Origin of the sequence: Paenibacillus sp. CH40 (assembly GCF_024213605.1) — a bacterium.
GTDB classification, from domain to species: domain Bacteria; phylum Bacillota; class Bacilli; order Paenibacillales; family Paenibacillaceae; genus Paenibacillus; species Paenibacillus polymyxa_B.
Genome location: NZ_JANAVQ010000008.1, coordinates 1 through 57,671 on the forward strand (window position 1 = coordinate 1; position 57,671 = coordinate 57,671).

54 protein-coding genes and 2 pseudogenes are annotated in these 57,671 nt (G+C 46.9%); 9 read left to right on the forward strand and 47 right to left on the reverse strand.

The features are described 5' to 3' along the window. Positions 1 to 966: 966 nt before the first annotated feature. Positions 967 to 1,085, reverse strand: a pseudogene (locus NLX73_RS25180) (amidohydrolase family protein); the annotation flags it as partial. A 38-nt stretch (positions 1,086 to 1,123) separates the two neighbouring features. Further along, the gene (locus NLX73_RS19965) at positions 1,124 to 2,275 is read right to left on the reverse strand and encodes an epoxide hydrolase family protein (protein ID WP_069291225.1); all 1,152 of its coding nucleotides are present in this window, start codon (positions 2,273 to 2,275) and stop codon (positions 1,124 to 1,126) included. Positions 2,276 to 2,880: 605 nt separating this feature from the next. On the opposite strand from NLX73_RS19965, the gene NLX73_RS19970 reads away from it, so the two are divergent. Then, positions 2,881 to 4,197 carry an erythromycin esterase family protein gene (locus NLX73_RS19970; RefSeq protein ID WP_254327119.1) on the forward strand — a complete coding sequence of 439 codons (1,317 nt, stop codon included), beginning with the start codon at positions 2,881 to 2,883 and terminating at the stop codon, positions 4,195 to 4,197. A 122-nt stretch (positions 4,198 to 4,319) separates the two neighbouring features. On the opposite strand, the gene NLX73_RS19975 is transcribed toward NLX73_RS19970, so the two are convergent. The 3 genes from NLX73_RS19975 to NLX73_RS19985 all read right to left on the reverse strand — a co-directional run bounded on the left by NLX73_RS19975 (position 4,320) and on the right by NLX73_RS19985 (position 6,774). Beyond that, positions 4,320 to 4,628, reverse strand: a complete 309-nt coding sequence (locus NLX73_RS19975; protein WP_302055496.1) for a dihydrofolate reductase family protein — start codon at positions 4,626 to 4,628, stop codon at positions 4,320 to 4,322. A gap of 118 nt (positions 4,629 to 4,746) precedes the next feature. After that, positions 4,747 to 5,511 (reverse strand): alpha/beta fold hydrolase, encoded by a 765-nt coding sequence (locus tag NLX73_RS19980; RefSeq protein WP_254327121.1) that lies wholly within the window; start codon positions 5,509 to 5,511, stop codon positions 4,747 to 4,749. 576 nt (positions 5,512 to 6,087) lie between these two features. After that, on the reverse strand, positions 6,088 to 6,774 hold the full coding sequence (locus NLX73_RS19985) for a TetR/AcrR family transcriptional regulator (protein WP_235307428.1): 687 nt from the start codon (positions 6,772 to 6,774) through the stop codon (positions 6,088 to 6,090). Positions 6,775 to 6,912: 138 nt separating this feature from the next. Here NLX73_RS19985 and NLX73_RS19990 point away from each other — a divergent pair, with 138 nt between their 5' ends. Beyond that, on the forward strand, positions 6,913 to 8,265 hold the full coding sequence (locus NLX73_RS19990; RefSeq protein WP_254327122.1) for an MATE family efflux transporter: 1,353 nt from the start codon (positions 6,913 to 6,915) through the stop codon (positions 8,263 to 8,265). A 125-nt stretch (positions 8,266 to 8,390) separates the two neighbouring features. Here the strand turns inward: NLX73_RS19990 and NLX73_RS19995 are convergent. Then, a pseudogene (locus NLX73_RS19995) lies at positions 8,391 to 8,783 on the reverse strand (SUMF1/EgtB/PvdO family nonheme iron enzyme); the annotation flags it as partial. A gap of 323 nt (positions 8,784 to 9,106) precedes the next feature. Continuing rightward, on the reverse strand, positions 9,107 to 9,745 hold the full coding sequence (locus NLX73_RS20000) for a glycoside hydrolase family 11 protein (protein WP_061831741.1): 639 nt from the start codon (positions 9,743 to 9,745) through the stop codon (positions 9,107 to 9,109). 441 nt (positions 9,746 to 10,186) lie between these two features. Between NLX73_RS20000 and NLX73_RS20005 the strand changes: the two genes are divergently transcribed. Further along, positions 10,187 to 10,405, forward strand: a complete 219-nt coding sequence (locus tag NLX73_RS20005; protein ID WP_254327123.1) for a DUF6809 family protein — start codon at positions 10,187 to 10,189, stop codon at positions 10,403 to 10,405. A gap of 166 nt (positions 10,406 to 10,571) precedes the next feature. On the opposite strand, the gene NLX73_RS20010 is transcribed toward NLX73_RS20005, so the two are convergent. The 5 genes from NLX73_RS20010 to NLX73_RS20030 form a co-directional block, all read right to left on the reverse strand. Then, positions 10,572 to 11,177, reverse strand: a complete 606-nt coding sequence (locus NLX73_RS20010) for a TetR/AcrR family transcriptional regulator (protein ID WP_069291221.1) — start codon at positions 11,175 to 11,177, stop codon at positions 10,572 to 10,574. A 6-nt stretch (positions 11,178 to 11,183) separates the two neighbouring features. Beyond that, positions 11,184 to 11,789 (reverse strand): VC0807 family protein, encoded by a 606-nt coding sequence (locus NLX73_RS20015; RefSeq protein ID WP_254327124.1) that lies wholly within the window; start codon positions 11,787 to 11,789, stop codon positions 11,184 to 11,186. A 270-nt stretch (positions 11,790 to 12,059) separates the two neighbouring features. Beyond that, positions 12,060 to 12,812, reverse strand: coding sequence for an amino acid ABC transporter ATP-binding protein (locus NLX73_RS20020; RefSeq protein ID WP_023987213.1), 753 nt, complete (start codon positions 12,810 to 12,812; stop codon positions 12,060 to 12,062). 15 nt (positions 12,813 to 12,827) lie between these two features. Next, complete coding sequence (locus NLX73_RS20025; RefSeq protein ID WP_023987212.1) at positions 12,828 to 13,487, reverse strand: amino acid ABC transporter permease; 660 nt, start codon at positions 13,485 to 13,487, stop codon at positions 12,828 to 12,830. Between the two features lie 40 nt (positions 13,488 to 13,527). Further along, positions 13,528 to 14,295: an amino acid ABC transporter substrate-binding protein gene (locus NLX73_RS20030; RefSeq protein WP_028542078.1), complete on the reverse strand. Its 768-nt coding sequence runs from the start codon at positions 14,293 to 14,295 to the stop codon at positions 13,528 to 13,530. 318 nt (positions 14,296 to 14,613) lie between these two features. On the opposite strand from NLX73_RS20030, the gene NLX73_RS20035 reads away from it, so the two are divergent. From NLX73_RS20035 to NLX73_RS20050, 4 genes are all read left to right on the forward strand, one after another. Then, complete coding sequence (locus NLX73_RS20035; protein WP_254327125.1) at positions 14,614 to 15,540, forward strand: ABC transporter permease; 927 nt, start codon at positions 14,614 to 14,616, stop codon at positions 15,538 to 15,540. Position 15,541: 1 nt separating this feature from the next. Beyond that, on the forward strand, positions 15,542 to 16,492 hold the full coding sequence (locus NLX73_RS20040; protein ID WP_134903215.1) for an ABC transporter permease: 951 nt from the start codon (positions 15,542 to 15,544) through the stop codon (positions 16,490 to 16,492). 196 nt (positions 16,493 to 16,688) lie between these two features. Continuing rightward, positions 16,689 to 18,332, forward strand: coding sequence for a peptide ABC transporter substrate-binding protein (locus NLX73_RS20045; protein ID WP_250259274.1), 1,644 nt, complete (start codon positions 16,689 to 16,691; stop codon positions 18,330 to 18,332). Further along, positions 18,332 to 18,712, forward strand: coding sequence for a DUF3899 domain-containing protein (locus NLX73_RS20050; protein ID WP_254327126.1), 381 nt, complete (start codon positions 18,332 to 18,334; stop codon positions 18,710 to 18,712). The genes NLX73_RS20045 and NLX73_RS20050 overlap by 1 nt, the downstream gene beginning before the upstream one ends. A 247-nt stretch (positions 18,713 to 18,959) precedes the next feature. Here the strand turns inward: NLX73_RS20050 and NLX73_RS20055 are convergent, their stop codons facing one another. The 16 genes from NLX73_RS20055 to NLX73_RS20130 form a co-directional block, all read right to left on the reverse strand. Then, complete coding sequence (locus NLX73_RS20055; protein WP_254327127.1) at positions 18,960 to 19,637, reverse strand: vWA domain-containing protein; 678 nt, start codon at positions 19,635 to 19,637, stop codon at positions 18,960 to 18,962. 43 nt (positions 19,638 to 19,680) lie between these two features. Further along, complete coding sequence (locus NLX73_RS20060) at positions 19,681 to 20,226, reverse strand: hypothetical protein (RefSeq protein WP_254327128.1); 546 nt, start codon at positions 20,224 to 20,226, stop codon at positions 19,681 to 19,683. 338 nt (positions 20,227 to 20,564) lie between these two features. Further along, a complete protein-coding gene (locus NLX73_RS20065; RefSeq protein ID WP_254327129.1) occupies positions 20,565 to 21,665 on the reverse strand; it encodes a toxic anion resistance protein in 1,101 nt (366 codons plus the stop codon). 98 nt (positions 21,666 to 21,763) lie between these two features. Further along, entirely contained in the window at positions 21,764 to 22,444 is a 681-nt protein-coding gene (locus NLX73_RS20070; protein ID WP_061831751.1) for a hypothetical protein, read from the reverse strand. Positions 22,445 to 22,502: 58 nt separating this feature from the next. Beyond that, positions 22,503 to 23,534 (reverse strand): ATP-grasp domain-containing protein, encoded by a 1,032-nt coding sequence (locus NLX73_RS20075; protein WP_254327130.1) that lies wholly within the window; start codon positions 23,532 to 23,534, stop codon positions 22,503 to 22,505. A gap of 17 nt (positions 23,535 to 23,551) precedes the next feature. Next, complete coding sequence (locus NLX73_RS20080; RefSeq protein ID WP_250267543.1) at positions 23,552 to 24,388, reverse strand: HAD family hydrolase; 837 nt, start codon at positions 24,386 to 24,388, stop codon at positions 23,552 to 23,554. Further along, positions 24,385 to 25,536 carry a cysteine protease StiP family protein gene (locus tag NLX73_RS20085; RefSeq protein WP_254327131.1) on the reverse strand — a complete coding sequence of 384 codons (1,152 nt, stop codon included), beginning with the start codon at positions 25,534 to 25,536 and terminating at the stop codon, positions 24,385 to 24,387. Before NLX73_RS20085 ends, NLX73_RS20080 begins: the two co-directional genes overlap by 4 nt. Then, positions 25,533 to 26,879, reverse strand: coding sequence for a phosphoribosyltransferase family protein (locus NLX73_RS20090; protein WP_254327235.1), 1,347 nt, complete (start codon positions 26,877 to 26,879; stop codon positions 25,533 to 25,535). The genes NLX73_RS20085 and NLX73_RS20090 overlap by 4 nt, the downstream gene beginning before the upstream one ends. 52 nt (positions 26,880 to 26,931) lie before the next feature. Then, the gene (locus NLX73_RS20095) at positions 26,932 to 28,119 is read right to left on the reverse strand and encodes an HpcH/HpaI aldolase/citrate lyase family protein (RefSeq protein WP_254327132.1); all 1,188 of its coding nucleotides are present in this window, start codon (positions 28,117 to 28,119) and stop codon (positions 26,932 to 26,934) included. Between the two features lie 167 nt (positions 28,120 to 28,286). Beyond that, complete coding sequence (locus NLX73_RS20100; RefSeq protein WP_023987196.1) at positions 28,287 to 29,021, reverse strand: TerC family protein; 735 nt, start codon at positions 29,019 to 29,021, stop codon at positions 28,287 to 28,289. Positions 29,022 to 29,047: 26 nt separating this feature from the next. Beyond that, positions 29,048 to 30,316 carry a TerD family protein gene (locus tag NLX73_RS20105; RefSeq protein WP_254327133.1) on the reverse strand — a complete coding sequence of 423 codons (1,269 nt, stop codon included), beginning with the start codon at positions 30,314 to 30,316 and terminating at the stop codon, positions 29,048 to 29,050. Between the two features lie 102 nt (positions 30,317 to 30,418). Continuing rightward, entirely contained in the window at positions 30,419 to 31,000 is a 582-nt protein-coding gene (locus NLX73_RS20110; RefSeq protein ID WP_023987194.1) for a TerD family protein, read from the reverse strand. A 32-nt stretch (positions 31,001 to 31,032) separates the two neighbouring features. Beyond that, positions 31,033 to 31,608: a TerD family protein gene (locus NLX73_RS20115; protein ID WP_025720839.1), complete on the reverse strand. Its 576-nt coding sequence runs from the start codon at positions 31,606 to 31,608 to the stop codon at positions 31,033 to 31,035. Between the two features lie 46 nt (positions 31,609 to 31,654). Then, a complete protein-coding gene (locus NLX73_RS20120; protein WP_254327134.1) occupies positions 31,655 to 32,248 on the reverse strand; it encodes a TerD family protein in 594 nt (197 codons plus the stop codon). Positions 32,249 to 32,276: 28 nt separating this feature from the next. Beyond that, entirely contained in the window at positions 32,277 to 32,723 is a 447-nt protein-coding gene (locus NLX73_RS20125; RefSeq protein WP_254327135.1) for a tellurite resistance TerB family protein, read from the reverse strand. Between the two features lie 430 nt (positions 32,724 to 33,153). Beyond that, the gene (locus NLX73_RS20130) at positions 33,154 to 34,185 is read right to left on the reverse strand and encodes a WXG100 family type VII secretion target (RefSeq protein WP_254327136.1); all 1,032 of its coding nucleotides are present in this window, start codon (positions 34,183 to 34,185) and stop codon (positions 33,154 to 33,156) included. Positions 34,186 to 34,383: 198 nt separating this feature from the next. Here NLX73_RS20130 and NLX73_RS20135 point away from each other — a divergent pair, with 198 nt between their 5' ends. Further along, positions 34,384 to 35,166, forward strand: a complete 783-nt coding sequence (locus NLX73_RS20135) for a Cof-type HAD-IIB family hydrolase (RefSeq protein WP_254327137.1) — start codon at positions 34,384 to 34,386, stop codon at positions 35,164 to 35,166. A gap of 89 nt (positions 35,167 to 35,255) precedes the next feature. Beyond that, on the forward strand, positions 35,256 to 36,044 hold the full coding sequence (locus tag NLX73_RS20140) for a formate/nitrite transporter family protein (protein WP_029517571.1): 789 nt from the start codon (positions 35,256 to 35,258) through the stop codon (positions 36,042 to 36,044). Positions 36,045 to 36,120: 76 nt separating this feature from the next. Here NLX73_RS20140 and NLX73_RS20145 read toward each other — a convergent pair whose 3' ends face one another. The 19 genes from NLX73_RS20145 to NLX73_RS20235 form a co-directional block, all read right to left on the reverse strand. Then, on the reverse strand, positions 36,121 to 36,366 hold the full coding sequence (locus tag NLX73_RS20145) for an HPr family phosphocarrier protein (protein WP_023987189.1): 246 nt from the start codon (positions 36,364 to 36,366) through the stop codon (positions 36,121 to 36,123). Between the two features lie 90 nt (positions 36,367 to 36,456). Continuing rightward, positions 36,457 to 37,365, reverse strand: a complete 909-nt coding sequence (locus NLX73_RS20150) for a DL-endopeptidase inhibitor IseA family protein (protein WP_367997120.1) — start codon at positions 37,363 to 37,365, stop codon at positions 36,457 to 36,459. A gap of 111 nt (positions 37,366 to 37,476) precedes the next feature. Further along, complete coding sequence (locus tag NLX73_RS20155) at positions 37,477 to 37,710, reverse strand: hypothetical protein (RefSeq protein ID WP_023987187.1); 234 nt, start codon at positions 37,708 to 37,710, stop codon at positions 37,477 to 37,479. Between the two features lie 175 nt (positions 37,711 to 37,885). Beyond that, complete coding sequence (locus NLX73_RS20160; RefSeq protein WP_483311710.1) at positions 37,886 to 39,751, reverse strand: rhamnogalacturonan lyase; 1,866 nt, start codon at positions 39,749 to 39,751, stop codon at positions 37,886 to 37,888. A gap of 157 nt (positions 39,752 to 39,908) precedes the next feature. After that, positions 39,909 to 40,466, reverse strand: a complete 558-nt coding sequence (locus NLX73_RS20165; protein WP_039272489.1) for an SLOG family protein — start codon at positions 40,464 to 40,466, stop codon at positions 39,909 to 39,911. 207 nt (positions 40,467 to 40,673) lie between these two features. Beyond that, the gene (locus tag NLX73_RS20170) at positions 40,674 to 41,015 is read right to left on the reverse strand and encodes an iron-sulfur cluster biosynthesis family protein (RefSeq protein ID WP_069291208.1); all 342 of its coding nucleotides are present in this window, start codon (positions 41,013 to 41,015) and stop codon (positions 40,674 to 40,676) included. A 218-nt stretch (positions 41,016 to 41,233) separates the two neighbouring features. Continuing rightward, positions 41,234 to 43,156: an IucA/IucC family protein gene (locus tag NLX73_RS20175; protein ID WP_254327139.1), complete on the reverse strand. Its 1,923-nt coding sequence runs from the start codon at positions 43,154 to 43,156 to the stop codon at positions 41,234 to 41,236. Further along, positions 43,116 to 44,369: a type III PLP-dependent enzyme gene (locus NLX73_RS20180; protein WP_254327140.1), complete on the reverse strand. Its 1,254-nt coding sequence runs from the start codon at positions 44,367 to 44,369 to the stop codon at positions 43,116 to 43,118. The genes NLX73_RS20175 and NLX73_RS20180 overlap by 41 nt, the downstream gene beginning before the upstream one ends. Continuing rightward, entirely contained in the window at positions 44,366 to 45,142 is a 777-nt protein-coding gene (locus NLX73_RS20185; protein ID WP_254327141.1) for an HpcH/HpaI aldolase family protein, read from the reverse strand. The genes NLX73_RS20180 and NLX73_RS20185 overlap by 4 nt, the downstream gene beginning before the upstream one ends. Next, complete coding sequence (locus NLX73_RS20190) at positions 45,139 to 46,923, reverse strand: IucA/IucC family protein (protein ID WP_254327142.1); 1,785 nt, start codon at positions 46,921 to 46,923, stop codon at positions 45,139 to 45,141. The genes NLX73_RS20185 and NLX73_RS20190 overlap by 4 nt, the downstream gene beginning before the upstream one ends. Continuing rightward, the gene (locus NLX73_RS20195) at positions 46,911 to 48,629 is read right to left on the reverse strand and encodes an IucA/IucC family protein (RefSeq protein WP_254327237.1); all 1,719 of its coding nucleotides are present in this window, start codon (positions 48,627 to 48,629) and stop codon (positions 46,911 to 46,913) included. Before NLX73_RS20195 ends, NLX73_RS20190 begins: the two co-directional genes overlap by 13 nt. Before the next feature lie 314 nt (positions 48,630 to 48,943). Then, complete coding sequence (locus tag NLX73_RS20200) at positions 48,944 to 49,969, reverse strand: ATP-grasp domain-containing protein (RefSeq protein ID WP_254327143.1); 1,026 nt, start codon at positions 49,967 to 49,969, stop codon at positions 48,944 to 48,946. Positions 49,970 to 50,297: 328 nt separating this feature from the next. Further along, positions 50,298 to 51,080, reverse strand: coding sequence for an IucA/IucC family C-terminal-domain containing protein (locus NLX73_RS20205; RefSeq protein ID WP_254327144.1), 783 nt, complete (start codon positions 51,078 to 51,080; stop codon positions 50,298 to 50,300). After that, positions 51,049 to 51,870, reverse strand: a complete 822-nt coding sequence (locus tag NLX73_RS20210; RefSeq protein ID WP_025722914.1) for an ABC transporter ATP-binding protein — start codon at positions 51,868 to 51,870, stop codon at positions 51,049 to 51,051. The genes NLX73_RS20205 and NLX73_RS20210 overlap by 32 nt, the downstream gene beginning before the upstream one ends. A 13-nt stretch (positions 51,871 to 51,883) precedes the next feature. After that, complete coding sequence (locus tag NLX73_RS20215) at positions 51,884 to 52,927, reverse strand: FecCD family ABC transporter permease (protein ID WP_190298685.1); 1,044 nt, start codon at positions 52,925 to 52,927, stop codon at positions 51,884 to 51,886. Further along, on the reverse strand, positions 52,924 to 53,937 hold the full coding sequence (locus NLX73_RS20220) for a FecCD family ABC transporter permease (RefSeq protein WP_069291200.1): 1,014 nt from the start codon (positions 53,935 to 53,937) through the stop codon (positions 52,924 to 52,926). The genes NLX73_RS20215 and NLX73_RS20220 overlap by 4 nt, the downstream gene beginning before the upstream one ends. A gap of 93 nt (positions 53,938 to 54,030) precedes the next feature. Next, positions 54,031 to 55,032 (reverse strand): ABC transporter substrate-binding protein, encoded by a 1,002-nt coding sequence (locus NLX73_RS20225; RefSeq protein WP_254327145.1) that lies wholly within the window; start codon positions 55,030 to 55,032, stop codon positions 54,031 to 54,033. A 264-nt stretch (positions 55,033 to 55,296) separates the two neighbouring features. Further along, positions 55,297 to 55,677: a hypothetical protein gene (locus NLX73_RS20230; protein WP_250267527.1), complete on the reverse strand. Its 381-nt coding sequence runs from the start codon at positions 55,675 to 55,677 to the stop codon at positions 55,297 to 55,299. A gap of 356 nt (positions 55,678 to 56,033) precedes the next feature. Beyond that, entirely contained in the window at positions 56,034 to 57,551 is a 1,518-nt protein-coding gene (locus NLX73_RS20235) for a glycoside hydrolase family 30 protein (protein WP_254327146.1), read from the reverse strand. Positions 57,552 to 57,671: the final 120 nt, after the last annotated feature.

Below are 57,671 nucleotides of genomic sequence, written 5' to 3' on the forward strand. Positions count from 1 at the left end.
AAAGACCAACCGAAGTTGGTTTATAGAAAGAGCGATAAGCTCATGTTGAAACTGACGAGATAAAAATATCTCTTGTTTGATTTTGCGAACAAAATCGTTTTACTCACTCGTTGTTCAGTTTTCAAAGATCAATCATTTCCGGCCATATCAACACCGGGAATAATAATATATCATACTTCGACTATTCACGCTACTGGTAAATAATACCTCGTAGGTAATCCTTTGAATTTTTGAAGTCCATCTAACTATTACATCACAGCCTATCTTACGGCCGGATACATAATATATCATTTAAGTTTGCTGATTACTACATGTAAATTATACCAATTAATAACCGAGTTATCAAAATCAGTTCTATTACTGTACTGCTTATACTTTCGAATTTGTTTTTCTTCATTACAGGTACCGTGAATCTTTGACCATATCTACTGCATCCGATAAATGCTTTTCATGAATAGCAGTTAGATATCTTGTGACGACTTTTTAGGCATCATGCCTTGATCAACAGTAGCGTCGAAAGTAGCCTGGTATTTGGCCGACCGACACACAAACATAAGCCATATCTACTATATGATGCATCCCCCTTTCAGTTCCAAAAAAGGGACCATTAATACTGAAACGTTCCAATAATTATTTATACACATTTGGGGACGTGAAATAGACTAATTCATTCTCGTTCCTATAAGCATGCTTTTAGGAACGAGAATGAATTGTATTTTTTTACATTATTGAGGTATCGCCAGCAAACACGGTTTTACAACGTTAAGGAGCCTTATATTGAATTTCGTGAATCAGCCTTTAATAATGGATACTACCCCACATCATTTAAGGCAGATTTATTGATCCAATCGGCCTCAACTGGTAAGTTGGTCCTACTAGACCTAACATAAAATAAAAAAGGCTGCCACGGCAACCTTTTTGTTTCAACTTAATGTACCCGTTAGCGTATCAGTGCGCATTTTAAAATTATTCTAAATACCTTTTAATAGCATTCGAATAAAAGATTTTATCCGTAGCTTTTTCATCAAACAAACGCTGAATCAATTGGTTGTTCGCACATACTCAAAAGGTCTTTTTGCTCTTGAATATTATTCTAAGGTATCTGCTCCATCATAAACACTCACTATTCCACTCTATAAGGCTTGTAGAAGGTACGAATTTCTTGGGCTAAAAGCTCTGGCTCTTCCATGGCCGTAAAATGTCCACCACGAGCCATGGTAGTCCAGCGAGTTATATTTAAATTGCGTACTGCCCAGTCTTTTGGTGGTAATACTATATCTGCTGGGAATAATGCAACCCCAGTTGGTACTTTTATATAGCCTAATGACGGCAGAGAATGTGAATTTTCGTAATACATCTGCGTTGACGACCCGATTGTGTTAGTAAGCCAATAAACCATGATATGCGTAATGAGTTCATCTTCGCTAAATCTTTGACGGAGGTCACCTCCACAATCACTCCAAGCTCGGAATTTTTCAATAATCCAACCGGCTAAGCCTGCTGGTGAATCAGAAAGTCCATACGCAAGAGTCTGTGGACGTGTCGATTGTATCGACATGTACCCTCCCTCTAGAGAAAGCCATTCTAATGCTCTTTTCTTGTATTGAAGTTCTTCCTCTGAAAGTTTTACCTGCTCATGGGACGTAAGTAGATCTCTTATGATACCAATATCTGTTAGGTGAATCCCGAATAAAAGTTCAGGATGATTCGATGCCAGATATCTCGTAACTCCGGAACCTATATCCCCACCTGCTGCAGCAAACTTATCGTATCCTAATTCTTTTGTCATTAATTTAGCCCACATCTCGGAAACCTGATAATTGTTGACACCAGGATGGTCAGGAGAGCTAGAGAACGCAAAACCAGGTAATGAAGGGACAATGACATCGAAAGAATCCTTAGGATCACCTCCATAGCTAGCTGGATCTGTAAGAAGAGGAATAATCTTCTGATATCTAAGGTAACTATCTGGCCATCCGTGGGTTAGAATAATGGGCATGGGATTGGGACCCTTTCCGTACTCATGAACAAAGTGCACATCAATTCCATTGATGTTGCAGCGAAACTGGGAAAAACGGTTTAACTGAGATTCTTGTTCGCGCCAATCATACTGTTCTCGCCAATACGAAACAAGGGATTTTAAATAAGTTAAATCAACACCTCGATCCCAGCCTGAGTTTTCCAATTGATCCGGCCAGCGGATGTGGTGTAATCTTCTTTTCAAATCATCAAGGACTTCATCTGCAATGTGAATATGAAAACGTTCAACGGACATTATATTTCTCCTCCTTTTTTGCGCACATCTTAATGATATCCCTTGAACTGCTGTGGTACTATGCTAAAAATCGGGCATCTTTTTCGCCGTGGAGGACTTTAGTAACCTTCCTTATCCTCAACGTTTTACAATTATCTTAATTACTTCATACTTTTGTTATAATTTCCAATTTCTCAACACCATAACACTTTCCGAAGCGCAAGGTTATTTTCCAACTGGGCCGATAATACAAACAGGTCTTTCGCTGTTTCAACGCGATCCTCTCTTTTTAAGCGTTCCCCATGTAACCGAAAAAGCATATCCGATTTTATTTGAATGGTTTTTAGACTAATGTAAATGGCAACCGATCTTCTGAATCAGCTAGCCTCTATTTATTTATCGAGATTACTTCGTCACGCTATCTTGCCCGTTAGTAGAACATGGCCGATCCATGCCGGTAACCGTGTCTTAGTTGTTTATTAAGCTATCGTGTCCCGTTAGATCAATTCAAATTTCGCCCCGATCAGACTTACCCGGGCTTATCACTAAGGGAGGCCTGTTTTGGGTTAATGAATGGACAAATCGGAAATAATTCACTCATACCGTCTAAAGGAGGGAACAAATTCATGAATTCTAATGATAATCTATCAGAGCAGAATGCATATGTGAAAGAGCTGAGTGCCTTATTTATCCCATTGGACGGAATGGAGAATCTAGACCGCATAGTTAAGGCCATCGGAGAGGCAGATATTGTGCTGCTTGGCGAAGCGAGCCATGGGACATCTGATTTTTACCGAGTTCGGGCCGAGCTTTCGAAGAAGCTAATTGCAAGCAAGGGATTTAACATTATCGGCGTGGAAGGAGACTGGCCCTCTGCTTATCGATTGAACCGGTATGTTAAAGGGATGGAGGGGGCCGATTCTTCGGCAACCGATGCACTGGGTGATTTTACTCGCTGGCCGACCTGGATGTGGGCGAATACGGATATTCGTGATTTCGCGGAGTGGCTGAAGGATTACAATGAGGTGAATCAAGGGGGCGGCAGTGGCTGTCCCAAGGTTGGATTTTATGGCATCGATATGTACTCGTTATGGGAATCGATGGAGGCAATCATCGGTTATTTGGAGGAGACCAAGTCTCCCCAGCTGGAACAGGCCCGCAGGACATATGCCTGTTTTGATCCATATAGCAGGGACCATCAGGCTTATGGCATTGCGGCAGGATTGCTCTCGGAGAGCTGTGAGAAAGAAGTGGTTGAGCTACTGAAGCAGATTCAGAGCCGGCGCATGACGTATCCTGGAAGTGAGGAAGAGCTGAATGCGGAGGTAAACATGCTCGTCACTTCCAGTTCGGAGGCCTATTATCGTACGATGGTCCAGGGAGGCCCGCAGTCCTGGAATATACGGGACAGGCATATGGTTGAATCACTGAAGCGAATCATGTCCTATTACGGCGCCTCGGCAAAGGCCATTGTCTGGGAGCATAATACGCATATCGGTGATGCGCGGGCAACGGATATGATGGCTGATGGCATGGTCAATGTGGGTCAGCTGCTGCGGGAGGATCCGGAACATCGTGTGTTTGCCGTTGGCTTCGGGACCTATCAGGGCGAGGTACTGGCCGGAAGAGCTTGGGGAGCTCCGGTTGAGAAAATGACCGTGCCGCCCGGACAGCCAGGAAGCTGGGAGTATCGCATGCACCGGGCGGGAGGCGGCCGGAATGGCGTGGTAATGCTCTCCGATGCATCTTCTATGCTGCATACGGTCATTGGCCACCGTGCCATCGGTGTTGTATATGAGCCTGCTCATGAGCGATTCGGCAATTACGTGCCTTCCAGCATGGCGGATCGTTATGATGCGTTTGTTCATCTCGACCGGACCATCTCCCTTCAGCCACTGCCTATCCTTCAGCCGGTTGCAACGGATGCTTTATTTTCAGAATAACAGCTCGCAAGAACCGTCTGTGGGAGGCAGGGTAGCTGGGTATAGTTTACCGTCAGGCTCCGAATTATAATTATAAGACTGGCTCCAATATAAAACAGCGGCAGGCTCAGACTTTGTTTTTATCAGTCTGAGCCTTGGTGAAAAACGTTATCTTCTTTTGATAGACGGTACGTCAATTCAACTGCTCCCGAATGTAAGGCCTTGGTATAGACATGCTTAAGAGACATCGTCTTGATGTTATCTGTAAACAAACGCTTTCCGCTCATCCGTATAAACGGAAAGATCATGATCCGAAACTCGTCGACGAGATCATGCTTCATCAGCGTCCTAACTAACTCGCCGCTTCCAAGCACCAAGATGTTGCTTCCGGGTTGCTCTTTAAGGTTCAAAACTTCTTCCTTGAGATCCCTTGGACGAGGGTTGCGTTCCAATTCATCTGGTGTTGCGTTTTCTTTCTTTAAAATGATTCGAGCAAAGAATCCAGTTTCAGAAGTGGAAATTTCTTATCACCCCATTATAATACTTTGATTCAAGAGATACCCAATCTATTCATGTATGGTTCTCACCTGTACAAAACTGTCGGATGCTAGTTGCTAGTTCTTCCGCATGAGTAAGGACAAGCATATGATCAGCTCCTTTGATTTCGGCAAACCTAATCTCAGGTACACGCTTGAAGTACTTGGCGATATTATACATATCCGGCCATTCTATGGTTCCTTGTATAAATAACGTACTCGCTGCAATGTTCTCTAAACGTTCAATCGAAGGCGGCTCTGGCCAAAGGACATCAAAGCTCCTCCACTCGGTAAATACCCTTGTCATGTAGTGAGTATGCATTTCACTCAGAAATCTCCGGTGGGGACTAGCCATCGTAGCCCGATAGATCGGTCCGGCTAAAGACAACTCTACAAGTTTTGAAATATCGGGAGCGGCCGCATTCACCGATGCTATATAATTGGTAAATTCTTGCGAATATGCAAACCCCGTTAATGAAGGGGCAATCACCACTAGCCGCTCAACCATAGAAGGATATGATAACGCAAAATCAGTCGCGACTTGCCCACCGATGGAATGGCCAACAAGTGTGACAAGATCCAGTCCGAGATGTTCGAGAAGTTTGCGCAAATCCTCCACAAGTGAAGTCGGCTCTTGCATAGCAGGCGAGCGGCCGGTTCCTCGACCATCGAAGGTAATGACCTTGAATGATTTTGCCAATTCAGGCACCATATATCTCCATACTCTTGAGTCGACACCTCCCGAGTGAATCATGACTATAGGGACTCCATTCCCTTCGATTTCGTAAAAAAGTTCCACCTTGTTACCCTCCCCAATGTGGTAATATTTTTCTTGATTAGCATTTTAATCATGACTGAACATACAGTCTATATAAAAAAAGATATCCACGTCGAAAATAAAAACAATATCTCATTGAATGCCGCGTGATTTGGGGCTTGGAGAGCCTACTTTGCGTAAATCAGAAGTTCTTACAAGGCTTAAAACACCGAAATCCTTGACCGGGCAAAACTTACATTTATATGAAGTCACTTTGAATAACTGCCTTTTAGTTGAATAGCGGCGGATATCAAAAGCGAATTCTTCGCTATTACGTGCTAAAAAAATCGGTGATAAAGTTCTCTTTTCTGTAATGTACTCCAGTACTAGTTAATTTATCATTATTTTATATGACAATAACACCAACTTTATAAATGCTTCTTTTGATTTTATGCTTAGTAATTGAGTTGAAGATACATATTCCTGTCTTGATGATTAATACAAGTAAATCACGTTTACAAAGGACAAAAGACAGACAGAAGATTATAAATTCACTAACAATTTAGGGTAAACGTAACCTAATTGAAACCGCCCATCCAATAACCGGATGGGCGGTTTTTACATACTACTTTCCTGCTCCTTTATCACCTGCTCAACCCCCAACAGAATCAGCTTCAATCCGAACTCAAACGCTCCGTCGGTCCCCATCAGCTCGAACAGCCCGTTCGTGAACATCCTCCGGAATAGTCCCACTTCTGTCTCGCTCATGGAATTCAGAAGGTGAATCATCTCCTCACCCGGAAGCGCTCCCTGGTCCTTGAGGATAGCGGAGACATTACGCTCATGCTGATAATCGTCTAGGACGAAGTAGGAGACATAGTTCACAAGCGTAGTAACCACTTGTATTTTCTGCTCTTGCTCAAGCGGCGTCGACTCCACGCAGAGTAGCATACGGTTGGTGAACCGGATGATGTCCGGTTCGTGGGGCAGCGTCATCATCATGAGCTGCGTGGAGCAAGGGTACCGGTAGAGCACACTCCGCATCGTTACCGCAAGCCCCGTCAGCTGCTCCTTCCAGTCCCCCTCGGAATGAAACTCCTCCAGAATCATTTTCGATACCTGGTTGGCCAAGCGCTGATAGAGATTCTGCTTGCTCTTGAAGTACCAGTACAAAGAGGGAGCCTGAATCCCTAGCCGGTCGGCCAATCGTCTCATACTGAATTTCTCGATACCCTCCTCTCCAAGAAGCTCCCACGAGGCTTCCAAAATCTTATCCTCCGAAATTTGAGGCTGCTTTTTTTTCATCGGTATCCGCCCTTTTATCTAACAGTGTAAGTTTATGCTTTACAGGTTCATAGGTTCATGATATCATCTAACACTGTAAGGCACAACCTAACACTGTTAGACTGAAGGACAAAATAAATAAAGAAAGTAGTGACTCGCATGGATGCAGAAAACCTCCATTACTTTGAAAAAGCACCGGTCGCAAAAGCCGTAGCTCACTTCGCTGTACCGATGATGCTAGGTACGTCAATGAATGTCATCTATTCCATCTTAAATGCCTATTTCCTTGGTACACTGGGCAATACTGCCATGTTAACCGCACTCGCACTAACCTTGCCGTTATTCGCGATCATTATGGCACTAGGCAACTTGATAGGCATGGGTAGTGGCACATTCATCTCCCGTTTGCTGGGAGAGAAAAAATATGACGATGTGAAGCATGTGTCTTCATTCGCCTTTTACAGCAGTTTAGTTCTCGGTCTTATCGTAATGGCGGTCGGTCTCCCGTTGATCGATCCAATCGTTCATGGCCTCGGGGCAACAACTAGCTCCTTCGGATTCACGAAGGACTATGTCACGATTATGCTTATTGGTTCACCATTCGTCGTATTATTCTTCACGCTAGAGAATATCGTGCGCTCCGAGGGTGCAGCAATCACATCGATGATCGGAATGATTCTCAGTGTTGTCGTGAATATTATTCTCGACGCGCTAGTCATCTTCGTCTTCCATTGGGGCGTGATCGGCGTTGCGTCTGCTACGGTCATCTCTAACTTGGTTGCGAGTGCATTCTACGCCTTCCATATGGGATATAAGAGCCAATTCTTAACTGTCTCCGTAAAATGGTTTAAAGCTACCGCGGATATTCTGAGCAATGTATTCAAAATCGGAGTTCCCGTCTTTGTTATGAGTATCTTCTTGGGTGCAATGTCGCTCATCTTTAACCATTTTCTTGTCGATTATGGGGATCAGGCCGTAGCGGCTTACGGAATTTCATCACGCCTATTGCAATTTCCTGAGTTTATTCTGATGGGCTTATGCGAGGGAGTTGTGCCGTTGATTGCCTTCTCTTTTACAGCGAATAAATTACGCATGAAGCATACCATTGGATTTACAATCAAAGCTATTGTGGCGTTAGCAATCGTGTTTGGTGTTATCGTCTATCTGATTTCCGACCACTTAATTGGTTTATTTACGAGTGACCCGCAATTAATTGAAATGGGTAGCTACATTCTACATGTGACGTTCTTATCCTTGTTCATTACAGGAATGACCTCGCTGTTTACCGGTATCTTTCAAGCAACAGCGCAAGGAACCGCCGCGTTTATTATGTCAGTTATTCAAGGAGTTACTCTGATTCCTGTGTTGTATATTGCTAATCGAATGAACGGATTCCACGGGGTGGTCTGGTCGCTTGTCATTTCGGATGCCGTTGCGTTCCTTGTTGGTGCCATCATGCTGTATGTTCTGCGGACCAAATTGCAGCCGGATTTGGATAATTTAGTACAGTAGAAAACATATAACATGCAAGAAGGCAGGATAAGGACACTCCCCGACCTTGTCTTCTCGGTGGGGTAGAACTGTATTAACCTAAACTGCCCGTTAGTTTAACCTTCATTTGTAGTGCCTTATTCCGACTATTCTCTACGAGCTATACGAAACCCTTGATCGGGACCAAAGCCATTCGCATCGAACTTACCTCGGAAAGAAATCTCGTTGTTGCTGACGTTGCCGGACATATCGTAAATTCCTAACTCGTTGGGTTTCCGGGTACCGATCGATTTTGTTTTATTATTGTTGCTCTCTATGATAGGCCAGTTCCAGTCTCCAGATAAGTATTTGTCTCCGGCGTTTTTCCAATACCATGCGACCTCGTCGACATTATTGCTTCCACTGTATGTGTAGCCCTTGCTCGCCTGACCTCCGCCTGCAGCATATTCCCACTCTACTTCTGTAGGCAATCGGTAACCGTTAGCTCCCTCATTAATCGTTACTGTCCATTTTATATTATCGTTATCATTCTTATTGTTGCTATTAAAATAAGCTATAATAGCTTTCTCATGGATAGATCTCCTTTAAGCTGATAGGAAAAATAGTAGGCCGTGATGGCCTGCAACTCGCCTCCAGCAGCGTCGAAGGCCGTTCGTCTGGCAGGAAACGGCCTTCAACGCAACCGCACTGACGGATAGACTGGAGGGGAACGGTCATCGGCCTGTCTACAATACTTAGGGCTCGGTGAGTCCTCCATGATCGATTCATTTAAACCCTATCTATCAGACAGCTCTCAAAACCCGCTTATCCCGTGAGACAGTCCCAACCGCGCCTGTTCGTTTAACAGCTTGCAGTTGAGTGGTTACCACACCGTTACGTTAGAGCTCCCGCTACTCTGATACCCCTCTGTCGCCAACACCTGGTAAGACCAGTTACTTCCCAGATTCATTCCTTTGCTCGCCCATGCTTTCACGTGGTTGCTGAAAGTGATTGTGGAGTTGCCCCCGGTCGGTCTCTTCGACTGTCGAACACTCCAGTACTGAATAAACGTCGTTTTTTCGCCTTCAATGGAAGGTGCGTCGTACCGCATTGTTGTGTAGATATCATATGTGCCCCCATCACTGGTCACCGTACCTTTATACGTTCCGGTAGGTCGATAAGTACCCCAGCTATCAACGACGTAATATTCGATGAGTGAGTTTCTCGTCCACCCGTAGAGAGCCAAATATCCATTACCGGACGGCGCCCAGACACCGGCATTGTAGTTGATCGTTCTGTTTGGCGATCCAGTAGTCCAGCCTTTGCCGACAACAAAATTCCCGGTATCCTTCCATGTTACGCTGTAATTACCGCCTGATCCATTAACAGCATTGACCGTCCCACCACCATCGGTCCAATTTTGCCAATAGTCTGTCGCTGCACTTGAGGTTGTTGCAAATAACCCAAAACTCATGGAAGCTGCAAGAACTACCGTCATCATTTTCTTACTAAAATTAAACATACTCTACCTCCTAAAATTTTGTGTTTGTCCCATACACTTGCTTGTTGGTTGATTCTCTTTGCAGTATATCACCTATACGTTCCATATTCCGTATTTTTTTACTTCAACCTCCTTTCTGAGTGAAATTATAGAATAATAGCGTTTGCATATAAACCTAGCAAATTAAAGCTTTAACTCTATTATGTTTAGCTTTCTTTGAATTTTATAGAATAATTCCAGTATTACAACGATGGGAAGCACCACCCGACAGCCTAGTGGCGCCTCATGTACATTTTTAACTCAGCTTATATACTAAAAAAAATTTATGCAAATAACGCATAAATATCAATATGCATCCATCACATACAGTAAAATGTGCTTGGGTGATTAGCAGTGCATAATGGGAAATCTCGATTCACGTGAGGACAAACACTTAACTTTTCATAGGAGGTTTGATAAAAAATGATTTTAGAGGATATGTATTATGGGAAATGGCGTCCTAGTGAACAGATAAATTCAACCGACCCTGAATCCCAAAAAGTGAATCAAAAAATTAGTGATCTCATGGAGATGTTGAAAAGCAAATTACCAGCAGCATTCATTCACGGGTACCGGGCGGGGGCATTAACGATGATTGAAGTATTTAGCGAGGACAAAGAAATTGTTGATCCTAATAGATAGATAATGGAGGAGTTATGGTGGTGAGCCCGCTACGCATGCAGATTGTTCTTCCGATCGCTGTTATCCCTAGATTTCTCCTCAGTAGAATATAAACTTAAAGGTAAAATCCAGGGATTGCTGAACGAATGGAGTACTTTAAGAGAATTTCAACGAATGGAGGGGCTGCCTAGCCTCTTCCTGCGCCCAGCGCATTCATCAAGAACTCATAAATTTCCAGTTCGTTGATTTTATCGCCATCGGTCACTATGTTATGCTGAACTTGCAGTCCGTTCTTGAACACGGTGAACATCCGAGCTGTCCTGTCCGCATCGATTGAAACAGGGATAGCTCCATTCTGCTGTCCGACTTCGATCCACGTTTTGGCAGTGAGGATAGATGCTTCATGATAACGTTTCAGAATGCCAGCCACGGCGGGCTTATCCTGTTGGCTGAGTAGATAAATAAAAATCAGGCTGGCAGCGCTGTCCCCACTACCAATGTTACGAAGGCGTTCAGTTAAGGTGTTAAGCGGGGATTTGATTCCTTCTGGTCCTGCGGGAGTCCGGGCGACAGATTCAAAAAAGCGCTGATTGGTTTTCTCCATTCCCGCCTCCAGAATCATACCGAACAATTCATCTTTGCTTTTGACATAATGGTAAATGGCTCCTTTAGTCAGTCCGCTGCGATCCGCAATATCCTGTAGTGTCGTCGCCCGACAGCCTTTCTCCATAATCATCTTTTCGGCAATCTCAAGCAGCTTTTTTAGACTGTCGTTCATCGCTTTATCTTGCATAATCTTTTACCTCCCGTTTGTCTGTCTTTTTATTCGTCTAATGAAGCTCATATTCCACCAAATCGTCAATCCAATAAGCCCATAGGTGAAGAACGGCGATACGACCAGAAAGGTCGATATCGACATCGAATACACCAGCACTACTTTGATGAAGGCTTCCAACAGCAGGCTAAATCCCCACACCGCCGTTATCAGGCGAAAGTTAAACCGATAGCGCGGAAGTCCCTCCCATTTATCGTTCATCTGAGGATCATGGCCTGTAAATCTCTCGGCTAAATAATAAATCAATGGTCGGCCAAAAAACAGCGAGCCTAGAAACACCATTCCCATAATACCAGTTACATAAGACTCACGCAGCAAAATGAAGCGTTCATCGCCGCCCAAGAGAACGGCCACGACGCCAAGAATCAGGCCGAGAAAGATGAAACCGGAGAACGCATCCGCCTTGCGCGTCCGTATAAGGCTGTAGAGCGAGTCGCATAGCGGTACGAGGGCAGCGATGGACAGAGCGATCAGACTGCTTGTGTGCGGAATTAACAAACGGTAAGCCAGATAAGGCAGTAAAATATTGATGATTAACGTAAAGATGATTTCGTTGCGAGATTTATTCATGGTCGACTCATCCTCTCATCATTCAAAACCTACCTTCGGTAGGTATCTTTCATTCTACATACCTTCGGTAGGTATGTAAAGATTAAAAATAATAATCTGTATACGAACCTCAATCTACATATTGCCCAAATGTGGCTACACAGTTCGCATACTCTACAACTACAAAAAGGAGATGGCGCTGGCCATCTCCCTTGCTTTTATTCTTCCCTCATACTTCCTGCTTAAAAACATATTGCTCACGGCCACACACTCTAACAAGCAACTATATTTTTAATCCCCCACCCGATTCAAAAACACCTTCGTCCGCTCCAACTGAGGATTGCCAAAAATCTGCTCTGGTGTACCGGATTCTGCAATTTCGCCATTATCCATAAAAATGACACGATCCGCCACATCTCTCGCAAAGTTCATCTCGTGGGTCACGATGACCATCGTCATATGTTCCTCAGCCAGCTTTTTGATAACTCGCAGCACCTCACCCGTCAGCTCGGGATCAAGGGCCGAGGTCGGCTCATCAAACAGTAAAATATCAGGGTTCATCATCATTGCCCGGGCAATCGCCACGCGCTGCTTCTGCCCTCCCGACAGTCGGGATGGATACGCATCTGCTTTATCTGCTAATCCGACTTTAGCCAGCAACTCAGCGCTTTGGCGACGTAGCTCAGCCTTGCTCACCTTCTTCACCAGCTTCGGAGCCAGCTCCAGATTATCCTGCACCGTCAAGTGAGGGAACAGATTAAAATGCTGGAACACCATGCCCATACCGGTGGTAATGCCCTTAATGTCACCTGCCGGAGCGTACTGACCGTTTTCCACCAGTGCTTTATCATGAATGCGGATCGTCCCGCCCGTCACATCTTCCAGGTGTACCAAACTACGGAGCATGGTACTTTTTCCTGAACCTGAAGGACCAATGACGGCTACAACCTCGCCCGCTTTAACGTTAAAGCTCACTCTTTTCAGAACGTCGAGCTTGCCGAACGATTTTTTCAAATCGGTTACTTCTATTGCATTAGTATTCATATCCCGACATTCCTTTTACTCGAATTTAAAACGTTTTTCCAGCGCCCTGAAGAATAGCGTCAGCACCAAAGCTAACAACAAATAAATAACCGCCGCTACAACATAAGGTACAATCGAGAAATCACGGTTTACAGCCGTATTGGCAAAATGCAGCAGTTCCGGTACCGCTACTGCATACAGTAGTGCCGTATCTTTTACCAGTGTTGTCGCTTCATTGGTCACCGCAGGCAAAGCAATCCGTACCATTTGCGGCACAATGACTCTAATCAGCGTCTGCGACTTGCTCAAGCCCAGCACTTGCGAAGCCTCGTATTGCCCTTTATCAATCGACAACATCCCGCCTCTAAAAATTTCTGCAAAATAAGCCGCATAATTCAGTACAAATGCCAGTACCGCAGCCGTTGTCCGGTCCAATACCAGATACTCCCCAATGACAGGCAACATCGGCAGACCAAAACAAAAGAACAACAATTGCAGCAATAGCGGCGTACCGCGTATAACATAAATGTACGTATGCATCAGCCAGGCGATTGGCTTAATCCGGCTTTTGGCCAGCAACGTAACGATAAAACCCAATGGAATAGACAAGATGAGCGTGATGAAAAATAAAATAACCGTCATCTGTGCCCCTTCAAGCATAGGCTTCATAATTCGCAAAATATATTCCATACTCATGACCTTCGACTCCTAAACCCTTAGTTCAATACACTACATATTAATTTAATACTTTATCTTCACCAAACCACTTTTTCGAAATTTCAGCAGCTTTTCCGTTCTTGTGCAGCTCATCCAAAGCAGATTGCAGCTGCGTCAACAGCTCTTCATTTCCTTTTTTCACGCCGATGCCGTATTCCTCAGGGGCCAATGATTCATCAAGCAGCTTATACGTCCCTTGTTCCTTCGACATATAATACTTGGCAACGACTTCATCAATGACAACCGCATCCAGACGTCCGGTTTTCAAGTCTGTCAAAGCGAGAACATTATCCGGGAACTCGGACACTTGCTTCAATTTACTTTTGATCGGATTTGCATCCAATGCATCGGCTGCTGAAGACAGCGTCTGGAGTCCGACCGTTTTGCCCGTCAGATCAGCCAGCTTGGAAAGACTGGAAGTAGCCGGAATGACAATCACCTGACTGTTTTTCAGATATGGCTTCGTGAACAGCACTTTTTCCTTACGCTCATCCGTAATGGTGTATCCATTCCAAATGAGATCAATACGTCCGCTGTTCAGCTCGGATTCTTTGGCAGACCAGTCAATCGGCTGAAATTCCACCTGTTTACCCATTTGTTCCCCGGCCGCTTTCGCATAATCAATATCAAAGCCGGTCAGCTCGTTATTTTCATCTCTAAAGCCCATCGGGGCGAATTTATCATCAATTCCAATAATCAATTTACTGTCATCCTTACCGCCGGAACATCCGGCCAACACGATCATCATCAATCCAATCAACATCGTAAACATGGCTGCTTTTCTCATCTTATTCCCCTCCAACAATGGTGACCCCCGTATCCAAGAACAGGTGGCAAACGCTTTAGTTCGTTAACACGTTATCAGAGTATCATCATAACATACCGCAGGATACTCGTCGAGAGGAATAAGCGGAATCTTAGCCTTATATAAATGGAAAACCTGTGACGAAAATTTGACCTGTGTTCTATAATGTAAAACCTTACCTTGACATGTCACCTAAACCGTCTTATCATTTCCTAGTATTCTTATATACTTTTATTTATTTTAAAATTTCAACAGCAATAGTATGTAAATCAGCTTGATAGACAGGAGAAATAAAGCCCCATGTACATTTTAAAACGCCTCTTTACGATGTTCATTACGTTGTGGATTATCGTCACTTTAACGTTTATCATTATGCACATCATTCCGGGTGATCCGTTCTCGAACGATTCCAAAACCATTCCGGAAGCGGTATTGCAAAATATGCGTGCCAGGTACAATCTGGACAAGCCGCTCGCTGTGCAGTATGTGTTGTATCTCAAAAATCTGCTAGTGCTGGACATGGGCCCGTCTATTCAATCGAAAACGACGGACGTCAATATGCTCATCGCCCGAGGTTTTCCACCTTCTGCATTGCTGGGTATTCAATCCATCGTGGTCGCAATTATTGCCGGTATTTCGCTCGGAACGCTGGCTGCTCTACACCATAATCGACCACTGGATTATATCTCGATGTTTATCGCCATTGTTGGTATTTCCGTACCCAGCTTCATATTGGCACCGCTGTTAATCAAGTATGTTGCCGTCCAATGGCATCTGCTTCCGGTCGCCTCATGGGGAACCTGGCAGCATACGGTGCTCCCGTCGCTGGCTCTCGCTGTTTCACCGCTTGCCGTCATCGCCCGCTTTATGCGGACGAGCATGCTGGAAGTCATGCATGAGGAGTACATACGCACTGCCAAAGCAAAAGGGTTGTCCTCTTTGGCAGTAGTTCTTCGTCACGGATTACGCAACGCGTTGATTCCAGTGCTTTCCTTTATTGGGCCACTATTTGCTTCCGTCATTACAGGTACCTTTGTCGTTGAAAAAATATTCGCCATTCCCGGCATCGGTAAATACTTCGTAGATAGTATCTTTAATCGGGATTATCCAGTGATTATGGGGACGACCATTTTCTACAGTGCCATTCTGGTCGTTACTTTATTTTTAATAGATATTTCCTATCGCCTTGTCGATCCACGAATCAAATTAGTCAGCAAAGGAGATTAACATGAAAGCAGCACCTACTGTCGAAAAGGACAGCCTGTTCAGTCTTGTAGATCGTAGTCAGATCCCCACCCCCACGTTGACCAGACCCAAAGAATCACCCTGGCGGGATCGGCTACGCAGACTTTTTAACAACAAGCTTGCTCTGTTGGGGCTTTCCCTACTAATCATGATTATTGTGCTGGCGATTGTTGGACCTTCCATGGTTCCCTATGCACCCAGTGATCAATCCCTTTTGAAAACGAATCTCTCTCCTTCGAAAGAGCATTGGTTTGGTACGGATGATCTGGGGAGGGACGTATGGGCACGGACATGGGCCGGAGCTAGAATTTCACTCATGATCGGCTTTGCCGCTGCCGCCATTGATTTGGTACTTGGCATTCTCGTCGGCTGTGTTGCTGGCTATTGTGCGGGGCACGGCAAAACGGGCGACAGGATCGACAGCATCCTCATGCGTATTATTGAAATTTTGTACAGCATTCCTTATCTGCTGGTCATCATTTTGCTGCTGGTTATTATGAAGCCAGGCCTGCTCACAATGATTATTGCATTATCTATTACTGGCTGGGTCGGTATGGCCCGTGTAGTGCGTGGGCAAATCTTACAGCTGAAGCAGCAGGAATATGTGTTAGCAGCCCGTAGCTTGGGGACATCTCATTCGCGCATTATCTTCAGACATTTGCTACCAAACGCGGCTGCAATCATTATCGTGAATTTGACGTTCACTATTCCATCGGCTATTTTTGCCGAATCGTTTCTGAGCTTTCTCGGTCTGGGGATTCAGTCTCCTTCGGCCAGCTGGGGGACGATGGCTAACGATTCACTTGGCGTTATTTTAAGCGGTCAATGGTGGCGCCTATTTTTCCCCGGGCTGATGATATCGCTCACCATGCTGGCGTTCAATACACTTGGAGACGGGCTTCAGGATGCACTTGATCCGCGCTCACAACATTAACAACAGAGAGATCCAAATTGGACAAGGAGGGGTGTCACCATGATCCGCAGCTTCTTGCCTAACCGCAGGAAAAACGGCAGTTCCTTTATCGAAGTGCGCACACGCGGCATACCTGCGGGAAAGGAGGATGAATAAATCCCGGTACGGTGTACCTTATTTTTAGCATAACTAATCACAGTAATGGAGGAAAACCACGATGAAAAAAATGTATTGGATGACGATCATCTTACTTTTGGCCGTAACGGCTTTGGCTGGATGCTCTGGCACTACGGACAAAACAGCAAGCAACGACCCGTCCGCTGCGCCTCAAGCAGATATCCCGCAAGAAATTACTGCTAATCTGGCAGGTGGCGAGCCTTATACGCTAGACCCTGCTTTCGCATCAGATACAACGTCCTACTTTGTGATTGATAACTTGTACGAAGGGCTATATACATACGATAAGGCCGGTAAAATCGTAGAAGGCGCTGCCAGCAAAGTAGACGTATCTCCTGACGGCAAAACCTACACCTTTACGATCCGTGACGGTGCAAAATGGTCGAATGGTGACCCACTGACAGCTAAGGATTTTGAATACTCCTGGAAACGGGTACTGAATCCGAAAACAGCTGCCTACGATCCTTCTGCCCTCTACTACATCAAAGGTGCCGAAGCGTACAACACAGGCAAAGGTAAAATTGAAGACGTGGGTGTTACAGCTAAAGATGATAAAACTCTGGTAGTTGAGCTGAAATCACCGCTGAGCTTCTTCCCAACGATCGCAGTGGGTCATGCCTATCTGCCAGTAAACCAATCGGTTGTTGAGAAAAATGACAAATGGGCAGCAGAAGCGGGCACAATGGTCGGTAACGGTGCGTATGTAGCCAAGGAATGGAAACATAACGAGCAGATTACGCTGGCGAAAAACGATCAATTCTGGAACAAAGATGCCATTACAATGGCAACGATTAATTTTAAAATGGTTCAAGACTCCACAACTTATTATCAAATGTACAAAACGGGCGATCTGGACCTGATTTTGAGCCTTCCCGTAGATACCCTGGATCAGGAAAAGAGCAACAAGGAATTCCTGTCGCATCCATCTTTCAGTGTGTATACCTATTCTTTTAACGTAAAACAAAAGCCGTTTGACAATAAAAAAATCAGACAGGCCATTGCCTACGCGATTGACCGCGAAGCACTGGCTACCAGCGTAACCAAAGGTGGCGAAACTCCGGCTTACGGTTATGTTCCATACGGAACAACAACGCCATCCGGCAAGGACTTCCGTGATGAAGCACCGAAAAAATACTATGAGTTTGACGCTGCGAAAGCGAAACAATTGCTGGCCGAAGGTCTGAAAGAAGAAGGTTTAACACAGCTGCCACCGATCACCTTTAAATACAACACTTCGGACAAGCATAAAAAAGTAGCTGAAGCGATTCAGGAAATGCTGAAAACGAACCTGGGTGTTGCAGTGACGCTGGAGAATCAGGAATGGAAAACGTACATTGATACCTTTAAACAGAAGAACTTCCAGATCGCTCGTATGGGCTGGGAAGGAAACTTCCTGGATCCACTCGGCGTATTGGGGCATTATACTTCCAAAAATTCGAACAACTTTACCAACTGGAGCAACCCGGAGTATGACAAACTGATCGAATCCTCAACCTTTGAGCTTGATCCGGCAAAACGCTTTGAACAGCTCCATCAGGCAGAAGACGTATTGATGGAAGATCTGCCGATTATTCCGATCCAGTTCTCTGCGGACACTGCATTAATCAGCCCTAAGATTCAAGGTATCGTATTTGATGCTCGTTCGAACCCAGACCTGCGCTTTGCGAAACGGGTCGAAAAATAATGATTTTACGTTTCGGGCTCACTGCCCTGATTGTCGGTACTTTAGGATTTCTGTACGCCATCCCCCATCTCTTGTATGGTCGTGAAAACATGGCTACTGCAAATCTGCTATTCCTGTTGGGGTTGCTGGGCTTGGTGATCGGTGCAATCTTCCACGTTCTGCAAAGCGGTTTTCTAACCCTCTTCCTGCGGGGATTTGCCGACATCAGACAGTTGTTCATTCGTCAATCCAAGGCATTACGGGAGGAAAATGAACGTTTGCGTTCCGATGAATCTCTGTCAGCCTGGAAAACATCCATGTTCCGCCACCTCAAGGTATATACTTGGGGGTGCGGGGCGGGGCTTATCCTTTGCTCGATGATATTAATGGGGATAAGTTAGGGTGGTATGAGAAGCTTTCTTGCGGTTGATGGGCGCTGCGCGTGCAGATTGTTCTTCCGATCGCTTCGCTTCTTCAGAACAATTCTGCCCGCTCCGCTGGCAACCTCCGTAGAGCTTCTATACGTTTTAGAGGTGTGTAAATGAAAAGAGAGAGTTTCGCAAAGGCGTTTGCTGCGGAACTCTCTCTTTTTGCATTTTTTTATATATTAAGCTTTGAAAAGAGCTCATAGTACAATACTTAGTAGCCTTAATAAATCTGCTTTTCCTTCGCTTCCTGTAACCATGATGGGAACTCGTTAAGCAATAGTTCGTACAATTCATTGTCTTCCATAGATTCGATATCTTGAATTTGGAAGAAGTTGGCGTTATCTACCACACGGCCTTCTATATTGTCCAGCTTCTTTAATACGCCAAAATCGGATTCACCCACACCGATAAATTGCCAGAAAATCGGCTCTCCTGACGAATCAATGACTGCGTTGTCGATATTATCTCCTTTTCCACGCTTCACACCGCCATCATTAATAAAAATAACAAAGGCCGGATCAGAAGAAGGTTCTTCCTTGGTGTATTTGGCGATAACATCGCGCATCACAGGCGGCTCATCATTACGACCGAACTTGGGCAAATAATCATTGGACAGAATATGTCTTTCAACATAGTTGTCAACGTCATTTTCGGTAACGGACGGCAAACGTGAAAAACGGTGATCATACACCCATACGTCCAGTACACCATCATCATCCAAAGAACTCGCTACTGCAACAATACGCTCCAACACCTTTTGAACAGTACCATTTTTGTACAAGCTTCTCATAGATCCTGAAATATCGAGCACCAATCCAACTCTTGCAGTTACATTTGTTAGATTCTTTTTAGTCAGTACTAGTTGCGCATTCTTTTTAAGTAAAGAAATACTGCTCATGTTCCCCACGCTCCTCTATGATGTATACCCTAGCCCGTCTAGTCTACCATCTGCGTCGTTCGTCGCCTCTCAGGGGAAAGTCGCTCAATTCTCCGAGTTGGTCATGTGCAGCCTTATAAATGCGAAGAATAGCTTGTACCTTGTTAAAATCATTGTCTTCCGGGCCGAATCCTTCCATATACATTTTTTGAATGATGTTTTGGAAGAAATCTATACGCTCGCGAACGGAATCCTGCTCTATTTGCAGTACCTCTTCAAAGCTGTGTGTCTCAGCAAAATCAGACAGCTCATCAAATTCCTGTTCCTGATATCGATCTCCCCGAGTTTCAGGATTGAGATCAATAGAGGTACGCAAGGTTGACAATAAAATATTTTCACGCGCCAGCATGACATGAAAATCTTTGTTCTTAAACAGATCCGTAACGATCAAACGGCACATTTCCTTGTTCTGGAGCAGAATCCCGTCAAAAGGATGCAGCGTCCACACACCGTAGTTAAAAAATAAATTAAAATTGAAGTTGCTGCTTCCATACTGATATACAATGTTGAATTTCGATTCGTCGATGATTTCAAATGAAAATTCCAGCATGCATTCTCCTTTGGGATTCCAATATTTAACTCTATCCTATCAGAAAATGCATGATTTTCAATAAAAAATTTTATTTCACAGAATCATTTAATTCCACAATTGAATCTGCTTTTTCGCTGCTGACAGCCACGAGTAAATAGACAATCACACAACCCAAAATAAAGGACATCATACGCTCGCTCTCTCCTTTTGTCATTCGCTTTTTAAGAGTTTATGCACGAGAATGCTATGTATGTTCATCATGTCCCTTATTAGCTGCTGCCAAACCAAAAAAAGACGCCTTTCGGAGTCATCCCGGCGTCTTTTTCATAGATTGAGTCTATTATTCTACATTGTCATTAGTTCAAAAACGAGCTTAGACCCTCAGAAGAATTGCTATCCTTCAGCGGTTTGGATGGTTCTTTCCGTTCGATCCCCAAACGTTGGCTGAGGTTGGCATTGATTGCTGTCATTTTACTTGTATAATCGTGGCAGCTTTCAATAATCCGACGGTTTGATTTTTCAGACAGATCCAAAGCAGATACCAAATCACCAATCGCCTGATTCACAGCCTCCAGTGACATAGAAGGCTTGCTAAGTAGATCTGTCGTTCTCTCGGTCGTCGTTTTGAGAAGCTTCGCATTTTCCTTGAATTGATCTTCAATCGTACGGTTGGTCGCATCGACGGCTGAAATGATTTTATCCTGATCCGCCAGCGCCATCGCGATCATAGCCGATACAGTGATCAGATTCGATGTTTTATCAATCGCATTATTTACAGAATCAATCAGTTTATCATTGTTATCATTAATAATATCCGTTGCTGCAATCGCCTGATTGTATAATAAAATCATTTCAGTCATTGACTGCGTACGAGTAACCACCTTGCGTAATCCCCGCTCCAGATGAGGCTTACGGTTTTCGTTTTCCGGCTTGGCAATCTCGGTCTCAAACAGTTCTTTCAAGCGATTACCAAAGGCAATCTTCGTCTGTAAATTGTAGATTTCTTCAATGGAAGCCTTCTTCAACTGTCTCATGCTGACGATGTTTTCTTCCAGATTATCCTTACCATCTCTCAAGGCAGTAATGATTTTCTCGATGTTCGTCTTCACCGACTGATACTTGTAAATGTAGTTTTTTAACGGGCTTTTACGCAGGAGCTTGCCAAAAAAGCTCACATTTTTGCTCTGCTGGAGCGTTTCGCATTCATCACGCAGCTTTAAGATCATATTGGATACCTCAGCCCGATCACCGGACATGAGGTCGTTTACCGGACGATCCAGCATTTTAAGGGTCTGCCCCGCACGTTCCTGCGTTTTAACCCCCAGCTTACCGATATCATCCATTAAGGTATCCAGGCTCATGACATCGCTTTGTGATACCTTCTGAATCAGCTGTGAAGCCTCCTCAGTCACCTTTTGTTCATCTTCTTTTTTCAATTCAGCCCATGGGGTCGCCATACGCTACCTCCTATTCTGAAAACAACTGTTACCCAAGTCTAATCGTTGTTATTCAGAGCAGCTATTCTGCTATTTTTTTTATTTTCTCAAAAAATCGCCTACAGTTCGGAACTGCTATATCGCTGGTGAATAAGCTCCGCTTTGCTCTGTAATTCCAGCAGATCCTTGTGCTCCACCGTGGACACAATTACCGATATTTTGCTGTCCACATCCCGTAATCCGTTTAATAACGTCCTCCGGTTGGTCCGCTTCGCATCACCGCTGAGCCGAAGAAACGGATTAATCAGTCCGTTCAAATCCTTCAAAATCAATCTCCGAACCGTATGATTCACTTCGCTGTTGTTCAGTTCATGCAAAAGCGGAATGACCCGCTGCAAACGTGCAAATAGAGCCAGCGCCTTCTCGACAATCTCGTTATCAAGCGTATCCTTCTGTCCCTCGGAGATCACCATGTCCTCCAGGACCTCCAAATACTCCATCACCTGAGCAAATTCACTGCTCACCTGATCTGGTTGACGTACTTGTCCTGTCATAGACTCCGGTCGAACGGTAGCTTCCTTTTCATGCTGCTGTGTCTCACCGACCTGCTCCTGCACCACCGGAATCACGGAACCGGTCAGATTGGGGCGAGGATGGCGAACGGCCATGATGGCACTGTATCCTCCCAAACCAATGATCGGAATCGCCAAACACACAAACAGTGGCAACCAAAAACTTAGTAAAAGCGCAATCAGGTAGCTAACCACAGCAATCGTGGCACCCCACATTTTTGACGTCATAGCTTGTACCTCCTGACGTAAACCCTTACCATATTGTAGAAAACAATATTTGTGTGTGTCAATGTACGGATTTACGTATGGTGATTGGCTGCTCGATATGACTGGCTAAAATGTCGTATTGCGGATGAAGTGAACCGATCTCATGACCCAAAGCCGATTTCACCGCTAGATAAGGAAAATTGATACCCGACAAACATGATACATGAAGTCCTCCGGACATCCGCGGATTGATCTCTAGCAACTTGGCATGCTTGCCGTTATATTTTACCTGAATGTTATAATTGTACGGAATGTGATACGCCTCAGCGACCTTCTGTGCCACCTCCAACAGCTCGGAATGCTGCTCCAGCAGCCGTAATCGTCCTCCTGCCTTCCTACGCGGAACTGCCGCTAGCAGCTTTCCGTTCCGGTCAGCCAGGCAGTCAATACTGTATTCGTATCCCTCCAGCAGCTCCATCACCATCAGATTGGGAAATGATTCTGTGGATGACAATATGCGGTGTGCTTCCTCGAACGAAATATGATTCAGCGCATGGCCGAACAGTTCCTCCAGCGGATTACGTTCATTGTCGATGATACGAAAGCCCATCCCGCCTTCTGCATTACATGGCTTGAAGCATACCTTATGCCCAAGTGCTATTAACGACTCATAAGCCTGTTTAAACTGCTCGGCATTGCTGGCAATGGCATAGTCGGGAATCGTGACAATGTCCTTTTGACGAATGGATTCATAAAACAGATCCTTTTCCATCAGTTGCTCCAGCAGTTCGGTATCTTGGCATACCATCACTTTTGTCCCAATATCATCGAACAAATAAAGATGTTTGCTAATATCGAGCATATTCCACCGGGGGATAAAGACATCAATTCCGTGCCGCCTGCAAAAATCAGCGCAAAACCGTGCGTACTCCACACCACTGGTGCGAGGCTCTACTTCAGCTACATCACTGGCCTGTAGCGCCATGTGCTGCGGATCAGAGTGCGTCGCATAGATCTCGAACGGAATACCGTCCTCATTGTTACGAATAGCATTCATATAGTGATACGCCACTGAAAACCAGCGGTTAAAATACACCTTAACCTTCTTCACAGAGCCACGTCCCCTATCTATTCTGAAAATGAAGTTTGAGCTGCGAACACACTCTGGTGTATTGCATGAACATACGCCATGATTTCGTCCGCTGCATAAACCCCCGACACTTCTGTAAAACGGTAATTGACCTCCAGCTTATCCCGCAGCTGTTCCCGATACAATTCACCATGACGCGGAGCAATCGCATAATCGGCATAGTCCAGCAGACAACGGTCCAGCAAAGAGTCACCAGACGCAACCACGGCCCCTCCATTCGTGAGATTGCGGATGTGCTCCACGGCTGCTTGTTTATTCACGGCCGCAGGCACCAAATACACCTTACGACCTTGAATGGATACCTCCCAGCCCATTTCACGCATGATTCGCGCCTTCTCCAGCACCTGTTCCAGCGGCATACGATCCCGTTCAATCATGAAAGCATAGAATAACTCATCACAAAAGCGCTCGTTTACCACCCAGTCTTCATGTAGCACCTGTCCGAACACCTGACGTGCTTCTTCCGCATGAGCACCATCACGGCGTACTTGTTCATGAATACGCCGATTCCACTCTCGATCCACCTCGCCTCCGACGATGATGTTTCCACCATTACTCGTCACGGCATATGCGGGAACCAACTCCGTCTGAAACACAGTGATTCGTCTATACTGTTCTATCGTCCGAGTCGTCACGGGCATAAACATCACATCTTCAGGCAGTGTCTTTAGCCATTGCAGGGCTTGTTCAGAAATAAAAGCCGACGTCGCCCCGTCTATCTGTTCCGCAGGCAACAGCCCAGGAGACTCCAGCGGTACGCCAAGCGAACGTTTGGAGTAAATCAGTGTCTGATCCAAGTCACTTGCGTAGATCATTCTTGTCCCCCCTTGAGCGGCTTGATAATTCCGCAGCAGGAATAAGTCAATCCTTCAAATACCTCTACAGGCACTCCACGGTCCTTGGCCAGCAGCATAATATGCTGAAGATTCGGATTATCTTCGCGGTCAATCAGAATTTTCCACGGCACCCTGCGCAGTAGTACACGAGTCGTCTCCCCCACTCCAGGCTTGACCAGATTGATATCTCGAATACCAAATGCCTGCTGAATCGCCTCAATATCCCGTAAGCCCTGCCATGTCACCGCAGGCGGATTCAATGTCATTTTTTCTGCATATGCAACGGCTGTTTCAGCCACGTCTTGAAAGTACCCGGATACCGTATCCACAAACGTATTGGACTGATCCACTGAACGCCAGGATTCATAAAATTTGGCCCCATGGAAATCGTCAGGACCTATGAGATCGTCGCGTAATACCGTCCGACTCATCAAACCGGATACTGTCGAATTCAGACAAGCACTTGGAATCAAATAATCTTCTCGTGTACCGAAGGTCTCCGAACATCTGCCCGGATCGGCCAACACCGCCAGATCATCATTTAGATGCAACCCGTAATCCGTGTTCATCTCACGACAGGCCTCAATCAATACCTGGCGAATCGCCCCTTTCCCCGTCCAGCCATCGACAAACTGAAGTTCAATCCCCAGCCCATGCTGCTGTAAAATGTATAAAATCGCATTCCGGTCAATACCTTTGCCACGAATAATAGAAATGCTGTAATGCGGTAAGGATACGCTATACTTCCAGTCAATATAACGCTTGATCAGGATACCAATGGGCGTCCCTGCTCTAGCCAGAGAAACAATCGCCGTGTTCAGGCCTCTTTTTCTCACAATCATCTCAGCCACAGAAGCTGCCGCTAATGCAACCTTTTTGGCAGATTGGGCAAGCGTTTCGTGAAACAGTGCAATATACTCTGCTGTGGGCTCGTATTCCACTGGCAGCATTTCTGAATAATGGACTCCCGACTGAATCGCCTCTTCACGATCCTCCGTCCCTTTTTCCAACGTAACCTGGCTCAAATCCTTCAATAAAAAAGTGACATCCGAGGCAGGATAACTGCCCAGCAGTTCGGGCGGATGAATGTTCTTCTGCTGTATTTGCTCCATGAGTGCTTGCTTCATATCCGCGCTCCTTTACTCTCCTGTCTAGTTAACCCATTAAAATAAACAACATGCACTTTATCGCAGCCCAGACGGGTCAAAGCCTCCAGCATGGGGTTCATCCGCTCTGGGTCTGACTCCCTTTCCATCAAAACGAATATTTCGTCATACTGACCGGGGTCTACATTATAAATAAAATTGCGTACCGTACTGTCCTCAGGCGAAGGATATGTCACACCACAAGCGACGCCATACCCTTCTTCTCGGTGGGGATACACCGGGCTGCGTGTCGTCGATTGAAAATACACATCCGGGCCTAGCTCTGCTGCAATCCGCATTGGGATGTACATGAATTCTCCCGTGCCCATAACCAGCGTGCGTTGCCCAGAACGAAGTTGGTTCAGTCGTTCAGCTGTACGCGTGATTTCTGTATCCAATGCTGAATTGTCAGCGGATTGTAGACCAAAACGGCCTGTATATTTTAGATAAGGAGCTGTATTGGCATACCCGTCTGTTGACATGGAATTGTGTACTACTCGCTCAAAACCGGAAGTATCCTTTTCAAAACGGTGGTCAATTATTCCAGAAACGTCTTTATTAACCTCTGCCATGCTAGTGGCTGCATGTTCTGAGTGCCCAGCCTGTCCGACATATGCTGCGTGATCTAGGATCGGTACACCCTGTACCTCAATCTTTCCTTTGAGCAAGCTTAAAGGCGTAATCGTAATGCCTAGCTCTGCCTCCAGGTCAGTGAAAGCCTGCTCGTCGCTGTCTGTCCGCCAATCCAATAACGAAGCAATCACATACTGTTTACGCGGAAAATGCTCCTGAATATCCCGTATGATATTAAGCGTTGTTTTTCCCGTCGTAATTTCATCATCTACCAGCACAATCGGGCCATCTCCCGCAAAAGCATCTTCATCCAGTGCATAGCAACGATGATCAACAGCGTGCGAATGCTCTTCTTCAAACCGAATAATAGGCCGAAGGCCCGGAATATCCTCGCGCGTCGTATGAATATACGAGGCTCCGTCGTCAAACAACCGATACATGCTGTGCCCCAGTGCTGTAGCCGTCTCGGCAAAACCAACAAACTTGATCGGCTCCGTAAAAGCAAAAGCTAAACGTTCATCTATCAGCTTTCGGTAGGCCTCTTTCGCATAGTCCGGGTCAAGAAGTCCTCTCACGGCCTCTCCAATCAGTTCATCCATTTGTTGTCCCGCTTGTGGGACAAGCTCCTTATATAGTAGAATCGCCAGCGCCGCACCACTGAGCAGAGAGGTGTATGGGTTTACCGGAATATGCTTGCCCAGCACCTTGCTGACAAATAAAAAAGAACGTTTTTTGTTGACCCGTGCCGCCATCGCAAACAGCTTGTCCACAGGAAGGCGGAATGGATTATGTGTCTCCGTAATTTTAACGCTGAACTGCTCCAGGATTGGCAGCAGATGTGTTTTCGTGGTTGGGTAAGAGACTGACAAAATGTTGTTGTTCATGTAACACCCCGTATACTTTTGATCTATTGATAATACGATGAGCCCAATTCAAATGCGGCTTAATTTCATTCATTTTGTTGGCATAGGTACTTTTGAATACACCCAGACTACCGTCGTTACGCTCAATAATTTCAAGTGCATCCATATACTCTTCATGTGTCACCGCATACATGGCCTGTACCGGTTTAATATGGGAGGGATGGATAATCGTTTTGCCAATAATCCCATTCTCTTTGTCCATCATGACTTCTCGGATCAGTCCGTCTACGGCATCTGAGATGAAGTCCATCCGCAAGTGTCGTCCCGGCTTTCCAAGTGCATCTTCGAAAGGAGACACTCTTAATTGAGGTTTAAAGACACGTTCTCGGTGAGAGAAATATTCCCATACAGGACCGGAAATGACATAATTTGAGCCCACGCGTCCAAACAAGTTAATAATATCTGCGATGCAATCCCGAATGACGGCAATTTCATAAATCGTAATATCCGGGCTGCGTCTCAAGCCATATAAACTGGAGAAATCGGTTGCCCCAATTCGTACATTGAGCACATATTCCTGGTACTCGTCTAAAATTTCCTTAATCGACAGCAGCTCATTCCAGCGGGTTTCTCGATAAATAATTTTGGAGCTTTCAAGAATCGGTAATCCATACAGCACAGGCATGTTGCTTTCGTTTCCTGCCCCTGTATGCATATTCCGGTTATATTCAGCAATGAGTGCAAAATACGCCCGTCCATTATCCGAAGAGAACTTGGGTAGAACAAAGCCCGTGAGCAGCGGCAAAGATTCACCCAAACCGTTCAGTAGTCGTTCCAACTGCTCCACAGAGCGCACACGCACAAATAACAAAGGTAATTGCTGTTCACTCATCATCCCCGTCCGTACATAGGACAATAGTTGAAGCAGCTGCTGTGCCAGCGATTGTTCTGCCTGTCCGACCTGCTGATCCCCTATAGCATCCTCCAGATCCAGAATGACCGTTGTTAGCCCTTCATGTTTTCCATTTTTGATCTCTTCTGCTACTTCCGAGCGGGTCGCTGGCATGTACAAAGCCGCTCCTATCGCATAAGCCAATATACCTTTGGGAGAACGGTTATGAAACTCCAACGGTGGAGTATAAAAGATCGCTTCTACTTCCTCAGAGGTTAAATCATTAAAATATTTCAGGGCCCTTCCCCTCCTCTTGCTCTTTCTTGCCTGACTGAAGCCCTGTGCTTCGGGTATAAAAGAAATCCCCCCTTAGTTTCAGGAGGGATTTCGCTATACTTTGTACATTAAGCCTCTTTGTCGGCCTTTTTCTTTCTTTTCGCCGAGCTGATAACCATTGTGCCTACAAAGACAGCAATCAAAATGCCGAAGAATAAAACCTGCGACATATGAAAGCCAAAAGCAGCAGCCAGCATTTTACCCCCGATAATGGCGATCATAATAAAGGCTGTCTGTTCCAGTTCCGGAAATTTATCAATGAGCTTGAGGAACACCTGAGCAACACCACGCATCATCAGAACGCCGAGAATACCACCCAGGAACAGAACCCATACTTTCTCACTCACACCGAAAGCGGCAATGACGCTGTCAATACTGAAGGCAATATCCATCAGTTCGACCATTAATACGGTTTTCCAAAAAGAAGTAGGTTTGTTTTTCACTTCTCCATCACCTTCGGACTTGAATAAGCCCTTATAAGCGATATAGAGCAGATAAGCCGCACCCAGTACCTTAATTAGGGTGAACTTAATCAGGAATGTACCCAAGCCGATAGCCAGGAACCTGAATATATACGCACCCAAAATCCCGTAAAATAAGGCTCTCTTCTGTTGTTCCTTAGGTAAGTGTTTAACCATAACTGCGAGAACCAAGGCGTTATCCGCCGATAAAAGTCCTTCCAGCAAAATGAGAGTTCCTATAATCCCCCAACTCACTGGATCAGTAAGCGTAGCTACAACATCACTCCATGAAAAGAAATGGCCGTAGTTTTCGCTGATATTTTTAAACAAATCATTCAACATGAAAAGAGTGCCTCCGATAATTCAATTTATTTGCTACCCTGCGACCAGCGCATGCCCCAGTTATATGCCCGATCCAACTCACGATGACCGCCATAGAACTGCACGAGTCTTTCAATGCTGAACGTTTCATCGTTTACATTTTGAATCATGGCAATTGCACACATCCCTTTGCGATTGTCATGTTCATTCATGTGAACGATAATGTCCGGCCCATCCTTCTGGTACAGCGTGACTACCCCGTCCGCTTGTGACCAGTTCGTGACTCCTTCATAGATGAAGGTAAACACCAAAATTCGCTTAATTTCAGAAATTTTAGCACCATTAATGCGAAGATTTTCCCCTGTTTTCACAGAGCCTGTACGGTCGTCGCCATCCAGAGCAATGTACGGGAAGCGATTTAGAGAACCGAAAACTTCCCCGAGCGCCTGCACAACGCCTTTATCTCCGTTCTTCATCTCATACAAGCAGCCCAGATCCAGATCGACACCCTTGGAACCGCGATTGAAAAAGCCCTTGCTTTGCTGCACCTGATTCCAGTTTAGATTGATCAGGATTTCACCCAATCCGCCTGAGCCTTTTTTCAGGTTGATGGTGTCGCCCTTCTTCTTCAGCTCAATTTTCCGCAGATTCAGATTCACCGGTGTTGCAGATGGCTCTGGCTTCGAAGCAGGTGGTACTGGTGGCGGCGTTGGTGCTGGTCGAGGCGCTGGAGACGGAGGTGTAGGCACTGGCGTGGGAGGAGCCGGATTGTTTTCCACTTCAATCCCAAAATTAACGCACAACGCATCCAATCCACCGGAAAAACCTGCGCCAATCGCGTTGAATTTCCATTCCCCGTTATGACGATACAGTTCACCAATGACAATCGCCGTTTCCACTGTAAATCCACTGTCCAAATTAAACCGCAAAACCTCTCCGCTAACCGGATGAGCAAAACGAATGAACCCACCTTGAACCTGTCCAAAATTTTGCCGTTTCTGATCCGCATCATAAATCGTCAGCGTAAACGCAATCTTCTCGATATTTGCAGGAATTCGCGTCAGATCAAGGGCAAATTGCTTTTTATCACCGGACTGTTGTCCGTCTGAATAGGTGATAAAGGGCGTGGTCGGATTGTTATAAAAAATTAAGTCCTCATCGCCCGATACTTTTCCTCCAGAACCCAGCAAAAATGCCGAAGTATCCAGCTCCAGAGACGCTGGGGACTCCCAGCCAATCCCTACGTTGACATGGGTCAGGCCCGGATTTGTTTTCGTCAAATCCGCCTTCTGTCCCTTTACTACGATAACAGCCATGATTGTGTCACCTTTCTGTCGGTTTGTCATGTGTCAGCGTACGCTAATGTAATAGCTTAAAAAGAAAGGGTAGCGCCCTATGGACACCACCCCAAGTGGATATTATTGAGCGTCCAAGCCATAGTTTTTAGCAAGCGCACCCAATCCACCAGCAAAGCCACTACCGATAGCCTGGAATTTCCAGTCCGCATTCTGACGGTAAAATTCACAGAATACGACGGCCGTTTCGGTGGAGAAATCTTCTCCCAAATCGTAGCGCAGCACTTCACGATCTGTTGCCGCATCTACTACACGTACAAAAGCATTGGACACTTGGCCAAAGTTTTGCGCGCGAGCCTCGTAATCATAAATGGTAACCGTGATCCCGATACGGTGGATGTTCGCAGGAATCTTCGAGAAATCAACGATGATTTGCTCGTCATCCCCATCGCCCTCACCTGTGCGGTTATCGCCCGTATGAGTAACCGATCCTGCTCCGCCTGTCGGGTTGTTGTAAAATACAAAATCATCCGCTGCTTTGGCTTTACCGTCTTCATAAAGTAGGAAAGCCGAAGCATCTAGGTCAAAGTCAGCGCCACCACTGTATTTATTCGTATCCCATCCAAGACCTACAACAACACGAGTCAAGCCGGGATTCGTTTTGGTCAGATCAATACGTTGTCCTTTGGAAAGGCTAATGGTCATTCCGCATACCCGCTTTCGTTGTATAGATTTTTTTATGCCAAACCGTAATCGCGTGTCAATCCTGCAAGACCATCTTGGTAGCCGCTACCAATGGCATTGAACTTCCACTCACCGCTATGACGATACAGTTCGCCTACAACAACGCCTGTTTCGATTGAGAAATCTTCTCCCAGATCAAAGCGGACCAATTCTTCATTGTTTGCTTCGTTTACGATACGAGCATAAGCACGGGACACTTGTCCAAAGTTTTGGCTGCGTTCTTGTGCTTCATAGATTGTAATCGTAAAAGCGATCTTTTCAACGTTAGCTGGCACGCTACCCAAATCAATTTTAATTTGCTCGTCATCTCCGTCGCCATCACCTGTGCGGTTATCCCCTGTATGAACGACAGAACCGTTCTCATTTTGTGGGTTATTAAAAAAGACAAAGTTCTTATCGGATTCTACTTTACCTTCCGCATTAGCCAAAAATACGGATACGTCCAGGTCAAAATCTTTTCCGCCATCATATTTGTTTGTGTCCCAACCGAGACCAACCATAATTTTGGACAAACCTGGATTTGTTTTCGTCAAATCAATTTTTTGACCTTTGGATAAGTTAATTGCCATGAGTAAGAACCCCTTTTCACATTAAGTTTTGTATGAGCAACTAAAATTACATATAACGCTGAGCCAGCACATCAATATGTACGGCATGGGTTCCTTCACCGATTGCAGCAAACTTCCATTCGTTGTTATGACGATAGAGTTCTCCACAGACCAGTGCGGTCAGCCCCTCATAATTATCAGATAAATTAAACGTCACCAGTTCCTTGGAATTAGCACCATCCAGAATGCGGATATACGCCTTCTCGATCATGCCGAAATCCTGTTTCCGGTTTACGCAATCATATATATTCACAACAACAAGCACTTTGTCGACATTGGCAGGAATACGTGCCAGGTCAATCGCAATTTGTTCATCATCACCGTCGCCTTGTCCAGTCAGATTATCACCGGAATGAACGACTGAGCCGCATGGGCTTTTTTTATTATGGAAACATATTACATTGTCCAACTGAGTCAGTTTCCCGTTTGCGTCCAGCAAAATGGCAGAAGCATCACAATCAATGTTCGGTTGCTTCTTGATGCCAAAAAATCCTTTGGACTGCATTGGGTCCCATCCCAATCCAGCTATAACCTTGGTTAGTCCTGTGTTGCCTTTGGTCAAATCAACTTTCTGGCCCTTGACCAGATTAATTACAGCCACTGATTAACACACCTCCCTTCCGTAAAATTTACAGACTAAATTCAGACGGATTCAAACCAAGCGCGCCACAAATCTCAGCAACAATTCGCTGTTCATTGGCATCAAAGTCACCGTCAGCTGCACCAATGGCGCTGCATACGCCAACGACGAGTCGGCCTACTTCAGGCTTACCTTTCAATCTACCAATCGCTTTCAGTGCTTCCTGTTTGCCGATTTCAGGTGAAAACTCAAAGTTCGCTACATAGTGATTGAAACGGTTGATGACCTCCCCCATATCAAACACTTTCAATTCTTCACTGATATTTATGTATCCGGCCATTTTTGTTTTCTCTTCTGGACTAATAGTACCGTCAGCAAAAGCTACTAATGCACAACCTGCAACAACAGCTTCCATAAAATCTTTATTCTTAAATTTTTTAACTTGGTCTCCAAGTCCTTTTTTAGTTGTATTCAACCAATTTTTAAATGTACTCATGGTTACCTCCACAATTACGTATTTGAGTAAAATGCATCCTAGTTAATTTCTTCCTTTACTATAACCTGAATTACGATCTTTTTCTACAATAATATACAAAAATACGGTAAATACGATCTATTTATTATTGGTATCCTCTCTATCTTTAGCCCTATTTTCTACATAAAAGGCCCTCTTCTATCATCCATCATTTGGTACCCCAATTGCAAGTTTGTAGAATGGTAGAGTTGATAGAAAGGCACAGCCTTCCAATTTAACAGAAGCATTGTGCCTCTCACCAACTCCGAAAAAATTGGTAAACAAAAAAATCTACAGACTTCTCCAGCTAGCGAGTTGACAGTTTTCAACTGCCGCTCACCTGTTCCAGAAAAAAAGACTGTAGATTTTATAGATACTCCTATTCACGTTATCATCGTTCACAGCTTACGACCTAGTTATAATCCTCCCAATAGCGATACTCCATTTCATTCTCACCTTTGGTGACAACGACCATATTTTCAATATGTCCCGTTTCTTTATTCGTTCGGTAGATCATGGTACGGGTTTCGCCCTCATCGGGTACAGAGAAAAGTACTTTGTCACTGAGCATGCCGCCACCAATGCCGACGACGTGTTCCCCCCAGCCGGAGGCTGCGCCAGAACCGATACCCGAACCTGCCCCACTAACTCCAGCCCCGCGCGACAAAATAAGACCTATTCCATATCCGGTGACGGTCTGGGCCGTTTTACCTAGAGCGTGTTCTCCGGCTGATTGGGTATGCTTTTGGACCCAGTAATCGTATTTATCCGTATTTTGCTCATAACTCACAACATTCCCTTTTTTATCGATAGATATATCCGTTTTGCTTCCGTCTTTACCTGTCAGTTCGGTGACGGCGACAAGGGAATCGGACGTGATCTTGGAGGTCTCTCCTGTATTGTAATCTGTACGGGGAACTGAGTCCTCATATTGCAGACGCAGGACATTCATCTGGTCGTGAATTTTCTGCATAACCTGCTTGTCGCCGATGGCCTCGGCGTTTTTCAGTAGCTCCTCATATTGATGATATTTATCCGCGTCTGCCTGATCCCATTCGTCTATGTTTTTGGGCTGCTTGGCAATTTCTCCACCATGATCTCCAGCCTCTCCACTGCCTGCCAGCGCTGCGCTAGCGTTCATTGCCGCTGCTAGGGCTGTCCAGAAGCCACGTGTACTTTCTCCATCCGCATTTCTAAACTTCGAAGCGATGCTTTTCAGCTCAATTTCAATGGATTGAACCTTATTTAATACCGAAGAAAGTGTATATTTAGCCGTACGATAGTCATTATAAAAACGATTCCTCTCCATACCATCCCACTGGCTGTGAAGGCGGTTCATTGTGCTATCCAGGCCGTTTAACTGGTTATACAGTGTGCCGTGGGCATTGGCAAATTGGGAGGCCACGTTGTCCAGCTGCTCCGGTGTGACTTGGATTTTTGTCATGGTGATCACATCCCATCTAAGAAAATAGGAGATAGAAATTATATTTTACAGTAATCCTTATTTCATATTGTAAGCTATAGAGGTCGGACATTCATGAGGATTTATACGTATTTGTGTATTCAGAAGCAGTTCCTTTGATATAATGAATCCATATCAGTTCATTTCGACAATACATTATTGAAAGTCAGGTGTATGGACATGTCAGACAAAAAAATTATCTTTTTTGATATCGACGGAACGTTACTGGACGATGACAAGAAAATGCCGTTAACGGCAGAAAAGGCCGTCTTTGCTTTGAAAGAGCTGGGACATGAGGTGGCCATCGCAACAGGCCGTGCGCCTTTTATGTTTAAAGATATTCGCGAGCAGTTAGAAATTGATTCCTACGTTAGCTTTAATGGGCAATATGTCGTGCTTCGCGGGGAAGTGGTCGCTACCAATCCGCTGAACAGAGAAGCCTTGCAAGCGATGACCGATCTGGCTCTCACACATAATCATGCTCTCGTATATATGGATCATATGGATATGAAGGCCAATATTCCTAACGATGAGCTTGTGGAGAGATCGGTCCAAACGCTTAAGGCCAAGATTTCAGTTGGATACGATCCGCTCTATTTCCAAGGAAGAGATATTTATCAGACGCTGTTGATGTGTACAGCAGAAGAAGAGCCTTTCTATGAAGCGGTATTCAAGGCGTTTGACTTTGTGCGCTGGCATCCGAGTTCTGTGGACGTTGTTCCTCATTCTGGCTCCAAAGCGAAGGGCATCCGCGAAATTACGTCCAGACTGGGCATTGCCGATGAAAATCAATACGCCTTTGGCGATGGCTTAAATGATGTGGAGATGCTGACAGCTATACATAACAGCGTCGCGATGGGCAACGGCTGTGATGAAGCCAAAGCCGCAGCTAAAATGGTCACAAAACGCGCAGATGAAGACGGTATTTTGTACGGACTGCAAAAGCTTGGTTTGTTAAGCTAACAGGATTGCTGATAGACTGGACATGTTTCGGAAAAAATAAAGTCTGTTTAAAGACTTACATATGAGAAAATAGGAGGTTGTCCTTAAATATGGAGACGGAAGGCTTACGCAATGTCGAACAGCTAGCCATGAAGAAGTACAAAATTTACAAGCAGAGCCTACTCCGGTATTTGGCACGTTCCATGCTGGCGAGTATGTTCATCGGGTTCGGCGTTATTGTAGCCTTCAAGACGGGCAACTTTTTTTACATGGAGCATTCTCCATTCACTTATCCCATGGCGGCACTCACGTTCGGAGCGGCCATCATTCTGATCGCTTACGGCGGCGGGGATTTGTTTACAGGTAACACCTTCTATTACACTTATGCTGCGCTCCGTAAAAAGCTGCGCTGGGGGCAGGTGCTTCGATTATGGGCTGCCAGCTATGGCGGTAATTTGCTGGGTGCGGGGGTATTTGCACTCCTTATTTACTTGACCGGGCTGTTTGACTCCTCCAGCGTGAACAGCTTTCTACTGAGTGTGGTTGAGCATAAAATGGAAGCGCCTGCAATGCAGCTATTCTTCCGAGCTATTTTGTGTAATTGGCTGGTCTGTCTTGCCTTTTTTGTTCCAATGTTTATGAAGGAAAATGGCGCAAAGATGTTTGCCATGATGCTGTTTGTGTTCTGCTTTTTCATTTCGGGATATGAGCATAGTGTGGCTAATATGTGTACTTTCGCCATTGCGCTCGTGCTGGATCATCCGGGTACGGTTTCTGTCGCTGGTGTGATCCATAATCTCGTTCCGGTCACGCTCGGAAATCTGGTTGGCGGCGTGCTGCTTATGGGGGTTATGTACTATTCGGTGAATCTCCCGTTTTTAGACGAGAAAGAACACTAAAAAAAGAAGCCGTGGGACTTAGGTTCCACGGCTTCTTTGCGTTATTTTAGTAATAGAGCAGGTGCTTTCTTGCCTCTTATCCTTCTTGAGCAGGAAAATGGATAAATTCCTCCAACTCCTTGAACAGCTTCTTGGGATTAACATTGTCAGGTACAACCAGAGTTAGCGGTTCATCCAGCTTCAGCACATACATGCCTAAAATGGATTTGGCATCTGCCATGCCGCTTTTGCCATGAATCCAGATATCATAGGTATAATTCGAAACGATTTGATTGATTTTTTCAATATCCTTAACGTCTTTTACCTTGATGGGTGTCATCATTGCACAGCACTCCCCTGCATTGAATTGGGGCTTACGAAACAAGCCTTAACATCACTTTACCCCATATGAAGCTTGTTGCAAAATCTTAATTTAGAAAATGACATGCGGCGCGGAGCTGATTTTCCAGTAGCTGCCGACCTTTTCAAAATTCACGGTGATTTTCGCATTCGCCTGCTTGGTTTCTGCCGGATAAGGCACGGTCAGCAGATAGCTGCGCTTCACCGGAGTCATGGTCACCATTTTCGCCGTAGCCCGGTTGAACTCTAGCAAATTGCCACCATCTGCGTTCAACTGAGCTAGTCTGCCGTTAACTTCAACGAAAAATTTACCGACAAATTGCTCACTGGCCTGCTTTGTGTAGGCCTGCGTCAGATAGCTGATCAGCTTGGTCTTCGTGCCGATATCCTCGGACAGATAGCGGTAGCTTTTACCGTTCAACTGGAACGACTCACCCACCGGGCTGCCACCACTGATCGCATACTGATAACGAGACTGCGCCTCCAGCACAAGCGGAACCGCACTCTCGTGATTCAGCTTGTCCAGCTGCGTCGGTTTCACGCTGGAAGCCGCGGCTGCTGGCGCCGAAGTGGACGGCTGTTGCGGCTTAGACGGCTTCACAGTCGACGGTACGGACGGAGCAGCCGCTGGCGCTACCGATGTAGATGGACGCTGTGCTGGTGCAGACGGAGCTACTGGTGTAGATGGACGCTGTACTGGTGCAGATGGAGCTGCGGGTGTAGCGGCTTTGGCAGAACCTGCGGCTGCGGCCGGGGTCGAGGCGGCTGGAACCGACGGCGCTGGCGCCGGGGCTGGCGTCGTAGCCGACGCAGACGCTGCTGGTGCTGGCACCTGAGCCGGGGCGGATGCGGACGGACTGGCCACGCTCGGTTGCGTCGCTTCCGCTGGAGCGGTCACAGCGGGCGCGGCTGCGGCGGCCTGTGCCACGCTCATAAGTGTGGCCGCAATGCATAGTGCGGATAGCTTCGTATTTAATTTCATACTCATATACACCTCCATAATCATATGTCTGCATAAACTGCACACGTTTCTATTATAAGAATTTCACTTCTCGATTGGGTTGCTAAATTGTTTCTATTTGCCTTTTTTTGTTCATTCTGCACGAAGTTTGTCCGTATTTGCCGGGGACGGTTGTTCTGACTGTTTCAACTGCTTTGCCTCCATCTCTTCCAAGGATAGCGACAGTTGCTTAACAGATCGGTCCAGCTCCTCCAATCTGCGACTCAAAGTGACGAGAATGTATTTTAACAGAATCAGACTTAATGCAGCAGGGAATCCGACATTAGTTACGAGCTCGATCATACCTTCAGTCGTTAAAGAACTCACAGATTCCGCCTCCTTTTTCATACATATGTTCCACCAATAAGAACTAATGTTCCCATTTTTATGGAAATCATACATTATCTTGTGGGCTGTCATGACAAAAAGAGCCCCAATTAGCTTGGAACCCTCTCTGTTCTTGTTCATTCTACCTGCTTTCAGACCACTACCGAACGACATATCAAGGAGTATATATATTCGGCTGCTGGGGCTTGGACATCCCTTCTCCCAGATAAAATCCGGTGTGCGGCGGCTGATTATAAGCTACGTTCTGCCAAACAACACTCAGGCGATACACTGGATCATGCATAAGCGTGTAGAATCGGTGTTCTGACTCGTATGGTGTTGTGTAGATACGCAGCGCCGAATTATCACTTTTGCGCCAAATGACTTCCTCACGCCAGTCACCGAACAGATCGGCCTGCAAGGACGGCGTTCCTTTGGTTCCGTTATTGGAACTCGTTCCTGTTGCCGTAAGCAAGTTGGAAGTAGTCGAGTTCGTATAGTTCCACTTGTCTATTTTTCCAGCGCTTGATGAGGTATGATCCAGCAGTTCACGGAGGAGATCCCCATCCCACCAGATGCCAAAATTAATGGAAGACGGTAGCGTGTTGGTAATGAGCTGCCCCTTAGCTGAACGCAAACCAATACCCGGTGCCCACTGCTCGTTCCCTTTGGTCCGCGGGTCAATGTCTGCCGACATGCCTCTTCCAGTATCCTTGCCTGTATTTACGCCCCATAAAATATTTCCATTACGCGGGTCGTACATGGCAGCTCCGTAGGTGGCATTTTTGTCCTCGTTCACCTTGAACACTTCATAACCTGAACGGTCGGGGTCCAGATCGCCAACATGAAGTGCATCTCCATGTCCCATCCCCGTGTTAGCCAGCTTCGCTCCGTTATCGTCTACAACCAGTGAGCCATACACGATCTCATCCTTATCATCTCCATCCACATCCGCCACGCTCAAACTGTGGTTCCCCTGTCCAGCCGTTCCAGCATTGGTGGAGCTGTTGCTGTCAAAGGTCCAGCGTCGGCTCAGGTTCCCGTTCCGCCAATCATATGCGACCAGAACGGTGCGGGTGTAATAACCACGTGCCATCACAATGCTGGGTCTCACGCCATCCAGATAAGCAACCCCGGCGAGATAACGATCTACACGGTTACCATAATTATCTCCCCAGCTCGATACCGTTCCGCGCGGTGGCACATAGTCAATGGTACTAAGAGCCTTGCCTGTATCACCTGAGAACACAGTTAGAAACTCGGGACCTTTCAAAATATATCCGCTCGTGTTTCGATGATCAGCCGAAGCGTCCCCAATCTTCACACCTGCACCATCTACCGTGCCGTCTGCTGTTTTACATACGATCTCTGCTTTACCATCTCCATCAAAATCGTAGACGAGAAATTGTGTGTAGTGGGCTCCAGCCCGTATGTTCCGTCCCAGGTCGATCCGCCATTTGCGTGTTCCATCCAGCTCGTAGCCATCCAAAAATACATTTCCCGTATAACCGGATTGCGAATTATCCTTGGCATTGGAAGGGTCCCATTTTAACACAATCTCATACTCGCCATCTCCATCGAGATCCCCTACGCTGGCATCATTGGCGTGGTACGTGTAGTTCACATTATCCGGGGTTGTGCCTCCCGCGGGCTGCTGGATCGGAACATCCAGATAGTTGTTGTTCCATACCTTCACCGCAGGAGAAGCGGCCTGCTCTGCTCCATTGACCACGGCACGAACGGTATACGAAGATGAGGTCGTACCTGCCTTGTCCAAAAAGTTGGTTCTCGATGTAATCGGCGCATCGTTCACCTTGCTTGTCCCTCTGTACAAATTAAAGCCGACCGAATCCGCTTCCGTGCCCAGCAAGCGCCAGCTCACCAGTACACCCTCAGGCACCTTAACAGCGACGGCTCCACGGTTTAGCTTTTCCATTTGCCTCGTAGAGGCAGCAGAGACCTGGCTATCCATCGGGGTGACCACTCCACTCAACATGACACCGAGACAGAGCAACGCAGCATACCGAAACCTTTTGTTCATCTGAATCATTAGCTCCTTTCATGGTTTGTATTTTCAATAAATTTATTTTATGTGACTGATAAGTTATTGTTGTTTAAATTTTATGATAGCGCTTACATCAATGTAAAGGGACGAGCACGTCCTTTTTGTTCAAAAATCCGGGCTAATGCTTTAAAAATCAGAGGTCCATGAATAATCTTTCTTCATCCGCGATGCTCTGGATATCCTCCGAGCTGATGCTGATATACTGATAGCCCTCTGCCTGTTGTTTTTTCAATGCAAGTTCCTTCATAAAACGTGGGCTGCCCTCTCCGGCATCCTCATCGTAAACAAGCAATAAACCGTCTGTTTTGCGGAAAAGGAGTTCATCCCGTGCCTTGAGTTGCCATATTCCCTGATAGGGCTGACGACTAACTACTCCCACATAGTCAACTTCGGCACAAATCTGCTGAAAATATTCCTTTTTGTCCTCTTTCCATTTTTCTTCCATATTTTGATAAGCCATCATAATAGAGCATTTTAGGTGGGGATATTGCTGTTTTAGTGCAGTAACGACCTCACAGGCCCACAAGTCCACCCCGTATTGACCGGGGGTAATCACCCATTCCAGCCCTTCTTCAATCAGGGGAATAAGCCTGCCTGCAATCGCCTTTTTAATGTATGGAATGCCTTCGTGCTTCTGACTGAAAATATTCAGCTCATGGGCACGATAGCCCGAAACGAGCAAGTTTTTCATCTTCTCAACGTCCTTCTCCGATTATCATAAAGGTTATTGTACCACTTCAGAGCAGGCCACTAAACTTCGTTTTTTGGAAGAACGAAGTGAATATAACGCAAAAGACGAACCTCTTCCAATTGGGCTGGATCAGGTTCGTCTTTTGGAGTTTGGTACTAGTTCTGAATGGATGGTTTACCCATCGCTATTATCCTTTTCCATTCCATATCACTCCTCAGACGATTTTATGCGGACATCTTTAATTCTAATGTTGCTACTAAATATACCGGCATCACTGCTTAGCTTGAATGACGGGTAACTAGGGTCTGCCTCAAGCCGCATTCTGCTATCGAACTGCTGCTCCTGCTGGCGATCTACCCAAAAAGAATAAGGCTCAGACTGAACTACTTTATCAGTTGCATTCGGCGTAGTGACAACCAAGATGACAAGTACGCCATTGCATCCGCAATCCTCGGTGTCATAAAACAACTTGAACATTCCCGGTCGTCCTGAAAGGGCCATTTCTAGCCTTTCAACGGACAAGGAATCCAATTCTAAATGTATGCTCATGAGATGAATTCTCTCCTTTGTAAATGAGATGTTTGGAGCCGTCAGCTCCATAAAGACTAAATTTTAACTATGTGTTCATTATAGTCATGTTTTTGTATGTGTCTATGTGACTGCACTCACTGCTATCAATGAACTCTTACCTAAAAAAGGCAACCCGATTACACCGGGTCACCTCCGTCATCGCTCACCCTATCTAAACTAACATTCTAGCCACAACTCTATCCTTTGTAAAAAGGATTATGACCTGTGCCTTTGCCCGATGGCATCGCCCCAGGCACCCCGTCCGCTTCCAGCAGCGGACGCACAATGAGCTTCACCGGCCATTCCCTGCTCTCGAATACCGCTTGGAACAGCTCGGCCCGGTCAGCTTCGGGAAGCGGCACCACCCGTAGCGCTTCCTTCCACGCCTGCTCGGTAATATCCCATAATTTCGCTTCCGGGATAGGATACACCTCGCTTAGCGCTTCCATAATCGCAGCCAGATTTACCTGCGTGCCCAGCGACTGCACGTAGAAGATCAGCTTGCGGATCGTCTCATTATACAAGCTGTTCGAGTATCCTGGCCGAATATGATAACCCGGGTCCGCAATGCCGTGTTTGTCCAGATACGGCTGATGCAAACGTACGGAATCGTGGTCACGGAATAACAGGCCGTTCACCTGTCCGTCCCGCAGGACCACGCAGCAGTTCTGACCGTGAATTTCGGGTACAACGCCTACCTTGAACAGCCGCATCACCACATCATAGAATAACGCCGTCAGATCGGTGTAGAATCCTATAACCTCTTCACTGGTTAACTCTCTGCCCAGCAGGTCGGATAACATATGGCGACCTTCCAGCGTCACCCCAAGCGCAGCCATGGGAATGACCTGCACACCTTCTTCCAGCAACTTTGGCGGATAGATGCGAATCTGGGCGGCCAGATGGCGAGGATGATCATCGAACAATCCCATGGATTCCGGCATGTATCCCCACCAGTTCCGTTCCTCGCAGAGCCACACTTTACCTGTGAGCGATTCATCACAGGCCACCGCCTGTCGTAACATCTTCTCCCCAGCCAGACCATTCAGCAGCTTCACCACCGGGAGATAGCGGGCGGCCCCGAGAGACAACACACTGACCGGAAGCTTGAGCATCTGTGTGGATTCCTCCATCGGAGCCATCGAGCGCAGGGACGATGTCGCCTGTACCTCTCCCAATTCGATATCCAGTACAATGATGGTGCCGTCCGCGATCTCTCCAGTAAAACGCGGCAAGATGATATGCTCCATCTGCCATGGATGTACTGGCATGGGCATGTATTCTTGCAGATTCAGGCCTTTCCGGGCCAATTCTGCTTCCAGCCTGCTCCGCTGTTCTTCATCCAGTACATCCAGTGTGGACAGCCCTTCCTCACATCCCTGTTGTACGGCATCCCAACGCACAGCCACCCATCGCAGCGGGATCTCCTTCCTGAATTCCGCTGCATACCGGGCCACATCCGCTTCTGTGAATCCCACCTTGGCCTTAGAGGTGGGGTGAAATGGACGATCTCGTAGCGCTGCAACCTGCTCTCCCTTGATAAACCAATCGTAGGCATTGAACGGAACTTGTTCTCCCAGCCCTTGCACCTGCTGGAGTCCCAGTGCCAATTGCTCGGTGGCTATTTCCACGCCTGCCAAGAATTCCGCAACCCCGGGATGCGCGTATGCTTCATCGGAAAGCGTCATCCGAAGCACAGCCTGTCCTACGACTGCTGGAGATTCAAGAAGCTTCCAGCCTCCATCCGGTGTCTCTCCATAGACAGGTGAACCTTGTACCCATTGATATCCCTGCCTTTTTCCTGCTTCCACCAGAAACAAAATCCCTTTCAGATGCAGCATAAGCTGTCCACTATGCCTACCTGTTCCATTCTCATCCTGCTTATCCTTGCCTGCGACATTGCCGCCGAGTCCGTCAGCTATTCCTCGTCCGCTCTGCGGAGGACCTCCATTACCATCCCCCAGAAACATTCGGCGGAACGGTTCTGGTGAAGTAGAGAGTTCAATGAACGGATGCCCTTCCAGCGGAAGCAATTGCTCGGCCAGAAATGCATTGATCAGATCCTCCATAATCCGCCGCTCAGCGTCTTGCAGACTGGCACGCTTCATCACTGTTGACATGGTTGTCGTCCTCCGTCAAATAATGGAATGCCGGGTGCGGATGACCCAGAAAATCATGATGCGAGATGGTCCAGCAATAGGCTCCCGACTTCTCGAACACAACAACATCGCCTACACGTAGCCGCTCTACTTCCGCATCTGAATGCATACGATCCTTGGGTGTGCATAGTTCTCCGACCACGTGAACTTTGTTGTCCCGTACCTCTGGTCTTGCAAACGAATGCCCCCAACGGTCCGTAGACATAATGTGAAATGGATGGTTGTGTCCCCATGATGCGGGCAGACGATTATGATGTGTACCTCCTCTTAACACGGCAAAATGCTGACCATGCGATGTTTTGATATCCGTAACCTCTGCCGCATAATAACCGTGGTCAGCGACAAGCATGCGACCCGGCTCGAAATACAACTGTATGCCGCGTGAAGCAAGGCGCCCTCTAGCTTCACTTCGCTCAATCAGGGATGTGAACAGGGACCAGTCGAACCCGGGGCTACCATCATATGTGACACCAAACCCGCCTCCAGCGTTAATTACTTCAAGATGCAGGTCATATGTCTGCTGCCACATCTCCGCCTTTTGCAAATACAGCTCGATCATCTCGGCATGCAGTCTTGCGTCCACATTGTTTGATAACGAGTGAAAATGAAATCCGCATAAACGCACCGAACCCGCACCTTCCTCACGAATGACCCGGACTGCTTCCTCCACGTTCTCCTCATCCATGCCGAATGGACTCGGACCACCGCCCATTACAATCCGGGTCCGTGGCAATGTGCTACTTCTCAGATTGATCCGCAGCAGAATGCGGACTTCCTCTCCTCTCCTTGTAGCAATGGCGATGACACGCCGCAGTTCCAGCAGGCTCTCCACATGAATAAAACGCACCTGATGCTCGATAGCCTGCTTCAACTCATTCTCTTTTTTCCCCGGACCGCCAAACAGGATTGGAACCTCGCTACTTACGCTCCTCACCTTGAGCAACTCGCCAATGGAAGCTACCTCGAACCCGTGAACCCAGGGCAGCAAAGCCTCAATAATTCGGGAATCCGGATTGGCCTTTATCGCATAGAACAACCGTATGCCTCCAGGCAGCGTGTGCAGCATGTGACGGACCTGCTCCTGAATACCAGCCAGATCGTAGACATAAGCACACACCGGGTCTTCACTATCTCTTTGCAGTTCATGGATCATATTCCATACGCTTGATTTCATATCAGTCCACCCGCATTTCCATAGTCATTCCGTTTCTGTTCGTATGCCCGAAAAGCCGTATTCCGGTCATCGCCCAACACGTATATGTATACCCCTCGTTCCGCCCACAGCGCCATGCCTTCCTTGCTTCTGGCCACCGTTGCATACGGTACCTGGCACTGCTTCGCGGCTTCGTATAATACGCCTAGCGCACGCTGCACGTCTGGATGTTCCGTCTGCCACGGTACGCCAAGTGATTGCGACAGGTCTGCCGCCCCCTCTAGTACCCAGCTCACCTGGGGATGAGACAGAATGCTCGCACTTTGCCGGACGCCCTCCACACTTTCAATCATCGGTACAACCATCACCTGTTCATTCGCTTCCTGAATATACCCGGTGAGTGGATACTTGCCGAATACCCCCGGTCGCCCACTGTTCAGACTCCGCATGCCAAGCGGATGATAATACACATGACGAACCGCTTCCTCCACCTGCTCCCGCTGTTCCACATGAGGTATGACGATGCCTTGTGCGCCGCAATCCAATACCTTTAGAATCTCTACTCGCTCTACCTTTGAGATGCGTACCAGCGGGGTCATCCCTGCCAGTTCCGCAGCACGAACCAGCTCTTCCACCGATTCCATATTCGTTGCGGCATGTTCCAGGTCGATAATTACAAAATCATACTCCGCATGTCCAATCATCTCGATGATGACTGGATGCGGGATAGAGACAAAAAGGCCGAACACTGGCTGTTTACGTTCAATTTTCTCCTTCAGCGTGTTGGTTCTCATCCGAAAACGTCCTTCGCCAACTTCAGCGGATTGCTGACCTTACGGAAATACAGGTCTCCGTCCCCATACAGGCGGCGCTTGGTCATCTCTTCAATCAGCGCATCCTCGGCAAAAAGATCAAACCACTCGAACCGCTCCTCATACTCTGGATGCTCCCGCTGGTAGTCCATAATCGTAGCCGCGCACAGTTGCCAGAACGCTTCTTCCGTCAGACCGAACTTCTCCAGCGTCAGCGCAATATCCGTCATGCAGATAAAAAAGAACGCATCATACGTATAGTCCCGGACTTCCGACACATCACTTGCGTAGATAAAGGAATACCGATTGAACTTGTGATGGGTCTCCGGTTCGGGGTGCAGCTTCGGGGCTCGTTCTGGGTTCAGCAACTTCTCGGGTACATAGCGAACACCATCGTGAAGGTCCTTGATGATGATCCGTTTCGGTAGTTCATTTTCCAGCACCAGGATGATATTCTGGGCATGCGATTCCAGCGCAATGCCGTGTGCATAGAGCAGATGAATAATGGGCAGCGATACCTTTCGAACGAGGGCTTCACTCCACTTCTGAATGCCATGACGCTCAACTGCACCCTGGATAAACGGTACCCCGTTCGACTGTACTAGCATAAGTGCATTTAAGGGCCAAGCTGTCTCGCCTTCTTGCAGATGAACAGATACATTTTCACGCCAGATCGCCCCGATTGTGCCATACGCTCGTCCATACTGGATTGCAGGCAAGTTCTCGTACCGGAGCGTGAGTCCCATGATTTCTTTCAGAATGGCAAACTGTTCCCGTTGCAGCAACTCATCCTCCCGAATGAGTGCTTCCAGCCAGTCGCTGATCAGCGGTGCGTTCTGGGTCGTGTGTTGTGCGAGAATACGTGTACTGGACGTATTGGTAATACTCAGTGCCAGCTTGAGATAAGGCGCTTCTGGATTCATTCGGTTCGACAGGGAACGAATGGACTGCTGGGCGCGATAAGCTGATGCCGAAGGGCCGAGAAAAACGATATCTTTGTCCATTCGTTGCCGGGCAAACACCGATTCCAGCTGGTGTTCCCATTGCCATGGATGAACAGGAATGAATATATAGCGATTCCCCTCAGTATCTTCCGACTGAAGCATCCGATCAAATCGGCTGATATCCGCCTCTGTGAGATGTTGTCTCACCAACTGTTCTGACGTGTAGCCTGTGGAGAGAGCCGTTTGCACAAGTCCTTCTTTCACGGCAATCCAGTATACGGTCACATCCGAGTTAAACTCTGGACCGTAAGCAAGATTGTCTTTTAGGGTGAAGCCAAGCCTCGACTTGTAGCTTGGATGGTAGAGATGACCGTCGCTCATATGGCTTTCGAGGGCATCATAGTGCCGGTCTTTATCCGGAATCTTCTCAGGCAGCAAAGCCCGGCACTGACTGTCCTTCGCCATCGTCTCCAGCAATTCCTGAATGAAGGCCGTCACATTCGCACCCTCCAGAAGGTTCAGTACCATTTCCTCCAGAAACAGATCCAGATCGGTGCAGGGCACGCCCTCTCTTCGAATCGAGCCCTTCGCCACCTTCACTCGGCCAAATGAAAATTTCTGCTCCGCCTCACAGCTGTATGTCACAGCCTGCCCTGACGTATTCCGCCCCACAGTGCGCCATTCGTTCCCATCCACCTTACAGTCAAGGATACCCTCGAACCACATGGCTTCCAGCGTCTGCCGCATGATCCGTTCCTGTACATCCGTGTATACTGCCGTCTTGTGACCTTTCTCAGCCCTGTACCCTATGAACCCCACGCCACTTCACTCCCTATTCGGTTCATTATATTGCTCACCGGCACATACGCCGGGGTCTGACTGATCCCCTTGAGACAGCTCACCAGATTTTGTTTCGCCAGAAAACTGTCCGCGGTCAGCAAATGCTGCACATATACGTTTCCAGTTCGGTCTAGTTCCTTCACCAGCACTTCGCGAACCTTTGTCCAGAAATGCTCCTCCGGTACGTTCACATCCCTTGCCATCGCATGAATGAGGGAACCCAGATGATTGATGATAAAGTAATAGGATGTCCTCGCCCAAGCCTTGTCCCGTGGATAAAACAACAATCTAGAGGGATCGGTATCCACCTCATGCATCAGCTCCTCATCGACACTGACTCCTTCCAAGTCACGCACGATAAATGCCTCAGGCATTCCGTCTCTTAGCGTCACGAGAGTATTTTGCAAATGAGCTTCAAAGTGAATTCCTCGCTCTCCGGCCGCTCGTACAATGGGCAGCAAAGACAAGGTCAGATAACGTGCAAACCAGCGCTCGGCTTCAGCACGTACGCCACCCAGCATCGTCATGAGTCGTGATTGCATTCCCGGCAAGGGAGCTTCTACCAGACTCGACAGGACATATGTACATTCCGGGTCAAACTCAATCGGTCTGTATGCGACAGTAAACAAACTCGTTAATTCTTCCTCCTGAAAATCACAAGTGGCTACACCTGTCTCATAGGCAATCTGCGTATGCTGATCTGCACCGAAGCAATTCTGCTGCCTGACGTACCTGGAGGCGTCCAGCGTCCTTCGCATCTGCTCCGCACTATTGGTGCGAATCATGTTGGTAATCTGTATGTTCAGCGACAGCTTGATATTGCAATTTAGCTCTGGAATATAGACGGTGCGTACCGAGGAGGTCGGATAGGCCTTCGGTCCACAGCTGCCTATCGGAATGAGTTTCTTGTCCAGAATATACTGCTGGACCTCGGACAAGCTCAACACGTACGTATACTGCCAGGGATGGACAGGCAGCAGTTCATACTCATCCCCATGCTCACCGCACTCCACTTCCCAAACTTGTTCCACATGCCCGTGCAGGCTGGCATGCAGATTGATCCTGGTGGGATCATCTACCCATTCCTGCCTATATACGTCCTTCCTGACAGCAACGTAACAGAGTTGGAACGAGGTACGCAGTTCCGGGCTGTACATCCGTACGTCGTGTTCAGTGAAACCTTTGGAGTTTTTTGGAAACGGGTGAAAGGGATGTCCATACACCAGAGACTGTTCGGAAGTACAGTAATCATACATGCCAAGTCCAACAGCCTGCTCGATATACAGCGCAAGATTATTCACGCTGTTATCTACCTTTTCCGCAAAATCACGTACAGCAGCCGCACGGGTCAACCCACCTTGCTCATGCCGACTGTTTCCATACGCCGTATCTTCACTCAGCTCCCGGGTGATCCAGCGAACCAGGTCCTGATAATGCACCGCTTGCCCGTGAAGCTGTTGTATGCTTCGGTACTCATGCTCACCCATAGCCGAGTAATACGCTAATTGTCCGGTTATCGTCACCCCGCTGGCCTGAAAAGCAACTGCGTACGTCATCGCATCTGGATTAATCCGAATGTCGCCCTCCTTCTCCACCGCAAGCTCCCGGATATAACAATTGAGCAGCAGCTTACAAGAGTGTACATTCGCCTGCTGCTCTGCTTCAGACCTGAGCCTGTTTTCCATCTCGAACAATGTTGCCAACCTTCTTTCGGGTTATAAATAAAACGAGGGACAAGGTCAACAGGATGGCACAGCCGAGAGCCTACTAATCTCTTTCAGTGCCGCCCATCGGGCCATATTCGCTGGTGTTCCGCCCCCGGCAAGTCTTTAGCAGACCTATCGTCCAGAGGAGACCTACACTGCTGACCAGCAGCAGAATACTGATGGATGCCACCGCTTGCGGCGGGTGGACACACACATTCGAATGTACCGACCTCACCATAGGAGCGAGAACAAAGTAAGCGGGACATTGAGCCATAACAGGCAATGAATTGCCCTTATTCTGCAATCGACTTTTCGAAATGATGTTCCATTTGAAAAAGATATTCCAGGTACAATCGGACGACATCACGTGTGGTCCCCCCAAAGGGAAAGACATGGTGCGTCAGGTCCGGCAATGCGTTGACTTCCAGAATGCCTCCCTGATCTGCTGTCAGCGGCTGGCCGATATCCCCACAACGGATATCAATGCCAGCCACATCAATCTGGAGAGCTTCTACGGCTTTAATTGCCATTTGTGCATTATCAGGAAACATCGCTTCCGTACAGTCCACATAAAACTCACTGATGTTTCCGGCGGCCGAATTGCGAAGATCATATAGCTCGATCTCTCTTCCTGCCGCAGGTACCTCCTCCAGCGTAATTCCCTGTCCAATCAGAACCTTTCGCAAAGGCTCTGCGTCTTCATCAATCTTGGGAAAGGCCTCGAACTTCCCTATACGGGTCTGCTGGATTCGCTGCTGATTCAACATTCGAATCAACGCCCGGATGGTTGAGGTGCCGTCCCCTTCTACAAAGACAGGCCGATACTCATTTACTGCTGCCACTTCCCCGTTAATGATCAGTACCCTATAATCCAAACCCGTTATGAATTGCTGTAGCATGATGCTGTTACTATGGGTACCCGCCCGGGCAATAGCCGCTTCCAGTTCCTCGTTTGTTCGAACGTCCAGTGTCACACCTGCACTGCCGCTTGCGTCCAGCGGCTTCACTACAATGGAATGATGCAGTTTCAGAAACTGCGCTGCCTTGTCACCCATTGCCTCGATAACGATAAACGGCGGCACAGGCATTCCCCGCTCATGCAGTAGCATATTACATACCTGCTTGTTCTTAGCGAGCAGTCCAGCGATCAAGGGTAGACGATGCGATCTGGTTTTATTAATGACTCTGCGCTTGTCCCCGTAGGACAATTCTAGAAAATCTTCACATTCTGCGAGAAGTGGCTCGCAGGTTATTCCCATTTCTCTTGCTTTGCTTATGATGAGTCGGTTTTGCAGATTATGAATTCCTTTCGGAAACAATGAAAATCCTCCCCGACCGAATGAAGGCGTTCGCTCCTGTTTGTGCTTTCATCGGATTGATTTGATGGAAACTATATTGATAATGATTATCAGTTTCAAACAAAATCTATTTTATGGCAATTTCATTCACCTTGTCAATAATAAGCTTTTTAGGAAAAAAAAGATGTTTTTGCAGGGAGAGAATCCCCAAATGAAGGAATGTTCATGGAACAATGGGCACAACAAATAAGGCAAGCTCTGAATTTCGTTATGTCATAAGCTTGCCTGTGCTATTCGCTGTATGAGATGCAATGAAGTATAGGCTGGGGGTGGATGATAATCATCGGTATTAATGCTTTAATTTGGGGCAGGTGGGGCAGTAATCTTCTGGATCATCTGCGGCGAGATAATAGTAACAACAAGTTTTGCGTACACGAATAGGTGTATCTGAGACAGCTGTTGCCCGTTTGGGCGTATTAAACTGCTTGAGCGGGTTACGGGATTCACCAAAGAGATGCGCAGGTGCATCACAAATTAGATAATGGAAGTCCTCTTCGACACGCTGCTTTTCTTCAGGCGTGGCTCCTTCGGCAAACTTGTTCTCATAGAGCCAGTATACGTAAATGGCCGTGTTCTCCCACAGGACTGAACGGGAAATCCGGGTTGCCTTGGACAGCGATTGCCATACCTTAGCCAGATTGCCGGCGAACATCTGTTCAATCACCTGATCTCTCCATACGCCACGCTGATCCGCCTCTGGTGAGGTCGTCTGCCAATCGGTCAGCCGAGCCTTGGGAAGCCATGCTTCTCCGTGATAACTGGATTCAATCGTGCCGTTGGCAATCTCATAATTCAGGCCTTTGTTGAAGCGTGACATGGCATAGAGACCCGAAGCTGTGATCAAGTAAGCATATCGTTTAGCAAAGAGCGATACAGTAGCCGTTTCGGAGTCCGTCTCAAAGATGCCTCTCACCCCTTGCAAATAGTTCAGGCTTTTGGACGGGTCCAGCAAGTCCGTAAATGGCATCGAAAATGTACGATCTGTCGAAGGCTCCCAGGTCAGACGGTATTCGGCAGCCAAGGCCTGCATCTCTTGATCATCAAGCCAAGTGGCTGTAGCGTGTGGTTTCATTTAACTTCCTTCCCTTCCCGTGCGGAATGCACATGGGTGTGCCAAACAGCGGATCAACCGCAATGTCGCACTCCATCTGGAAGACCGCGCGGACCATGTCCTGCGTAACAATGTCTTCCGGTTTTCCTTCCGCGTAGATGGACTTGTTGTGGACAGCCACAATATGGTGAGCATAGCGACACGCAAGATTCAGATCATGAAGAACCATCACTATGGTGCGCCCCTCCTGTTCATTCAAATCAAACAGCAGATCCAGAATATCAATCTGATGGGTCATATCCAGATAAGTCGTTGGTTCATCCAGCAGCAGGGTTTCTGTTCCCTGTGCGAGTGTCATCGCAATCCAGGCGCGCTGGCGTTGTCCGCCAGATAATGCGTCCACGGGCCGATCAGCCAGAGCAGTCAGATGTGTGGATTCCAGCGCAAGCCTGACCATGCGTTCGTCCTCACAGGACCACTGTTTCAGCCATGTCTGGTGTGGGTACCGCCCTTGCCGAACCAGTTGGTTTACCGTCAGTCCCTCTGGAGCAGAAGGACCTTGCGGCAGAATGGACATACGTCTTGAAATTTCCTTGGTAGGCAACTTCGCAATCTCCTCGCCATCCAGCAGTACCGAGCCTGAACTGGACTTCAGCAGTCGCGCCATCGTTCGCAGCAAGGTGGACTTCCCGCAACCGTTGCTGCCAATCAGGACAGTAGTTTTCCCCTTGGGAATAGTCAGGTTCAAATTCTCAATAATAGGCTCTGCGCCATAGGCGATCGTAAGGTCCTTGGCTTCCAGAATACTCACAGCATTCTCCTCCTCAAAACTGATTTCGATTCTTGAACAACAGATACAGGAAAAACGGTGCTCCTACCCCGGCGGTAAATACCCCTGCCGGAACATCGAGCGGCAGAAATACCGTACGGGCAATCAGATCAGCAGCAAACACAAGCAGGGCACCGACCAGTCCTGAAACGATGAGCATGCTGCCAAACATGCGCCCTACCAGCTTCCGGGCAATATGCGGAGCAATCAGACCGACAAAACCAATCGTCCCCGCGACAGCTACAGCAGCCCCGGCCAGCAGTACACTGCACAGTAGCAGCGCTGAACGATGACGCTGTACAGTGACCCCCAGCCCGGTGGCCAGATCATCCCCGAATTCCTGTGCGTTCAGACTGCGGGCAAACCAGATCGCCAACGGAAGCACGATTACAATCACCGGGATGATCGTTCTAACATCGGTCCACGATGCGCCATACACACTCCCCGTCAGCCAGATATACGCCTGACCAGCCGTATAGAATGGACTAAGGATCAGCATGAAGGTCGTCCCGGCCCCCGTAATGGCTGACACTCCGATTCCGATCAACACTAGTCGAATCGGGCTAACTCCTTTTTTCCAGGCAAGAAGATAAATGATGATTGCGGTAATCATCGCCCCCATAATGGCAAACAACGGTAACAGCTTGATACTGATGGTTCCACCCAGCAGGGTGACAAAACCTACAGCGGCAACGGCAGCTCCTCCCGTTATCCCGATCACATCCGGTGAAGCGAGCGGATTACGGATAATCCCCTGCAAGAGGGCACCGGACATGCCTAGTGCTGCACCAACAAGCAACGATAACAGCACACGCGGCAGCCTTAGCGTCAACACGACAAAGTCATGATCACCTGCGCCCAGACCGAAAATCGTCTGTAGCACATTCAGCGGAGATATAAAATCATTACCCACACTGGTTCCTGCAATGGATGCAATCAATATCAAAACCATACAGATTCCGATAATGAGCAGCGATTTGCGCTCCATTTGCAAGGATAGCGTATCTTTTTTATTGCGAAAAGTAATCATCTTCCTCATATCTTCGTCCCCCCTTTGCGGGCAATATAGACGAAGAAGGGACCACCAATGAGCGCTGTCATAACACCAAGCGGAACTTCCTGTGGCATGATGATCAGCCGTGCAACCACATCCGCCGCCAATAACAAAATGGCGCCGCCCAGAATACAGTAGGGAACAAGCCAGCGGTAGTCGTTGCCTACAAACGCCCGCATGATATGCGGTACGACTAATCCTACCAGACCAATCGAACCGGCCACCGCAACAGAACCACCGGCCAGCAATACTGTAACGGCTCCCATAAGTACCTTAACCAGTAGCACGTTCTGTCCCATGCCTTTGGCGATATCATCACCGGTCAAAAGCAGATTGATCGCCCGGCCCATAAACAGGGATATCACAGCGGCAACCGTCATATATGGCAGTACAGGATACAGCATGTCAAGTGTTCGACCGCTCACTGAACCTGCAAGCCAGAACAACACGTCCTGTAATCCCGTTCCATCCAGCACCAGGATTGCCTGTGTGAACGAAGCAAAAAGTGCAGAGATAGCGGTACCCGCCAGCACAATCTTGATGGGAGTCAGACCATCACGACCGATGGACCCAAGCGCGTACACAATCACTGTTGCGATGGTTGCCCCGGCAAAACCAAACCACATCATCGTACTGAGCGAGGACACCGACAGCACCACGATGGCAATAACGATAAAAAAGATGGCACCCGCATTGATCCCAAACACACTTGGTGAAGCGAGCGGATTACGAGTTAGCGCTTGCATGAGTCCTCCCGCCACCGCCAAACTTGCACCAACAACAGCGGCAATAATTGTGCGTGGCAAACGTTCCGTCAGAAGTACGACATGCTCCACTGAGCTTTCGTCATAGTGTTGTAGTGCATTCACTGCTATTTGAAATGTGATGTGTGTACGTCCCAGTATCATGCTGGCTACACAGGCGAGTAATAACAAAATGAATAAGCCGGATAGTCCATAAATTTTCGTACTTGCCTTCGTAAAAAGGGGAAACATATTCTCACTCTTTCATCCGTGAAATGCAAAAAGACCTGCCTGCCCATACGCTTCGTATACGAATGTCCTGGTACATGGCAGGTCTTGCTCCCATTAGTTCAGATTGAACTGCTTGTATAGGTCGTCCAGCATCATGTTGGCCGATGTGTATCCGCCCCCCATGTTCCAGGCCACCTCATCAACCTGTACTAGCTTATTATTCTTCACCGCATCGAGATTTTTCCAGAGCGGACTGCTGGTCCAATCCTTATAGTTTTTCTCAATAGCTTCTGTTTCCGTGCCTGAATTGAAGTTGAAGATCATATCTGCGTTCATATCCGGGATGTTCTCTTTCGAAGTCAACTCCACCCCCCAGGTGTCTTCATCATGTCCAGGCGGTCTGGTAAATCCAAGCTCTTTCAATATTTTTCCGGCGTATCCCATATAGAAAATGCGAACCTGATCGGCTCTAAAATTCGTAATAGTCGCTTCAATGGGAAGACGGTCACCCATTTTGCCTTTAAAATCCGCTATCCTTGCATCCCAATCAGCAAGCAACTTGTCCGACTGTTCCTTCATATTCATCGCTTCACCAGCCGTCTTTACCGTCTCTTTCCAGTCAAACAAAGTCTCGGTAACTACCGTTGGAGCAATCTGGGACAGTTGATCATAGATATCCTCATGTCTTGTTTTGGTGGCAATGATTAGATCCGGCTTCAATTTGTTGATCTCTTCCAGGTTCGGCTGTGATTCCTGACCTACTTGCGTCACACCATCCAGATCATCTCTCAAATATTTATATACGGGTTGCTGAACCCAGGATTCCACAACACCCGTTGGCTTAACACCAAGTGCAACAACAACATCATTGGCACCCTGGAACAAGGTTACAATCCTCTTCGGAGTTCCCTTAACTGTCGTTTCACCCATGGCATGTTTGATAACTCTGGTCTGCTCGTCCGCACCACTGCCTGCTGCATTGCTCTCATTACCACTTGCAGACTTACTTGAAGGGGCTGTTGTCCCTGTAGTTCCACCCGAGGCACAACCAGCCAGCACCGATATCAACAGAATAAGTGCTGTATAAATATGTAGCTTTTTGGTCAATCCAAACATGTAGTCCAACTCCCCCTTTTCATTCTAATTGATATTAAAAATCATTATCAATTGTATTGTAATTCAGTTGAGTACATTGTTCAAGCATATTGATACTGCTGCGGAAGAACTCCCCATGCCCCTGGTTTCATGTTGAAAATCTCCTTGTACAGTAAAGGCTTGGATGAATACAAAATGCTCAGTATTCAAAAAGGCGTAACCCACGATAGTTGATGGGTTACACCTTTATAAGAATTCATGACCTGTCTTCAAAAGACAGCGAGCTCAGACAAACACACCGATTAAGGTGTATGCCTGCCTACATATTGATAAGTACCTTTCGGGTATAGTTTCATGATATTTGAGTACATATGCGACCGTATTAAATTCATTTGGGTTATAGAAATGACCCTCTTGATTAAAATAGGCAACATTCGTCACATCCATGAAATCGTAAAAGGAGCTATTTATGATCAGATACGGTATTACTGGATTAACCGGATATAGTGCTATGCTGGATACGTTCATACGGTTCGTGTTTTTCATGAATTGGTGAACCTCCAGCTCATATCCTTCTATTTTATGAGAGAAGTCACATTCTCGGTTGTAAAACAATTGCAGCACGATGCGACCGTCTCCACCATCGACATATTGTGAAAAAAACAAAAGAGATGCCTCCTGTGGTTCCTGATGAACCTGAAATATAGTCGCTCTGCCAGCAACTCCTACGACCTACTTAAGCTGGACTCTTAAAAAAGTCAAATAATGGGGTCCCCATGCCATACCTGCCAGCAACGTCACCATCAGCACTTTTTGCCATTCTTTATTCGTTTCTTGATTCATCAGACTATCCCCCGTAAACGGTTCATTCTTGTTATTAGTGAAAAGATCTTATCATCCGCCTCTGAACCAATTCTGAACAATATTAAAATTTTTTTCGCAGTCTGGGTTTTGTAGCAAATGAAAAAAGAGCACTCAGCCAGATGGGCTAAGCGCTCTAAAACGTTGATGTACAGGCCGTGTCAGGAAGCCGTAGGATTCCATTGAAAGGTAGCCGCGGACTTGGATGGAAGGGTAGATTTGAAAACCTTATTTCCATGCCGAACCTTAAATGTCTTTGTGTTCTCTCCCGTATTGGCGGCAATCAGGACAAGCGTACCGTCGGGGTTGCGATAGGCGACCGTTTCAATACTCCCACTATAATGTGTAGAATCAATACGTACCGCACCTGGACGGACGAATTTGCTGGCGTGCCCAATCGCATAGTACTCCACATTTTTCGTAACTGCACCGCTTAACGGGTCGATGGTTACTACACCTCTACAGTTGGCGCAACCTCCATTGGTCGGACCCCCGGACGGGTCAAGTGCGATATTCCAAAAGAGGACATTTTGCGACCAGTTTCGGGGTGCACCAATGATCAGCTTGGACATATCCCAGCTCAAATTATCTCCAAAGCCCGGACTCCACGCTCCCCCACTACATTCTGTCATATATACAGGCTTATCAGGAAAAGCATTATGCACATCTGTCATCGCTGTGGGCTCTCCTTTGTAGCAATGAAAGGCCGTTCCGTGCGTATAGTTTCGAGCCTGTTCATCTCCTAACACGGTCTTAGCATATTCGCTCCCTGTATCCCAGTTATGGTCAAAGGCAATAATGTGAGTAGATAAATGGTTTCGATTTAGGGTGGGACCCAAATATTGTTTAATAAAATTCGCCTGTTCTGCTGATCCCATACTCATGCTGGGATACTTGGACGTCGTGAATTCTGGCTCATTTTGAATGGAAATCGCCTGAATCGGAATTCCCTCGTTCGCATAAGCCTGTAGATAACGAACAAAATAGTCAGCATACGCCTGGTAGACGCGCGGATCGGTATAATCCAAATACCAGCCGTTATAAATATGCTCCCCATATTTCATCCAGGGCGGAGCTGTCCATGGGGTTCCCATAATCTTTAAATCCTGGTTTCTTCTCAGAATTTGCTTCAATACATCGATCACATCCCGATCCTTGGCGATGGAGAAATGATTCAGCTCATAGTCCTTGCCTGTTGCCACATCGTCATAGGTATAGCTACCAGGCTGTCCCTGTTCATCTACGGAATAATCCGAGGCTCCAATGGTATGGCGAATATAACTTAGTTGAATGCCACTAGCTGTAAACAAATCATTTAGCAGCTGATCGCGCTGATTGGCAGACATGCCATGATTCATCAGGTATGCGGACGAACCGGACACCGCTGCGCCAAATCCCTCCATCGTCTGATAATGAATATCTGGCTTAATCTCAATCGTCAGTGTATCCGCATTCGCTGCATTTTCTTTACTGTTATCCTTATCCCAACGGATCGGGGTTTGTTGGGTTAGGCGATTCGCCGGATCGGGTGTTGTTAGCCACATGTTGACGTTATTTTCTGCTTTCGGCCCCGGAACATTCCGTATAGCCATACTGGCCAGGACCGCACAGATCAAAATGGCTACTGCAGCTATAAGCAGCCAGATGTCAGTACGTCGTTGCTTTTGGAGTTTTTTCATCTAATATCCTCCTCCCCCCATCATTATCCTGTCCCCATCCTCCCTACTATTTCAGCTTTCACTTGGGTTTCCCTTTGCATACCTGTTGGACGTTTACATACCGATAGCAAAAAGAGAGCC

Bases quoted from the DNA above. Each gene is read 5' to 3' on its own strand.
- NLX73_RS19965 (WP_069291225.1), bottom strand. From the start codon at position 2,275: ATGTCCGTTGAACGTTTTCATATTCACATTGCAGATGAAGTCCTTGAT.
- NLX73_RS19970 (WP_254327119.1), top strand. From the start codon at position 2,881: ATGAATTCTAATGATAATCTATCAGAGCAGAATGCATATGTGAAAGAG.
- NLX73_RS19985 (WP_235307428.1), bottom strand. From the start codon at position 6,774: ATGAAAAAAAAGCAGCCTCAAATTTCGGAGGATAAGATTTTGGAAGCC.
- NLX73_RS19990 (WP_254327122.1), top strand. From the start codon at position 6,913: ATGGATGCAGAAAACCTCCATTACTTTGAAAAAGCACCGGTCGCAAAA.
- NLX73_RS20000 (WP_061831741.1), bottom strand. From the start codon at position 9,745: ATGTTTAATTTTAGTAAGAAAATGATGACGGTAGTTCTTGCAGCTTCC.
- NLX73_RS20005 (WP_254327123.1), top strand. From the start codon at position 10,187: ATGATTTTAGAGGATATGTATTATGGGAAATGGCGTCCTAGTGAACAG.
- NLX73_RS20010 (WP_069291221.1), bottom strand. From the start codon at position 11,177: ATGCAAGATAAAGCGATGAACGACAGTCTAAAAAAGCTGCTTGAGATT.
- NLX73_RS20015 (WP_254327124.1), bottom strand. From the start codon at position 11,789: ATGAATAAATCTCGCAACGAAATCATCTTTACGTTAATCATCAATATT.
- NLX73_RS20020 (WP_023987213.1), bottom strand. From the start codon at position 12,812: ATGAATACTAATGCAATAGAAGTAACCGATTTGAAAAAATCGTTCGGC.
- NLX73_RS20025 (WP_023987212.1), bottom strand. From the start codon at position 13,487: ATGAGTATGGAATATATTTTGCGAATTATGAAGCCTATGCTTGAAGGG.
- NLX73_RS20030 (WP_028542078.1), bottom strand. From the start codon at position 14,295: ATGAGAAAAGCAGCCATGTTTACGATGTTGATTGGATTGATGATGATC.
- NLX73_RS20035 (WP_254327125.1), top strand. From the start codon at position 14,614: ATGTACATTTTAAAACGCCTCTTTACGATGTTCATTACGTTGTGGATT.
- NLX73_RS20040 (WP_134903215.1), top strand. From the start codon at position 15,542: ATGAAAGCAGCACCTACTGTCGAAAAGGACAGCCTGTTCAGTCTTGTA.
- NLX73_RS20045 (WP_250259274.1), top strand. From the start codon at position 16,689: ATGAAAAAAATGTATTGGATGACGATCATCTTACTTTTGGCCGTAACG.
- NLX73_RS20050 (WP_254327126.1), top strand. From the start codon at position 18,332: ATGATTTTACGTTTCGGGCTCACTGCCCTGATTGTCGGTACTTTAGGA.
- NLX73_RS20055 (WP_254327127.1), bottom strand. From the start codon at position 19,637: ATGAGCAGTATTTCTTTACTTAAAAAGAATGCGCAACTAGTACTGACT.
- NLX73_RS20060 (WP_254327128.1), bottom strand. From the start codon at position 20,226: ATGCTGGAATTTTCATTTGAAATCATCGACGAATCGAAATTCAACATT.
- NLX73_RS20065 (WP_254327129.1), bottom strand. From the start codon at position 21,665: ATGGCGACCCCATGGGCTGAATTGAAAAAAGAAGATGAACAAAAGGTG.
- NLX73_RS20070 (WP_061831751.1), bottom strand. From the start codon at position 22,444: ATGACGTCAAAAATGTGGGGTGCCACGATTGCTGTGGTTAGCTACCTG.
- NLX73_RS20080 (WP_250267543.1), bottom strand. From the start codon at position 24,388: ATGATCTACGCAAGTGACTTGGATCAGACACTGATTTACTCCAAACGT.
- NLX73_RS20085 (WP_254327131.1), bottom strand. From the start codon at position 25,536: ATGAAGCAAGCACTCATGGAGCAAATACAGCAGAAGAACATTCATCCG.
- NLX73_RS20090 (WP_254327235.1), bottom strand. From the start codon at position 26,879: ATGGCGGCACGGGTCAACAAAAAACGTTCTTTTTTATTTGTCAGCAAG.
- NLX73_RS20100 (WP_023987196.1), bottom strand. From the start codon at position 29,021: ATGTTGAATGATTTGTTTAAAAATATCAGCGAAAACTACGGCCATTTC.
- NLX73_RS20105 (WP_254327133.1), bottom strand. From the start codon at position 30,316: ATGGCTGTTATCGTAGTAAAGGGACAGAAGGCGGATTTGACGAAAACA.
- NLX73_RS20110 (WP_023987194.1), bottom strand. From the start codon at position 31,000: ATGACCATTAGCCTTTCCAAAGGACAACGTATTGATCTGACCAAAACG.
- NLX73_RS20115 (WP_025720839.1), bottom strand. From the start codon at position 31,608: ATGGCAATTAACTTATCCAAAGGTCAAAAAATTGATTTGACGAAAACA.
- NLX73_RS20125 (WP_254327135.1), bottom strand. From the start codon at position 32,723: ATGAGTACATTTAAAAATTGGTTGAATACAACTAAAAAAGGACTTGGA.
- NLX73_RS20130 (WP_254327136.1), bottom strand. From the start codon at position 34,185: ATGACAAAAATCCAAGTCACACCGGAGCAGCTGGACAACGTGGCCTCC.
- NLX73_RS20135 (WP_254327137.1), top strand. From the start codon at position 34,384: ATGTCAGACAAAAAAATTATCTTTTTTGATATCGACGGAACGTTACTG.
- NLX73_RS20140 (WP_029517571.1), top strand. From the start codon at position 35,256: ATGGAGACGGAAGGCTTACGCAATGTCGAACAGCTAGCCATGAAGAAG.
- NLX73_RS20145 (WP_023987189.1), bottom strand. From the start codon at position 36,366: ATGATGACACCCATCAAGGTAAAAGACGTTAAGGATATTGAAAAAATC.
- NLX73_RS20150 (WP_367997120.1), bottom strand. From the start codon at position 37,365: ATGAAATTAAATACGAAGCTATCCGCACTATGCATTGCGGCCACACTT.
- NLX73_RS20160 (WP_483311710.1), bottom strand. From the start codon at position 39,751: ATGAACAAAAGGTTTCGGTATGCTGCGTTGCTCTGTCTCGGTGTCATG.
- NLX73_RS20165 (WP_039272489.1), bottom strand. From the start codon at position 40,466: ATGAAAAACTTGCTCGTTTCGGGCTATCGTGCCCATGAGCTGAATATT.
- NLX73_RS20170 (WP_069291208.1), bottom strand. From the start codon at position 41,015: ATGAGCATACATTTAGAATTGGATTCCTTGTCCGTTGAAAGGCTAGAA.
- NLX73_RS20175 (WP_254327139.1), bottom strand. From the start codon at position 43,156: ATGTCAACAGTGATGAAGCGTGCCAGTCTGCAAGACGCTGAGCGGCGG.
- NLX73_RS20180 (WP_254327140.1), bottom strand. From the start codon at position 44,369: ATGAAATCAAGCGTATGGAATATGATCCATGAACTGCAAAGAGATAGT.
- NLX73_RS20185 (WP_254327141.1), bottom strand. From the start codon at position 45,142: ATGAGAACCAACACGCTGAAGGAGAAAATTGAACGTAAACAGCCAGTG.
- NLX73_RS20195 (WP_254327237.1), bottom strand. From the start codon at position 48,629: ATGGAAAACAGGCTCAGGTCTGAAGCAGAGCAGCAGGCGAATGTACAC.
- NLX73_RS20205 (WP_254327144.1), bottom strand. From the start codon at position 51,080: ATGAAACCACACGCTACAGCCACTTGGCTTGATGATCAAGAGATGCAG.
- NLX73_RS20215 (WP_190298685.1), bottom strand. From the start codon at position 52,927: ATGAGGAAGATGATTACTTTTCGCAATAAAAAAGATACGCTATCCTTG.
- NLX73_RS20220 (WP_069291200.1), bottom strand. From the start codon at position 53,937: ATGTTTCCCCTTTTTACGAAGGCAAGTACGAAAATTTATGGACTATCC.
- NLX73_RS20225 (WP_254327145.1), bottom strand. From the start codon at position 55,032: ATGTTTGGATTGACCAAAAAGCTACATATTTATACAGCACTTATTCTG.
- NLX73_RS20235 (WP_254327146.1), bottom strand. From the start codon at position 57,551: ATGAAAAAACTCCAAAAGCAACGACGTACTGACATCTGGCTGCTTATA.